At 35.3% G+C, this 57,671-nt stretch carries 57 protein-coding genes and 3 pseudogenes (2 of these 60 only partly in view); 10 read left to right on the forward strand and 50 right to left on the reverse strand.

What is annotated here, in order from left to right:
* Window positions 1-105, reverse strand: the 5' end (the start) of a protein-coding gene (locus D1B17_RS11665; protein ID WP_137432131.1) for an ASCH domain-containing protein. The gene continues 246 nt to the left of window position 1, outside the view; 105 of the gene's 351 nt are visible here — the first part of the coding sequence; it begins with the start codon at window positions 103-105; its stop codon lies beyond the left edge, outside the window.
* Between the two features lie 320 nt (window positions 106-425).
* Here D1B17_RS11665 and D1B17_RS11670 point away from each other — a divergent pair, with 320 nt between their 5' ends.
* Complete coding sequence (locus D1B17_RS11670) at window positions 426-2,204, forward strand: glycerophosphoryl diester phosphodiesterase membrane domain-containing protein (RefSeq protein WP_120141542.1); 1,779 nt, start codon at window positions 426-428, stop codon at window positions 2,202-2,204.
* A gap of 344 nt (window positions 2,205-2,548) precedes the next feature.
* Here the strand turns inward: D1B17_RS11670 and D1B17_RS11675 are convergent, their stop codons facing one another.
* The 14 genes and pseudogenes from D1B17_RS11675 to D1B17_RS11740 all read right to left on the reverse strand — a co-directional run bounded on the left by D1B17_RS11675 (window position 2,549) and on the right by D1B17_RS11740 (window position 17,301).
* Window positions 2,549-3,541 (reverse strand): sugar kinase, encoded by a 993-nt coding sequence (locus tag D1B17_RS11675; protein ID WP_120141539.1) that lies wholly within the window; start codon window positions 3,539-3,541, stop codon window positions 2,549-2,551.
* 10 nt (window positions 3,542-3,551) lie between these two features.
* On the reverse strand, window positions 3,552-4,286 hold the full coding sequence (gene dagF, locus D1B17_RS11680; RefSeq protein WP_120141537.1) for a 2-dehydro-3-deoxy-phosphogluconate aldolase: 735 nt from the start codon (window positions 4,284-4,286) through the stop codon (window positions 3,552-3,554).
* A 2-nt stretch (window positions 4,287-4,288) separates the two neighbouring features.
* Window positions 4,289-5,386, reverse strand: coding sequence for a DgaE family pyridoxal phosphate-dependent ammonia lyase (locus D1B17_RS11685; RefSeq protein ID WP_120141535.1), 1,098 nt, complete (start codon window positions 5,384-5,386; stop codon window positions 4,289-4,291).
* Window positions 5,373-6,503, reverse strand: coding sequence for an amidohydrolase/deacetylase family metallohydrolase (locus D1B17_RS11690; protein WP_120141533.1), 1,131 nt, complete (start codon window positions 6,501-6,503; stop codon window positions 5,373-5,375). The genes D1B17_RS11685 and D1B17_RS11690 overlap by 14 nt, the downstream gene beginning before the upstream one ends.
* A gap of 6 nt (window positions 6,504-6,509) precedes the next feature.
* Window positions 6,510-7,597 (reverse strand): annotated as a pseudogene (locus tag D1B17_RS11695) (DUF871 domain-containing protein).
* Window positions 7,598-7,865: 268 nt separating this feature from the next.
* The gene (locus D1B17_RS11700) at window positions 7,866-9,143 is read right to left on the reverse strand and encodes a PTS sugar transporter subunit IIC (protein ID WP_120141529.1); all 1,278 of its coding nucleotides are present in this window, start codon (window positions 9,141-9,143) and stop codon (window positions 7,866-7,868) included.
* 75 nt (window positions 9,144-9,218) lie between these two features.
* Window positions 9,219-9,914, reverse strand: a complete 696-nt coding sequence (locus tag D1B17_RS11705; RefSeq protein WP_120141527.1) for a GntR family transcriptional regulator — start codon at window positions 9,912-9,914, stop codon at window positions 9,219-9,221.
* 530 nt (window positions 9,915-10,444) lie between these two features.
* Complete coding sequence (locus D1B17_RS11710) at window positions 10,445-10,843, reverse strand: DUF3021 domain-containing protein (protein WP_120141525.1); 399 nt, start codon at window positions 10,841-10,843, stop codon at window positions 10,445-10,447.
* Between the two features lie 10 nt (window positions 10,844-10,853).
* The gene (locus tag D1B17_RS11715) at window positions 10,854-11,306 is read right to left on the reverse strand and encodes a LytTR family DNA-binding domain-containing protein (RefSeq protein WP_120141523.1); all 453 of its coding nucleotides are present in this window, start codon (window positions 11,304-11,306) and stop codon (window positions 10,854-10,856) included.
* Window positions 11,307-11,324: 18 nt separating this feature from the next.
* Entirely contained in the window at window positions 11,325-12,197 is an 873-nt protein-coding gene (locus tag D1B17_RS11720) for an ABC transporter permease (protein ID WP_120141521.1), read from the reverse strand.
* Window positions 12,198-12,199: 2 nt separating this feature from the next.
* The gene (locus tag D1B17_RS11725; RefSeq protein ID WP_120141518.1) at window positions 12,200-13,033 is read right to left on the reverse strand and encodes an ABC transporter ATP-binding protein; all 834 of its coding nucleotides are present in this window, start codon (window positions 13,031-13,033) and stop codon (window positions 12,200-12,202) included.
* Between the two features lie 514 nt (window positions 13,034-13,547).
* Window positions 13,548-14,903 (reverse strand): PTS ascorbate transporter subunit IIC, encoded by a 1,356-nt coding sequence (locus D1B17_RS11730; RefSeq protein ID WP_120144153.1) that lies wholly within the window; start codon window positions 14,901-14,903, stop codon window positions 13,548-13,550.
* A gap of 21 nt (window positions 14,904-14,924) precedes the next feature.
* Window positions 14,925-15,791, reverse strand: a complete 867-nt coding sequence (locus tag D1B17_RS11735) for a class II fructose-bisphosphate aldolase (RefSeq protein WP_120141516.1) — start codon at window positions 15,789-15,791, stop codon at window positions 14,925-14,927.
* A gap of 13 nt (window positions 15,792-15,804) precedes the next feature.
* Window positions 15,805-17,301: an FGGY-family carbohydrate kinase gene (locus D1B17_RS11740; protein WP_120141513.1), complete on the reverse strand. Its 1,497-nt coding sequence runs from the start codon at window positions 17,299-17,301 to the stop codon at window positions 15,805-15,807.
* A gap of 608 nt (window positions 17,302-17,909) precedes the next feature.
* Between D1B17_RS11740 and D1B17_RS11745 the strand changes: the two genes are divergently transcribed.
* Window positions 17,910-18,662, forward strand: a complete 753-nt coding sequence (locus tag D1B17_RS11745) for a DeoR/GlpR family DNA-binding transcription regulator (protein ID WP_120141510.1) — start codon at window positions 17,910-17,912, stop codon at window positions 18,660-18,662.
* 212 nt (window positions 18,663-18,874) lie between these two features.
* Here D1B17_RS11745 and murQ read toward each other — a convergent pair.
* The 7 genes and pseudogenes from murQ to D1B17_RS11780 form a co-directional block, all read right to left on the reverse strand.
* Window positions 18,875-19,764, reverse strand: a pseudogene (murQ, locus tag D1B17_RS11750) (N-acetylmuramic acid 6-phosphate etherase).
* 93 nt (window positions 19,765-19,857) lie between these two features.
* Entirely contained in the window at window positions 19,858-20,178 is a 321-nt protein-coding gene (locus tag D1B17_RS11755; RefSeq protein WP_120141508.1) for a PTS lactose/cellobiose transporter subunit IIA, read from the reverse strand.
* A 20-nt stretch (window positions 20,179-20,198) separates the two neighbouring features.
* The gene (locus D1B17_RS11760; RefSeq protein WP_137432132.1) at window positions 20,199-20,492 is read right to left on the reverse strand and encodes a hypothetical protein; all 294 of its coding nucleotides are present in this window, start codon (window positions 20,490-20,492) and stop codon (window positions 20,199-20,201) included.
* Window positions 20,479-21,783: a PTS sugar transporter subunit IIC gene (locus D1B17_RS11765; protein WP_120141503.1), complete on the reverse strand. Its 1,305-nt coding sequence runs from the start codon at window positions 21,781-21,783 to the stop codon at window positions 20,479-20,481. The genes D1B17_RS11760 and D1B17_RS11765 overlap by 14 nt, the downstream gene beginning before the upstream one ends.
* Before the next feature lie 42 nt (window positions 21,784-21,825).
* Window positions 21,826-22,128: a PTS sugar transporter subunit IIB gene (locus D1B17_RS11770; RefSeq protein WP_120141500.1), complete on the reverse strand. Its 303-nt coding sequence runs from the start codon at window positions 22,126-22,128 to the stop codon at window positions 21,826-21,828.
* Window positions 22,129-22,133: 5 nt separating this feature from the next.
* Complete coding sequence (locus D1B17_RS11775) at window positions 22,134-23,573, reverse strand: glycoside hydrolase family 1 protein (protein ID WP_120141498.1); 1,440 nt, start codon at window positions 23,571-23,573, stop codon at window positions 22,134-22,136.
* A 113-nt stretch (window positions 23,574-23,686) separates the two neighbouring features.
* Complete coding sequence (locus D1B17_RS11780; protein WP_120141495.1) at window positions 23,687-24,556, reverse strand: MurR/RpiR family transcriptional regulator; 870 nt, start codon at window positions 24,554-24,556, stop codon at window positions 23,687-23,689.
* 174 nt (window positions 24,557-24,730) lie between these two features.
* Here D1B17_RS11780 and D1B17_RS11785 point away from each other — a divergent pair, with 174 nt between their 5' ends.
* Window positions 24,731-25,630: a BadF/BadG/BcrA/BcrD ATPase family protein gene (locus tag D1B17_RS11785; RefSeq protein ID WP_120141493.1), complete on the forward strand. Its 900-nt coding sequence runs from the start codon at window positions 24,731-24,733 to the stop codon at window positions 25,628-25,630.
* Window positions 25,631-25,765: 135 nt separating this feature from the next.
* Here D1B17_RS11785 and D1B17_RS11790 read toward each other — a convergent pair whose 3' ends face one another.
* From D1B17_RS11790 to D1B17_RS11875, 18 genes and pseudogenes are all read right to left on the reverse strand, one after another.
* On the reverse strand, window positions 25,766-26,560 hold the full coding sequence (locus D1B17_RS11790) for a hypothetical protein (RefSeq protein WP_120141490.1): 795 nt from the start codon (window positions 26,558-26,560) through the stop codon (window positions 25,766-25,768).
* Complete coding sequence (locus D1B17_RS11795; protein ID WP_120141487.1) at window positions 26,553-27,509, reverse strand: sugar kinase; 957 nt, start codon at window positions 27,507-27,509, stop codon at window positions 26,553-26,555. The genes D1B17_RS11790 and D1B17_RS11795 overlap by 8 nt, the downstream gene beginning before the upstream one ends.
* A 55-nt stretch (window positions 27,510-27,564) precedes the next feature.
* Complete coding sequence (gene kduD / locus D1B17_RS11800; protein ID WP_420868397.1) at window positions 27,565-28,380, reverse strand: 2-dehydro-3-deoxy-D-gluconate 5-dehydrogenase KduD; 816 nt, start codon at window positions 28,378-28,380, stop codon at window positions 27,565-27,567.
* Between the two features lie 39 nt (window positions 28,381-28,419).
* Window positions 28,420-29,265 (reverse strand): 5-dehydro-4-deoxy-D-glucuronate isomerase, encoded by an 846-nt coding sequence (kduI, locus tag D1B17_RS11805; protein WP_120141484.1) that lies wholly within the window; start codon window positions 29,263-29,265, stop codon window positions 28,420-28,422.
* A gap of 62 nt (window positions 29,266-29,327) precedes the next feature.
* Window positions 29,328-31,235, reverse strand: coding sequence for a heparinase II/III family protein (locus tag D1B17_RS11810; RefSeq protein WP_120141482.1), 1,908 nt, complete (start codon window positions 31,233-31,235; stop codon window positions 29,328-29,330).
* The gene (locus D1B17_RS11815; protein WP_120141479.1) at window positions 31,228-31,518 is read right to left on the reverse strand and encodes a preprotein translocase subunit YajC; all 291 of its coding nucleotides are present in this window, start codon (window positions 31,516-31,518) and stop codon (window positions 31,228-31,230) included. The genes D1B17_RS11810 and D1B17_RS11815 overlap by 8 nt, the downstream gene beginning before the upstream one ends.
* A complete protein-coding gene (locus D1B17_RS11820; RefSeq protein WP_120141477.1) occupies window positions 31,509-31,967 on the reverse strand; it encodes a PTS sugar transporter subunit IIA in 459 nt (152 codons plus the stop codon). The genes D1B17_RS11815 and D1B17_RS11820 overlap by 10 nt, the downstream gene beginning before the upstream one ends.
* Before the next feature lie 20 nt (window positions 31,968-31,987).
* Window positions 31,988-32,803, reverse strand: coding sequence for a PTS system mannose/fructose/sorbose family transporter subunit IID (locus D1B17_RS11825; protein WP_120141476.1), 816 nt, complete (start codon window positions 32,801-32,803; stop codon window positions 31,988-31,990).
* Window positions 32,793-33,584, reverse strand: coding sequence for a PTS mannose/fructose/sorbose/N-acetylgalactosamine transporter subunit IIC (locus tag D1B17_RS11830; protein ID WP_120141474.1), 792 nt, complete (start codon window positions 33,582-33,584; stop codon window positions 32,793-32,795). The genes D1B17_RS11825 and D1B17_RS11830 overlap by 11 nt, the downstream gene beginning before the upstream one ends.
* Before the next feature lie 2 nt (window positions 33,585-33,586).
* Window positions 33,587-34,096, reverse strand: coding sequence for a PTS sugar transporter subunit IIB (locus tag D1B17_RS11835; RefSeq protein ID WP_120141471.1), 510 nt, complete (start codon window positions 34,094-34,096; stop codon window positions 33,587-33,589).
* A gap of 18 nt (window positions 34,097-34,114) precedes the next feature.
* The gene (locus D1B17_RS11840; RefSeq protein ID WP_120141469.1) at window positions 34,115-35,260 is read right to left on the reverse strand and encodes a glycoside hydrolase family 88 protein; all 1,146 of its coding nucleotides are present in this window, start codon (window positions 35,258-35,260) and stop codon (window positions 34,115-34,117) included.
* A gap of 206 nt (window positions 35,261-35,466) precedes the next feature.
* Window positions 35,467-36,221, reverse strand: a pseudogene (locus tag D1B17_RS13015) (IclR family transcriptional regulator).
* 107 nt (window positions 36,222-36,328) lie between these two features.
* Entirely contained in the window at window positions 36,329-36,985 is a 657-nt protein-coding gene (locus D1B17_RS11850; RefSeq protein WP_120141466.1) for a bifunctional 4-hydroxy-2-oxoglutarate aldolase/2-dehydro-3-deoxy-phosphogluconate aldolase, read from the reverse strand.
* A 216-nt stretch (window positions 36,986-37,201) separates the two neighbouring features.
* Window positions 37,202-37,984, reverse strand: a complete 783-nt coding sequence (locus D1B17_RS11855) for a sulfite exporter TauE/SafE family protein (protein WP_120141464.1) — start codon at window positions 37,982-37,984, stop codon at window positions 37,202-37,204.
* Complete coding sequence (locus D1B17_RS11860; protein WP_120141461.1) at window positions 37,977-38,828, reverse strand: formylglycine-generating enzyme family protein; 852 nt, start codon at window positions 38,826-38,828, stop codon at window positions 37,977-37,979. Before D1B17_RS11860 ends, D1B17_RS11855 begins: the two co-directional genes overlap by 8 nt.
* Before the next feature lie 12 nt (window positions 38,829-38,840).
* Window positions 38,841-40,265, reverse strand: a complete 1,425-nt coding sequence (locus D1B17_RS11865) for a manganese-dependent arylsulfatase (RefSeq protein WP_240704478.1) — start codon at window positions 40,263-40,265, stop codon at window positions 38,841-38,843.
* Window positions 40,266-40,318: 53 nt separating this feature from the next.
* Complete coding sequence (locus D1B17_RS11870) at window positions 40,319-41,140, reverse strand: PTS system mannose/fructose/sorbose family transporter subunit IID (protein ID WP_120141459.1); 822 nt, start codon at window positions 41,138-41,140, stop codon at window positions 40,319-40,321.
* Between the two features lie 13 nt (window positions 41,141-41,153).
* Window positions 41,154-41,957: a PTS mannose/fructose/sorbose/N-acetylgalactosamine transporter subunit IIC gene (locus D1B17_RS11875; protein ID WP_120141457.1), complete on the reverse strand. Its 804-nt coding sequence runs from the start codon at window positions 41,955-41,957 to the stop codon at window positions 41,154-41,156.
* Window positions 41,958-42,153: 196 nt separating this feature from the next.
* Between D1B17_RS11875 and D1B17_RS11880 the strand changes: the two genes are divergently transcribed.
* Together D1B17_RS11880 and D1B17_RS11885 are read left to right on the forward strand one after the other, a co-directional pair.
* Window positions 42,154-42,276 carry a LacI family DNA-binding transcriptional regulator gene (locus tag D1B17_RS11880; RefSeq protein WP_120141454.1) on the forward strand — a complete coding sequence of 41 codons (123 nt, stop codon included), beginning with the start codon at window positions 42,154-42,156 and terminating at the stop codon, window positions 42,274-42,276.
* 101 nt (window positions 42,277-42,377) lie between these two features.
* A complete protein-coding gene (locus D1B17_RS11885; protein ID WP_166806684.1) occupies window positions 42,378-43,163 on the forward strand; it encodes a substrate-binding domain-containing protein in 786 nt (261 codons plus the stop codon).
* Between the two features lie 199 nt (window positions 43,164-43,362).
* Here the strand turns inward: D1B17_RS11885 and D1B17_RS11890 are convergent, their stop codons facing one another.
* Window positions 43,363-44,283, reverse strand: coding sequence for an aldo/keto reductase (locus D1B17_RS11890; protein ID WP_120141449.1), 921 nt, complete (start codon window positions 44,281-44,283; stop codon window positions 43,363-43,365).
* 221 nt (window positions 44,284-44,504) lie between these two features.
* Between D1B17_RS11890 and D1B17_RS11895 the strand changes: the two genes are divergently transcribed.
* Window positions 44,505-45,146: an FMN-dependent NADH-azoreductase gene (locus D1B17_RS11895; protein ID WP_120141447.1), complete on the forward strand. Its 642-nt coding sequence runs from the start codon at window positions 44,505-44,507 to the stop codon at window positions 45,144-45,146.
* A gap of 65 nt (window positions 45,147-45,211) precedes the next feature.
* Window positions 45,212-46,072, forward strand: a complete 861-nt coding sequence (locus tag D1B17_RS11900) for an NFACT RNA binding domain-containing protein (protein WP_120141444.1) — start codon at window positions 45,212-45,214, stop codon at window positions 46,070-46,072.
* 28 nt (window positions 46,073-46,100) lie between these two features.
* On the opposite strand, the gene D1B17_RS11905 is transcribed toward D1B17_RS11900, so the two are convergent.
* The 3 genes from D1B17_RS11905 to D1B17_RS11915 all read right to left on the reverse strand — a co-directional run bounded on the left by D1B17_RS11905 (window position 46,101) and on the right by D1B17_RS11915 (window position 49,688).
* Complete coding sequence (locus tag D1B17_RS11905; protein WP_120141441.1) at window positions 46,101-47,774, reverse strand: glycoside hydrolase family 13 protein; 1,674 nt, start codon at window positions 47,772-47,774, stop codon at window positions 46,101-46,103.
* Window positions 47,775-47,868: 94 nt separating this feature from the next.
* Window positions 47,869-48,621 (reverse strand): YibE/F family protein, encoded by a 753-nt coding sequence (locus D1B17_RS11910; RefSeq protein ID WP_120141439.1) that lies wholly within the window; start codon window positions 48,619-48,621, stop codon window positions 47,869-47,871.
* Window positions 48,621-49,688: a YibE/F family protein gene (locus D1B17_RS11915; RefSeq protein ID WP_120141437.1), complete on the reverse strand. Its 1,068-nt coding sequence runs from the start codon at window positions 49,686-49,688 to the stop codon at window positions 48,621-48,623. Before D1B17_RS11915 ends, D1B17_RS11910 begins: the two co-directional genes overlap by 1 nt.
* Window positions 49,689-50,069: 381 nt before the next feature.
* Between D1B17_RS11915 and trpX the strand changes: the two genes are divergently transcribed.
* From trpX to D1B17_RS11930, 3 genes are read left to right on the forward strand one after another with little or no spacing between them, the layout of a single operon-like run.
* Window positions 50,070-51,077: a tryptophan ABC transporter substrate-binding protein gene (trpX, locus tag D1B17_RS11920; protein ID WP_120141435.1), complete on the forward strand. Its 1,008-nt coding sequence runs from the start codon at window positions 50,070-50,072 to the stop codon at window positions 51,075-51,077.
* On the forward strand, window positions 51,074-51,964 hold the full coding sequence (locus D1B17_RS11925; protein WP_120141432.1) for an ABC transporter permease: 891 nt from the start codon (window positions 51,074-51,076) through the stop codon (window positions 51,962-51,964). Before trpX ends, D1B17_RS11925 begins: the two co-directional genes overlap by 4 nt.
* Window positions 51,961-52,710: an ABC transporter ATP-binding protein gene (locus D1B17_RS11930; protein WP_120141430.1), complete on the forward strand. Its 750-nt coding sequence runs from the start codon at window positions 51,961-51,963 to the stop codon at window positions 52,708-52,710. The genes D1B17_RS11925 and D1B17_RS11930 overlap by 4 nt, the downstream gene beginning before the upstream one ends.
* A gap of 57 nt (window positions 52,711-52,767) precedes the next feature.
* Here D1B17_RS11930 and D1B17_RS11935 read toward each other — a convergent pair whose 3' ends face one another.
* The 6 genes from D1B17_RS11935 to D1B17_RS11960 form a co-directional block, all read right to left on the reverse strand.
* Complete coding sequence (locus D1B17_RS11935) at window positions 52,768-53,790, reverse strand: hypothetical protein (protein WP_120141428.1); 1,023 nt, start codon at window positions 53,788-53,790, stop codon at window positions 52,768-52,770.
* Window positions 53,791-54,140: 350 nt separating this feature from the next.
* Window positions 54,141-55,271 (reverse strand): SLAP domain-containing protein, encoded by a 1,131-nt coding sequence (locus tag D1B17_RS11940; protein WP_120141426.1) that lies wholly within the window; start codon window positions 55,269-55,271, stop codon window positions 54,141-54,143.
* Window positions 55,272-55,369: 98 nt separating this feature from the next.
* Window positions 55,370-55,699: a metal-sulfur cluster assembly factor gene (locus D1B17_RS11945; RefSeq protein ID WP_120141424.1), complete on the reverse strand. Its 330-nt coding sequence runs from the start codon at window positions 55,697-55,699 to the stop codon at window positions 55,370-55,372.
* Between the two features lie 33 nt (window positions 55,700-55,732).
* Window positions 55,733-57,124: a Fe-S cluster assembly protein SufB gene (gene sufB, locus D1B17_RS11950; RefSeq protein WP_120141421.1), complete on the reverse strand. Its 1,392-nt coding sequence runs from the start codon at window positions 57,122-57,124 to the stop codon at window positions 55,733-55,735.
* Complete coding sequence (gene sufU / locus D1B17_RS11955; RefSeq protein WP_120141418.1) at window positions 57,117-57,563, reverse strand: Fe-S cluster assembly sulfur transfer protein SufU; 447 nt, start codon at window positions 57,561-57,563, stop codon at window positions 57,117-57,119. Before sufU ends, sufB begins: the two co-directional genes overlap by 8 nt.
* Window positions 57,560-57,671, reverse strand: partial view of a cysteine desulfurase gene (locus tag D1B17_RS11960; protein WP_120141416.1) — the final stretch only. It continues 1,118 nt past the right edge of the window; only the last 112 of its 1,230 coding nucleotides appear in the window; its start codon lies beyond the right edge, outside the window; its stop codon occupies window positions 57,560-57,562. The genes sufU and D1B17_RS11960 overlap by 4 nt, the downstream gene beginning before the upstream one ends.

The raw sequence follows: 57,671 nt of genomic DNA on the forward strand, positions 1-57,671 counted from the left end.
CTGTGAACGCTTTTCATCATTCAGCCTAACTTCAATTGTCTTAGTTCCATTCTTTATTGCCATGAATGGTTGATGATTTAGATGCATATCCATAATATCTTTCACTCTTTTCTTTCCGATTAACCTCTACCTGCTATATATAGTCCTTATTAGTATCAGTCCAAAAACTAGTCGGAAGAACCGAGAAAACTTGACTAGCAGTGAAAGTGGAGTTAGAGCTTTAGCTCTTACTCCACCGGGCGTATTTTGAAATTCGCGCATTTTGCGAAGTTCAAAATCGAGTCTGTAGACCTTGGCTCCAGGCGGTCCGCACAGCTAGTCAAGTTTTCTCGGTTCTGGAGACGGCATATTTAAAAATAAAAATTTACATCTTCCTAAATTCTAATAATTATGTATTATATAGTAGAAACAGAGGGGATATAAATATGGGGTCATGGACCGAATTTCGTAAACAAAACCGCAATTTCTGGAAAAACTTCTGGAAATACGGTCAAATTATTATTTTAATTCAACTGATTATTAACTTCATTTTAGTACCAGTTTTAAATTTTATGGCAAATGGTATTAACTATCTAGGAAATGTTAACTATATTTCTTATAGCAACGCCATGAATTTAATTATGCACAAACCACTGGTCGTTTTGGGACTAATTTTAGTATTGCTCATTTTACTACTGTTAGTCTTCGCTCAATTCACATTAATGTTGGTCAGTTTTCAGGCCATCAAATCTAATGCCAGTCTGAGTTGGTGGGATTATCTCAAAAGTGTTAGTAAAAATCTCTTTGGCTTGCCATTCAAGGCATTCGGATTCTTTTTATTATACTTTTTAATTATTACACCTTTTGGTAGTTTTGGGATGTCTTCAAGTCTCTTAAGCAAAGTCAAAATTCCGCAATTTATTATTGATTGGCTTTTCCAAGAACATCTACCTTTAGGAATACTATTAGTTATTTTATATATCATTATTTTCTACATTGGGCTGCGTTGGCTTTTCGTTTTGCCACTTATGATCTTTGAAAATAAAGATATTAAAGATGCTATCATTCGCAGTTGGCAGATGACTCGTGGGAAAATCCTTTATTATCTAGGAATGTTCTTAATTTTAATTGGAGCCATAACTATTTTTGTCATGGTTTCTACCAGTATCTTTATCGGACTTCAGGCTATAATCGACAATGTATCTTTCCTAAAAGCAATTGACTTTCCTATGGCTGTCGTTAATCTGACAATCATTCAATTGCTAAATTATTGTGTCAGTTTATATGCTTCAGCTATTTCAGTCTTAATTTTACTAAGTCACACGCACACACATTATTTCTACCCTAGAAAAAATCATCGTAGTCACAAATGGTTCTGGGGAATTTTAGGTACTGCTGTCATTGTTTCCTTTGTTGGTTACGATACGCTTTACTTCAACGACTTGCTCTTGACACCGCCTGTCACTATTTCCCATCGTGGTGTTGATGATGGAAATGGCGTTCAAAACACTATCCAATCACTAGAAGCAACGGCCAAGGAAAAGCCGGACTATATTGAAATGGATGTCCAAGAGACAAAGGACCATCAATTTGTTGTTTTCCACGATAACACTCTAAAAGGACTGGCTGGAATCAATAAACGGCCTAGTCAGATGACTCTAAATGAGCTAAAACAAACTCAGATTCATGAGAATGGTAAAACAACTTATATTGCCAGCTTTGATGATTATCTCGCTACTGCTACTCGTTTGAATCAAAAGCTTTTAGTCGAGTTAAAATCCGTCCCTGGTAATAAAAAAGATTTTGTAAAACTCTTTGCTAAAAAGTATCAAAAACAACTGTTGAAGAATAAAGATATGGTTCATTCATTAAGCTACAGTTATATCGAAGAAACCAAAAACTTAATGCCAAAAATCACGACAAGTTATATTTTACCGTTCAATCTCTTCGGGGTTCCATTCACCAACGCTAATGCCTTTACCATGGAATACACGACTTTGAATCAGTCGTTCATCGAAAATGCCCACTTGCAACAAAAGAAAGTCTTTGCATGGACGGCTAACGATGAGGAATCAATGGATCGGATGATTTTCATAGGTGCGGACGGCGTTATAACAGACAATTTGAGTGAATTACAAACGGAAAATGATAATTTATTCAATAACACCAGTTATACTAAACGAATCACCGCATATATCTCACAGATGCAAGATCCATTTGAATAAGACAAAAAACTAGATATTTTTCTGGATAATTTACCCAGGAAAATATCTAGTTTTTTTCGATTCTGTCAGTACCAATTTGCTAAATATATCTAAGTTATTAACCATAAAGCAACGAGACTTTATTCTTGGTTCAATAAACATAAAAATAAAAGATACTCTAGCCGGAAGGAACCAGAAAATTAGGTTGCCGTGAAGGTGGCGTTATAGCTTCAGCCATTACACCACGGGACGACTTTTGAAATTCGCGTACTTTGCGAAGTTCAAAATCGAGATTGGAGACCGCACTTTGGCTCCAATCGGTCCCCACAGCAACCTAATTTTCTGGTTACTGGAGGCGGCAGGCACTACCTAATTAAATCATTGCGCCCCTCTGTATCAACATAATTGAAAACGTCAGCTTTACTAAAAATAGGAGCATCGTTCATTGCAGCCTGTGCCAAAATCGAATTAGCAATCGCAAACTCCAGAATATCTTCAAAAGCCCATTTTTCAATCAATCCTGTTAAAACACCACTGGCAAAGGCATCTCCACTACCGATTCGATCAAGAATAGTTAATTCTTTAGCAGCTGATCGGTAAATTTTATCATGATGAAATAAGAAACCAGCAAAGTATTTCTTACCATCTTGAAAGCTACGTTGACTCCCTGCGAAGAAATTAATTTGATAATCCCGACAGAATTTTTGATACAATTCAGTTTCATCTTTAACTTGATAATCAAGTAAATCAGTTAAATCGCGTTGACTTCCAAAAGCTACATCAACGAAAGGTAAGATTTTTTGATAACGTTTCTTCATCGTTTCATGATTATTATCTTCATTGAGACTCATTCGATAATTGAAATCAAAGCAGACCGTTTTATGACGCTCATGGGCAACTTGGGCCAGTTTTAAAGCGGCTGTTCTTGTTTGACGATTCAAACTCAGAGCAATTCCACAAATATGAACGATATCGACTCCAACTAAAGCTCGTTCAAAATCATAATCATCGGCAGGCATCTGACAAAAGGAACTAGATAAACGATCTTGATAGGTCACACGCTGTGGTCTGGCACCTTGCCCCAATTCGACAAAGAAACTGCCCAAGCTCTTCCCTTTATAAATAATATTTTTGTCAGAAATACCCAATTTCCGTACATCAGCAGCGGCTTTTTTCCCTAATGGATTATCGGGCAAAACCGTCAATAAGGTCGTGTCATATCCGAAATGGGACAAACTACTCAATAAATTGACGCCTGTTCCAACAGTTGACATCATCAGATGGTCATTTTGTTCAAGCATCATCTTTTCTTCGACGGTCAAACGCATCATAACTTCGCCAAAAGCTAATATATTCATATACTAACCTCTAAAATTTCTTGATGATCTCATATAGTTTAGCGACATCTTCTGGTCTAGTATCGCCAGTCGCCTTATCAATAATTGAACTGTAAACGTGCGGAATAATTCGTTTAACACCGGCATCAACGGCAATTTGAACGATTTCTTCAAAGTTTTCTAAGTCAATGCCACCGGTTGGCTCAAGGTCGAAATCATTGGCTGCACAAGCACGGGCAACTTCTTTATATTCATCAATATGTGCTAGACCCTTCATTGGGAAAAACTTGATTGAAGAACCACCCATATCTTTCAATAAAGCAATAGCCGTTTCGATTGCTACTTCTGTTGCGGGTGTTTGACTACTCAATGGTCCAGTTGCTAAGTTAACAAAACCGACACGGCCAGTTGGTGAAACAAGGCCATTGATGATCGTTTTTGATTGGCCCAAGGCTTCTCTTGAAGCACCAACGCCTGTGAAAACTTGATTAACATGTTGTGGTTGAATCGCTTTGGAAACGCGAACTACCATACTACTTTGATTAGGATCACCTGCACCCAAGCCGACTGAAACAGCATTATCAATTTCAGCTTGATATTTTCTCATATCTTCAATAGCCGCTTCATCACTTGGATAATTTTTAGTTAACACGCCTAGTACCACGTGACCTTCAGCCGCATCGTAACAATCGATAGCGTTTTGAACTGAATTTGCCAAAACATTCAAGCAAATTCCATTTGGTAAATAGTTGGGTAGTAAATTCATGTTTATTCTCCTTCAATAATTTCTTTTAGTCTAGAAACAATTTGATACATTTCAACATCATTTACAGCTCTAATATCAAATTCGATAATTCCTTCATTAACTCGATATTCACGGGCATATATCGCTATGTCACCGTTACGTAATTGATTACAAATTTCTTTAGCTGAAAGTTTACCTGTTGGTGTGACTTCAGCTCGAAAAATTTGCCGACCAGCAGCATCTTGAACGACTCTAACTTTCAAATTAGGGACCCCTGCCAAATTGCTAACAAAAGGTTCTAACCGTTGTTTCATGGCTGAACCGGCTTCTGAACCTTCTTTAAGATACTTGGCAATGGCAGCCGTTAACCCAAGAATATTTTCCTTACCGATCTTCATTGCTCGACCAATACCAGCGCCTTGCATGCGTGCCCAACGGATATATTTCTCTTTTCCAAAAATCACACCTGATGCTGGACCCTCAATAGCTTTAGCACCACTGTAAATCACTACGTCGGCATCCATTTCTAAATACTTAACCAAATCTTCTTCAGCTGCGGCATCCAAAATCAACGGTAAATTGTGACGATGGGCTACTTCAATTGCTTCAGGAATAGTTAACATACTCTTTTGAACTGTGTGGTGACTCTTAATATATAAAATAGCGGCAGTTTGTTCAGTAATCTGCATTTCGATATGTTCTGGAGTACACATGTTGGCATAGCCGGCTGGAACCATCCTTGCTCCGGCTACATTCATCATCACTTCCACCGGTGTCCCATAATCAACATCGTGGCCCATTGGTAAAATAACATCGCGCTTAGTAATTCGTTCAGTATATGGGTGGTAAACGTGGTAGCGACTGCCTTGTCCAATTACACCTGCCAATGTTTCAGCAATCCCTGCAGAAGCTGAGTTAACAACTAAAGCATCCTCACTATCAACCAATTTAGCCAAATATTTCCCGGTTTGAATTAATAAATCACTCATCTCAAAAAAGTTTTGAGCACCTTGCTTTTGAGCTTCAACGACTTCATCAGACACTTTAGAAACACCCAAAATGGTCATTTTTCCATCGGCGTTGATGACATGTTTTAGATTATATTTCTCATAAAGATCCATTTTTATCTCCAATCAAGTAAGCTTCCCCACCCACCACACTGTAAATTGGTTCAATCACAATGTTAGTTTGTCGAGTATTTCCATCTGAGTCTTCCAAAGTTTTTGACTTATTTTCGATATTAAAAATTGTTACATCAGCATCCATTCCCGGGGCTAAGGTTCCCTTAGTATCCAAGTGATAATTCTTAGCTGGTACACTGGTAATCATTGGTAAAACTTGTTTGATATCAAAACCTAATACCAGCATTTTTTCGATGCATGTCGCCATATTATAAACAGGACCATTTTCGCGATTACCGTGATAAATATCTGTACTGAGACTTTGGGGATAAATTTGTTGATTGGTTGCGACTGTCGCCGTTTTGAAATTAAAACTTTCAGTTCCGTGGCCGATATCAAAAATAATCCCCTTGGTCAATCCCTTTTGCACAAACGGTTTAATATCACCGTCAACGGTCAAAATACCATTCGTTTTACCATTAAAGCAGTGCGTTATAATGTCACCTGCTTCTAATAAGTCCATAATTTCCGATAATTCAGGCGGATTGGTACCGACATGAACCATCAATGGTAATCTAGGTTTCAGTTTATTTTGAAATTCTTTAGCCACAACGAGCGGTTTAATGCCATTATCAACCACGACTGACTTACTGATTCGAGCTTTCAAACCAATAATAAAATCTGGATAATCGTTCACCGCTTGTTGCATCAGGTCAAACTGCAATTGCTCCATATCGCCCAGTTCATCTTGAGCCAAAATACCCGTTCGCGATATATTGATCATCGCATAGATATTTGTTTTCTTTTCTTGCGTTAGGTCATAAAAATCACCAATATTGTCAGCACCAGTCGAACCAGCATCTATCACGGTTGTAACGCCGTTACGATAGCCAACTAAATCCGGATCATCATAATAAAGCGATAGTTTTTCATAACAATGAACATGATCATCAATCCAACCAGCTGAAACATAAGATAAGCCCTGCAAATTAATAACTGAATCAGCTTCAATATTTTCCAACTGTGGTGCGATACGGCTAATTTTTCCATTTTCAATCAGCAACTCTAAAGGCTGGTCGTTAATATCTTTCCCATTTTTAATGTAGAGACTATTCAAATGAAATCATCTCCTAAAACGGAATTTATCCCATGGGCCAATGTAATCCAAAAGGAACAATTCATCTGCTGAAATTTCGGCGACCTTATTTTTGCGCAAATCAGAATGGTCTTCTAAAACAATCTGCAATTCATTCTTATATTTACCAAATTCGTCATTACCAATTACTACATCACCACGTTTAAAGGTGTGAGTAGCTGAATTAACAGGATTCTCATCAGCTTTATACTTCTTACGAACCTCCGTTGAACGAATAACCAAATCAGTAATATCACCACGTCTAACATGTTGGTTATCTAGTAAAATTTCTCGTTCTAATTGCGTAATTTCCGTAGCTAAACTGACGCCAAAGACCATTTGGTAACGATTCAAATCGCCAAGACGACGTAATTCATCTTCTGAAGCGTAAGCATTCCCGATAATCACACAATCAATCAAGTTTGTTGCAAAAAGATGCTTCGCTTGAATATCGAGTGGTAGGTCACGATGCATTTCCAAAGTTGGTAATCCATCATTGATATCCCATGGTCCCATCGTACCTGCCTGTGAAGTAACGAACGCTGCCGTTTCAATTCCTTGTTCTTTAAAACGCATTGAAGAATTAACAAAGAAATCAAGTGGCAACCCAGTACCTCGTTGGGGATAAAAATTATGACAACCATAAATGAAGGGACGATTGGCCGCATAACTCAAAATATTATCAAGATAGGCCACATCATTACTCATATTTAATTCAATATTCAAAGCTTGGGGATTAAAGGATAAGAGAGCTTCTTTTTGACCATCAAAACCTTGATCTAAACGAATCGCATCGGCACCTAATTCACTGAAAAAATCTAAATCATCATAAGAAATCCCCAGTTGATCGAAGATATTAGGGGCAATATCTAACGTTGTCGAAAACCCTAACCTTTAGCAAATTTAATTAAGTCAGTAAACTTTTGGGCAACTTTTTCTTTACCCTCTGAAACTTCTAACATACTCATAAAAATTCTGGTGAATCCATATTGACTAGCAAGTACCAGGTAACGCTTATCTTCATTCACATCACTGTGATCTGGGTAAAGTGAAATACCTAACGTCCTCTTGGTCATATTTTTTTACCTCTTTCCATTTTCTGGAACTCTTTCATGTAGTAATTTGAAATTACGATTGATAGATAGATTGTGCTGAGGATAACTAAAATTACGGCAAACTTTAGATAAAAACTAACAATCGCCGTTATTAAAATAATCAACAACGATGTTAAAATTAGTTTTCCCGCTCGAAGATTTTTTAAAAATTTAGGAATAAAACCTTTTTGGACCAGAATTTGACAGGCGATAAAATAAATAGCTAAAAATAGCAGAAACATTTTGACACCTATTCCTTTTCTAATTGTTGTTTTTCAAAAAGTTTGAAGAATGGATAGTAAATCGCCAAATCGATTAAGTAGTTAACAAAAACTAAAATCATTGCGGCGATACTCCAGTTGGTACTACTAAAGGCTCCCAGTGGACTTGGAACAGTGAATGGTAAACGAGCCATCATCATTGGAACGACACCCCAGATAGTCATGAAGTAAGATAAGGTTCCGGTAACTAATGGAGCCACGATAAATGGAATACCTAAAATTGGATTCATCACAATCGGAGCACCGAAAATAATTGGTTCGTTGATGTTGAAGAGTCCTGGTAAGATAGCCAGTTTTCCTAAATCTTTCAAGTAAGCTGACTTAGAGAACATGAACAATGTAACTAAGGCCAAAGTACCACCGGCACCACCGATCCAAAGGAACCATTGTAGGAACTGTTCAGTGAAAATAGTTGAAAGTTGATGCGCACTAGTCCCACCAGCAAATTCACTCATATTTTGAGCAATCGACATTTCCCAGAATGGACGTGTAATTGGTGCCATAATAGCTGCCCCGTGAATACCTAATGTCCAAAAACCAGTGATCAAGAAGATTGTTAATAATCCACCGAAAAGACTGTTACCTACTAAGATTCCCTTCAATGGCATCAAAATCATGCTCAAGAATGTTGAAATGTTGAAGTTTAAAACGTAACGGATAAACCAGAAGAAGATTAAGATAAACGCTGCCGGAATCAAGGCAACAAATGAATTGGAAACTTCTGGTGGAACCCCTTGAGGCATCTTGATAGTGATATTTTTTTCCTTGAAGAAACGGAATATTTCAACGGATAAAAGTCCGCAGATGATTGAAGCAAATAGCGATGAAGCACTCAGATTGGCAATGTCGATATAACGCCCGGCAGCAATCACACCTTTGACATCTTCAGTAACTCGAATTGGTGCAGCTGTGGAAACGAAGAAAGCTAAAACTGCTAAAACTCCATTACTTAATTTATCTAATTTGTAACTTTCAGCTAGTGACGATGCGATACCAAAAGTTGCGTATAAGGCCAAAATACCAACGGTATAACGAAATGGCACATCAAGAATTTCCTTATATGGCAACAATGCATCAGCCCATGCTTGAATTGGGGGGTTATTGATCAAAGTGAAAAATGAACCAACGATGGTCAGTGGCAAAGTTGAAATAACTCCCTTTCTAATGGCCGTCATATGTCGTTGCGTTCCTACTTTGTTAGCAACAGGCAAAATTTTGGCGTTCAAAAAATTAATAAAATTATCCATGTAGTAGTACCCTCCTTTTTTCGAAATCATCATAACATTATAACGTTATGATGTAAACGCTTAAATAAAAGCCAGCTAGATTTCATATTCAATTTTATATGGCATTTTATCACTATCGTATATAGATTCAGTATATTCAATCAAGTTGCCTTTATTATCAAAACCACGGCGAATTCTCTTCAAAGCTAAGTTATCAGTTTTAGCTAAGAGTTTTTTATCGTCGTCATTTAAATTGATGGCACTAAACTCATCTTTAAAACTATTAATTTCCTGACCACTGTCCCTAAGAAACTTGTACAAAGATTGATTTTTCAAATCCTGTATTCCCTTGGGTGCTTCAACATTGGGCAAATAATGGTTCACAATAATAAACGGCTTATTATCCAAAGAATATAAGCGTTTGATATAAACAATCTTTTGATTTCCAAATTCAGCGGCTATCGGAGTATCCTTAGCAGCAACATTAGTAACTTCAAGCACCTGTTTCGTTAATTGATCATTCTCACGAACAATTGTCGAATAGGACTTAGCTTTGGAAAGTTTATTGAACAGGTGATTGCTGACAACTCGTGTTCCAATTCCACTTTTCTTCTTCAAATAACCTTCAGCAACTAGTTGTTCAACGGCTTTTCGAACCGTGATTTTACTGACGGAATATTTTTTTTCAAGGTCATTTTCAGTGGGGATTAGGCTATCTAATTCATAAACGCCGGATAGGATATTTTTCTTAATATCGTCCGCTACTTTTTGATACAAAATTTCTACAACCATAAGCGAATTCTCCATTTAATTTAGTTATAACGTATAATGTCGTCTCCAGAGTCGGACAGTGGTCACTGGCAGTGCGGAACGGCCCGAGCCAAGGTCTCGGGCCTCGGTTGAAGCCTTGCAAGTTCGGCAAGTCTTCAACTCGCCCGGTGCTGTAAGAACGACAAAACCAGTCGTCCTAACACCACTTTCACTGCCAGTAACCACTGTCCGACTCTTCCGACTAGTTCTTTATTAATTTAAGAACATCTTGATAATTCAAATATTTTTAACAATTTTGACTCTATCTCTATAAGACTTTATAGAAATTTATCAAACTAATTTGAAGTCAGGCTAGTCATTTTTAGAAAACTTAAAAATAATAATTTAATCAAGCCATACGTTATTTATATATATTATAGTATTACTTATATTAACAGAATTGGTTATTTATGTAAGCGAATAACAAAAAATTAAACAAAAAGACGTGAATCAATAATTAAAATGAATTCACGTCTTTTTGCTTAATTTTTAACTAGACCACTTAGGTTATTTTACTTTGATTTTCTTTTACGGAGAGCTGCGTTCATTTTTTTCGTATTTATTACATCGGCAAAATATAGCATCACCCACACGATTACATATACTATTCCAACTGTAATTATAAATGACGGAACCTGACTTGTTTCAAGGTGCTTCATCCACCCTCCAAAATAAGCCATTGCTCCGACAATCAACACCGTAAAACAAAAATGAATCAGTAATCTTAATGGGAAATTCAACCACTCTTTTTCAAAGATCATCGACACTAATCCAATTAGACCACTGAAGAAAAATAATGATAAAACTGCTTGGGGTTGCACCAGCATACCTCCGCTGAACAGTAAGATAGCCAGGAAACTAAATGATCCCAATAATACTCCAATTGCAAAATATTTAATTACTTTAGCCATAATTCACACCTCACATCCCCAACTGTTTTTTCAAATCACTTAAATATTTACGACTAACGCTAAACTTCAAATCATCAGTTAAAAAAGCTGTCATATTGCCTGAAAAGGCTGCTTCTAATGAATCCAAATGGTTTAAATTGATAACAGTATTTTTAGAGATTTGAACAAAGTTACCGTCATTGATTCGTTCAGCCATTTTCTTTAATTGTCCACGCAATTGATAATTTCTTTCGTGTGTATAAATCGTCAATTCGTTGTCCAACACTTCAATCGCAATAATCTGGTCAATTTGAACCATAACTACCCGATCATCTACTGACAAAGGCACTGCTGAAAATTTGGCATTCAACTCTTCCAATTTTCGCATTAATTCTTGGACTTCATCAGAAAAATTAGCTGCCTTAATTGTGACATCAATTTCATGTTTAGGAATTTTATCATCTTGATTGAAGTTTATTTTCATATTTAAGTCCCCTTAAAATCACACTTTACTAATAACTACCCGTCGACTGAAATTGGAAATCAAAATGGCAAGTAGACTAATTACTACAGCAAATCCGGCAATTATCAAAACATCTTGTTGAATCGTTAACACCTGACTACCAAATTTAACGCTAATACCCATTGTCTCCTTAAATTCAGTACTGATGGCAGTGGGTAAATTTTTAAACGACTGGTGTAACTGTGATTTCATCAAAACATCACGATACATGGCCGTGTTATACAGAGCTGGTGTATATTTCATAACTTCTTGAACAGCTTTTGGTAGAACACCGATTGGCATATAAACGCCAGCCAAGAAACCCGATGCAGTTCCAACAATGGTTCCGACCTTACCTAAAGTATCAACTTTTTTAACAAATGATAACAGTAATAAGTTAAAAAGTGTCCAAATAAAACTACTTAAAATGGCGATCCCTACAACTTGAGGCAAAATTGCAATACTTAGATTGCTTTTGTCTACTATCATAAAGTAGACTCCCATCATCAAATACATAACTAACTGCATAATGACACCAACAATCATAGCTGTAATTAAATACGAAAACTGAATTCCTAGAAAACTAACATCAGTTAAACTAAGATCCGCCAAAACATTACTTTCTCGATCTTGAACCATCAAACTTAAACTGCTCAAAGTTGTCGTAATAGCGGTAACGGTCATCGTTCCACCAATCAACCAAGAATCAAGCAATAATTTAGTATCGGGAACACTATTCCAACTTTGAATCATATTTTGACTTAAAAAAATTAAGTATAAAACAAACGAAATCATCGCTCCCATTAAGGAGAAGAAAATTCCACTTTTGTCAGAAAAATAAATTTTGAGATTGCGAGTAATTAAACCTTTCATAATTAACGAATCTCCTTTCCCGTTAAATTCATAAACACATCATCCATCGTGCCGGGGCGATATTCGAAATCATTAATATCTGCAGCTTGTTCAGATAAAATTTTGATTGCTTCATCCTTATTAGCTAATTCCATCATTTTCGTTTCACCCGTAGTGTAAGTTAGTTGCAAAATATTTTTCGTATATTTCTTTTGTAAGCCCGCTACCGTATCTTCAGCAATCAATTTTCCTTGATCAATGATGTAAATATAATCGGCGTTTTGTGATTCTTCCAAATAATGCGTCGTAAAAACAATTGTTAAACCAGTTTCTTTACGTAATTGATCCAAAATCTCCCAAATTTTCGTTCTCGTTTGAATATCCAAACCTGTCGATGGTTCATCTAAAAACAATAGTTTGGGACCACTGATCAAAGCACGAGCTATATCTACACGACGCTTTTGTCCACCAGAAAGACTGGCATATTTTTGTTTCCAAATACTATTTAACTCAAATTTATCGACCAGAGCTTGGACATTGCCTGATTGAGAATACATCTTGGCGCGCAACATAACATTATCTTTAACCGTTAACTTGCTATCCAAAACGCTATTTTGAAAAACGACACCAATTTTCGAACGATAATTCCGAATATTGGTGCTATTTTCTCCAAAAATAATTTGACCGCTCGTTGGCTGAAGTACGCCAATCAACATATTAATCGTCGTCGATTTACCGGCTCCATTCGGACCTAGCAAGGCCACCATCTTACCTTGGTTAATTGTTAAAGAAATTCTATCGACGGCTGTGTGATTACCGAATTTTTTAGTTAAGGCTGTTGTCTGTAATAATTTCATAAAGGTCAGCTCCTTTTAATTTATGACCCTTATTTTAGGCAAAAGCCTCTATTTGTATTCAAAATTTCAATAAGTGGTGGATATTGGTTGTTTAGTGGTCAATTTTGGCAATTAAAAATGGATTCAATATTATCTTTAAATACACAGCGCAGGCAACTAAATGACAATAGAATACTTCTATTGTCATCGGCTTCCAAATAAAATGTGCCGTACATATAATTCTACGGGATAGAATTTTTTCCATTCTAGATAAGTTATCCAATTGCGTATAAAAAAAGGACCAATCATCTGCTTGGACCTCGAAATAGAAATCTTGACCATCCACTTAAAAGAGCATCGCTTATCTGCGCATAAAAAAAACACCTCATTAAGAGATGTTTTTAAATCCAAAATCATTCATCAATACGATTTGGCAAAGAAAACATAGTTCATTTCATTCTAGTTGAATAATATTCTCTGAACTAAGCAAAAACTCCTAGCGCAGGAAGGATAATATTCTCATCTTAAATAAACATTATTTATTTGTTAATGACGTACTTACTTTTTTCTTGTTAGAAACAATTGTTGCAATGAATGGTACTAGAAAGATCACAACGGCGGCAATAATAATTGGAAGTCTACCTGCTTTAGCAACTAGTCCCAATAGAACACCGATTGTATTAAAATCACTGTCTGACCAGTAAGTAGCTGAGAAGCCAAGTGGTCCATATAATCCAGTTGCGACCAATGGCAAGAAACTAAGAATAATACCACCAAGAAATGGTCCAATTAGAGCACCTTTGCGACCACCAGTAGCGTTACCAAAGATTGCTGCAATACCACCACAAAAGAAGTGCATCACAATACCTGGAATAACAATTGTAGTACCAATGATTATTTGTATACCCATTGATAACAAACCACCAAGTAAACTAACCAAAAATCCAGCTAACAAAGCGTTTGATGTACCCTTAAACAAAATAGCAAACGGATATCCTGGTACGGCATTTGGAACAATTTTTTCACTGAATCCTTTGAATGCTGGAGTAATTTCTGTCAAAAGCATGTTAACACCTTGAACTAAAACAATTATACCACCAGCAAATTGCGCAGCCTGTAATAGTGCCCATACGTATGGATTAAGATCTGTTAATTTTTCAACATATTCCGGACCTGCGACTGCTGTTACAACAAAGAATAAAATCGTCATGACAATCATAACTGATACATTACTGTCTTGTAAAAATTCTAATGATTTTGGAAATTGAATATCTTCAATAGACTTTGATTTTTTATCTTTATTTACCATTGAGCCAATCTTTGCAGCAAACCAATATTCCAATGTACCAAAGTGAGCAAAACTCATATCATCGCGACCAGTAATAATTTTCATTGTGGGATGAGCGATGGCTGGAAAGGTAATCAAGATAACACCCAGAATCATTGAACCAAATATAATTGATTCGAGAGTATTTAAACCACCCAATACCATGATAGGTGTAATACAGCATGCCATATAGAAGGCATGGTCACTTGATAAGAAAACGTATTTAAACTTTGTAAAACGAGCTAGAACGATATTCAAAATTAAACCAAAAACAAAAATGAACGTTGCAATCGTTCCATATTTTGCTACTGTGACACCGATGGCAGCTTCGTTACTTGGAATCATACCGTGCATGTTGAACGCTTTCATAAATAGCCTACTGAAGTTGTTTAAAGATGCAACGATGATATTTGTACCTGCCAATAATACGACAAATCCGATAAATGCTCTGAACATACCACCTATGACATCGGTAAACGGCTTTTTGAGTGCGATTAGCCCAACCATTACTACCAACCCGGCAATAATCGACGGTTGGCTTAATAGATCAACTATAAATTGCATCATCTATTTCCTCCTAAGATTTTATGCCTTACCTGCTGAACCAAATACGCGTAATCTTTCACTGATTTCTTTTTCGACCATCTCAGTTTCCCAGATGCTTACATCAGAAATAAACATTTGCTTATTTGAATCTCCTTCTTCAAGCTTCTTTTGAACACCTAAAGCCACACGATGAACCATCTCCGAATAATAGTTAATTTTACAAATACCATTCTCAACAGATTTACGATATTCTTCATCTTTAAGACCAGATGCACCATGAACCACTAATGGAAAATCAACTAAATTAGAAATTTTTTGAAGTCTTTCAAAACTCAGATGTGGCTTTTGAGTATACACTCCATGAACTGTTCCATAAGCAATCGCTAACATGTCAATACCAGACTCATCAATGAAAGCCTTTGCTTCTTGTGGATCAGTATACGTTTTGTTTAAATCTTTATAATCAACGTCGTCTCCACCACCTTCTCGGTTCATTGGACCAAGTTCTGCTTCAACAGATATACCCAACGGTTTAGCAATTTTTACAATTTCTTTTGTTCGTCTAAGATTTGTTTCAAAATCATCTCCAGATGCATCTATCATTACTGATGTAAACCCTAATTTCATTGCTCGAACAATATTATCAAAAGTTTCCCCATGGTCAAAGTGCACTGCAACAGGAACTGTTGCCTTCTTTGCTATGTTAATCATAACAGGTCCAATAACATCCAAAGGTACATATTTATCATGTAATTCAGCAAACTGGATAATGACTGGAGAACTTTCTTTTTCGGCAGCACTCACGATTCCTCTAACCATTTCGATGTCAGTAACATTAAACGAACCTACTGCATAGTGTCCCTTTTTTGCTTTTTGTACCATATCTTTTGTATTAACTAGAACCATTATAATTTTCTCCTTATAAGTTACGTAATTTATTTTCAAATTTGTATAATTCAATATATTTTCTAAATTGGTCATTATAAAACTTAACGTTTTCAGGAATTGGTTTGAAGACCTTATCCGTTGTAACTAATTTCTTCATTGCTGTTTCAAATGAATCAAATAAACCAACCGCAACACCAGCCATAATAATTACTCCCAAAGTACCTGATTCCTTCATATGAATACGGTGTACTTCAGTATTCAAAATATCAGCTTTAATTTGTAACCAGGTATCTGAACGTGAACCACCGCCGGTCGCCAATAATTTATTTATTTTGATATTTCCATATGCCATATTTTCCATATTGATACGTTGTTCGTATGCAACGCCTTCCATCAGTGCACGATAAATGTCTCCTTTACGTGTCACACCTGAAATACCCATAATCATTCCGCGAGAATCTTCGTCAAAGTATGGAACTGCGGCACCACTGAAATGTGGTAGTACAAGAAGGTTTGTTGGCTTCTTAGCTATGTACTTGTTGAAAATATCGTAAACTGAAACCCCAGAGAGATTAGCTGCTGAAACTTCCTCTCCACCAAATGCATCACGGAACCATTTCAAACTTGTTCCACCATCATAAATATATGAAACAGTTGTATATGTATCATCCATATATGGAATTGTTGGATAATTTTTTTCAGCATTTTGCTTAAGTTTAGAAGTATCCTTGAATATCGGTGATAGGTTATCAACTGATCCCATCCCATTAGTACAATCTCCCTCATCAATGGCGCCTGCACCAATTGAGACACAAATTTGATCATGTGCACCTGTAACTAATTTCATACTATTGTTTATTCCAAGCTCATCCGCCAACTGGGGCTTAATTTTACCGACTATTGTACCTAGGCGATATGTGTTAGGCATCTTTGATTTATCAATTTGTGCAGCCGTTAAGATGTCATCATCCCAATCATTGGTTGTAACATTAAAAGCCAACGAACGGTCAGCCAACGTATAATCTATTGCAGCAACTCCACCAAGTCTATAAAGTATGTAAGCCCCATATAGTAGAATTAAATGTGTTTTCTCATATACATCTGGCCGATGTTTCTTAATCCACATAATTTTAGGCACTGCAAACGTTACTGCTGGATTCAATCCTGTTTTCTCACGTATTTTATCAGCTGAAATATTTTGTAATAACTCATTTAGTTCGTCCTTACCTCTACTATCAGTTTGAAGTAAAGTCTTCATTAAGGGGTTTCCATCTTTATCAACCGCAACAAATGCCTCTCCAAACGATGAAACACTCATTGCAAGAATTTCTTCATTTACAAAGCTCTTGGAATCCTTCATAACTTTTTTGGCGCTTTTCCAAACAATTTCTGGATCCAACTCATATTCACCTTCAGCAGGTGTCTCGGTTTGATATTCTTGATAAGAAGCAGATATTACATTTCCCTCGTTATCTGTAATTGTGCTCTTTACACCTGTTGTTCCAAGGTCTAGTCCCATTAATGCCACATTACTCACTCCATTCAATTTTTATTTATGTTTAAAGCGTTTTCATTTGGCCTTACAAGAGTCATTATATGAATTATGAAATTTTATTGCAATACTTCAATCAATTATCGAAATTATTTCATTTTTTTGCATAATTGCCTATCTTTTTGCAAATTTTGTTTCAAATTTACAAAAAAACAGAAAAGTCTAAATACCCACAATTAACGATTTTTATGGATACTCAACTTTTCTGCTTTTTATCAATTCCAATACTACTTGTTAAAAACTACGCCCCTTTGTTTTATAAACAAATCACTTATTTGTATTAACTTATTCATTTAATCAGAAGTTCTTGAAATGGGTCAGGAAAAAGGTCCTATGTTTATACCACGTGCTTTAAAAATAATGATAGTTTTGTCACAAGCTCATTCCAAATCAACAATCGATTATACAAAATATATAGTTGTAACATGCTGTAAGAAACGATAAATTTTAAGTTTTCAACAATCTGTCTAATAAAACTAGCATTACTTGATAACCAACATAATAATGTTAATATTTCCTTATGTACTCATGTACTAAATTTTCCAACTAAAAGGTACATAAATAACAATAAAAGGGATGTCTCTATGATTCCGAAAAAAAGACAAGATGAAATTTTAGAGTTGGTTCAAGAAAAGCAATACTGTGAATACTCTTTTTTGGCAAAAAGGCTTTTTGTTAGCGTAGCTACTGTGAGAAGAGATGCTCAAGAAATGGAATCTCGTGGACTTATAAGAATAGTTAAAAATGGTATCTCCACAACCAATGAGCCTAAAGACCTAGCAGCTGATTATTCAAGAACAGTGAACCTTGACAAAAAGAAACAGCTATCTGGGTACGCAGGAAGTATTATTACCAACGGTATGAGTCTATTCATTGACTCAAGTTCCACTTGTTTAGTATTCATGCGAGAAATTTCGGAAATCGACAATTTATACATTGTTACCAATGGTATTGTAGAAGCCCAAGAATGTTTTCATCATCCTAACTGGCATGTAAGTCTAATTGGTGGTGAAATTAACAAAACGTTACAAAATATTGGTGGCCCAAAAGGTATCCAAGATATAAGTAACTATCATGCAGATTTATCTATTTTTTCATGTAGAGGTTTAATTGAGCAAGGTGCCTCGGATGCTAATGAGAATGAGGCATTTCTAAAACGTGCTTTTGTGAATAATTCAGATAAATCTTTATTGCTTGTCGATAGTACAAAAATACATAAACATAATTTGTATCTTGGAGCACAAATGAGTGACTTAGACTATATTGCCACAGACATGCCACTTCCCACTGATCTGGCTTTAGAAGCTAATAAAAATAACATTTCATTACTAAGCTAATAAAATAGTACTATAAACTATCACAAGGTGGATACTGGTCTAGCTTTATTTATAGAAGTTTTTCTTAGAATCAGTATCAACAATAAAGTATGAACCAAAATAATCCGCACTCTCAAGAATGAGAATACGGATTATTTTTATTACTTTTCAACACGGTCAGTTATTTAGTGCTCACGCTATCTTTACTACTATCCAGTATTTCTTTGTGCTTTTTAATTAATAGCCTGACGAACAAATCCATCTGCCTTTTCTAAATCTTTTTCAGCTTCATTTTTGTTACTACATTAGATATCATTACAATTGCATCTTTAACAGAATAGTCCGCTTTTTTTAGCGTTTCTAAAGCCTTAGTATCATTCACATTCGTTACTTCCGTAATAATATCGATAGATCTTTGAACTAACTTTTTATTGGTTGGCTTTAAATCAACCATCAAATTACCATAAGTTTTGCCGATTCGAACCATAGCTGCAGTAGATAACATATTTAAAACCATCTTTTGTGCGGTTCCAGACTTCAATCTTGTTGATCCCGATAACACTTCTGGACCAACGACCACCTCAATTGCAACTGTTGCATGGTGACTTATCTCAGCGTCATTATTACATGACAATGCCACTGTACTTGCTCCCACCTCAGTAGCATAATTTAAGGCTCCTATCACATAGGGGGTTCTTCCACTGGCGGCAATGCCAACTACTGTATCCTTATATGTCAAACTTCTTATCTTTAAATCATGTGCTCCTAGATCTACGTCATCTTCAGCACCTTCTACCGCAGTTGTCATTGCTTCATCTCCACCAGCAATAATTCCTTGAACTAATTCGGAATCACTTCCAAACGTTGGTATACATTCTGCAGCATCTAGCACTCCCAAACGACCACTCGTTCCTGCTCCCACATAGAATAATCTTCCGCCAGATTTAAAAGATTCTGCAATAGCATTAACAGCACTGGTTATGTGCGGCAATTCGCTCTCTACTGCATTTGCCACTTTTTTATCTTCATTATTCATAACTGTGACTATTTGTTCCGTTGTCATTTCATCTAAATCAGCTGTTTTTGGATTATGACCCTCAGTTGATAATTTTTTTATTTCCATTTTGCTCATCCCTTGTTTGATCATCTTATCACCATTAATTGGAAGCTTATATTGAAAGAGATTGGAATTAAACTTCCAATCTCTTAATAAGTATTACTTATTCTTTAATTCATTTATTTCTGCCTGCATACTTATCATTTGTTCTATTAAAGTTTGTTCACTCATGGTAGTCATAAATTGATCTTGAGCATGAATCAACAATAAAGATATTTTAGTTTTACCAGACATGTCTGCAGTAATCAATTTAGTTTGAACATTATGTGCCTGAGTTAATTCATGATCACCTTCTGACATCAGAGAATGTGCCTTTTCAATATTACCTTCTCTTGCAATTTTAAGGGCATCATAAAATGTACTTCTGGCCGTGCCACTATGGGTAATAATTTCAAATATTTGTTGTTCTAAATCTTCCATTTAAAATCCTCAATTTCTACTTAAAATCTCATGACAAACATATAAGTTATTATTCCTACAGCAATCATTGTCTGAACAGAGAAACTAAGATATTTTTTCCAATTAAATTTTTGTTTTTGATCAATATAAAGAAGAGTATATGGGAAAAGTAATCCTATACTAATAACATTTCCAAAGAACATAAGCCCTTTAGAATGAAAATAATCATTTAACATGATGATTAATAAATTTACAATTGCTAATCCCAAGATAAATACTACTGATCCTAAAAATTTGGGCTGTATTCTTTTGGACATCATATTAGTTTGTTGCAACCTCCTCGCTTGTTGAAGATTCAGCGTCTTCATCTAATCCTTCTTGTTCTTTCTTTAATTCTGCACGATCATACATACGAACAAATGGATAATAAATAACTACGGAAATCAAAATATTTATTAGGCACAATACAATTGCTCGCCAATCACCACCAGTTGCAATATACGCACCAATTGGAGCCGGTAACGTCCAAGGCGGTTGTACGAACATCATATTCACAAATCCTAGAGAAAAAGCAAACCAAGTTACTAGAACCATAACCATTGGTGCCAAAATAAACGGAATTAAGAAAATTGGATTCAACATAACTGGAAAACCAAAGATAATAGGTTCATTAATATTGAAAATTGCGGGAACTAAACATGCACGAGTAATGGATTTTGTATACTTAGCTTTACCAATCATAACCGCACAAATAATTAAACCGATTGTGGCACCAGAACCACCAATCCAAATAAACCACTGGAAAAATGTTTCTGGAGCGATATGTGTTGGTGTTGCGTGATTTGCAACTTTTTCAGCATTTTCAGTAAAGTATTGTAGCCAAATAGGTCTTGCCACTGAACCAACAATTGAATCGCCATGAATACCAAAGAACCAAAAAAATACAACTAAAAATGCTGGAATAATGACACCAGGTAAAGTATCCCCAGCCTTAACTAATGGTGAGAATATCCATTGGATAACTTGCTCCAAATTAATTTTAAATACAACATTAATCATTGTCATTACAAGAATGATAATTGCTGCTGGAATAATTGCTTCAAATGAATGTGCTACTGAACTTGGAACCTGTTTAGGCATCTTAAATGTCCAATTATGCTTTACACACATGTGCATAACTTCAACTGCAAATATGGACAAAATCATACAAGGGAAAATACCTACTGATCCCAAACTTTCCATAGGTAACATTAACCCTTGTTTTGCAGTCACGGGCATAATACTTAGCAAGAATGCAGCTACTGAAAGTTGACCTCCTTGCAGTGGGTCCATTCCATAACTCTTAGATAAGTTATATCCAATACCGAAACATATATATAAGGACATAATCCAAAAGGTCAGTCTATATGGAATCAAAATCTGTAATGCATGCTTTGTTGCCCAAATATAAAATCCCCAATCCTTCGGGATGGGTGGAAATGCAATAATTAAAAAGAAACTTCCGACGATAATCAACGGAATGGCCGATACAACACCATCACGAATGGCTCTCAAATGTCTTTGTTCGGAAATCTTTGACATTGGTTGAGCAAACTTCGCGTCAAGCGTATCCAAAAGCTTATTCATCTTTATCTCCCCAATCTTTCCTAATTAACATATATATTTTTCCTACTTATTTATCATATCCAAAATATGCTTACCACCTAATGGACTATAATCGCGTGGTGGAATATTTCTTATTTCTACACCTTTTTGATCAGCATATTTTTTGAATGTATCAAACCTATTTTTGACTTGTGGGGCTACGAGAATAATATCCCACTCATTTTGTTCAATAGCATCTTGTGCTTCACCAGAACCTACAGCGCTACTAGTTACGTCCACGCCTGCCTTTTTGGCTTCATCATCTAAGGCTTGTTCAACAATTGCACTAGACATACCACCTGAACATACAAATAATACTTTCTTCATAATTCTCACTCCTTATTTTTTGAACGTTGCTCGTTTATAAAGTTTTTATACCATTCAAAACTATCTTTTTTATATCTCTTATAGCTACCATGACCTTCATTATCAGCATCAACATAAATGACCCCATAACGTTTATCCATTTCACAACTACCAGCAGACACAATATCTATAATTCCCCAAGCCATATAAGCCCTAACATCAACACCTTCTTCTTTGGCTTTAATGATTTGATCAAAATGTTCTTTGAAGTAATCTATCCGATATTGATCATGTATCTCACCGTTATCAAGTTTGTCATGGGCTCCAAAGCCATTTTCAGCAACAATAACCGGTTTCTGATATCTGTCATAAACCTTATTCAAAGTATTTCTCAAGCCAATTGGATCAATTTGCCATCCCCATTCACTTGCTTTTAAATAAGGATTCTTAGTAGTAACAACTAAATTTCCGGCAGTTTGAGAAGAATTTTCTTGAACAGTACAAATCGATGAAGAATAATACGAAAACGATACTATATCCACTGTATTATTTTTTAATAGCCTCCTGTCCTCCTCACTTATTTCAAAGGTTACATCATGCTTTTTAAAAAATGGCTTTGCATAATATGGATACTCACCTCTTGACAAAATATCCATGCAATACCATTGGTTTATTTGTTCATCCTTAACTAATTCAAGATTATCTTCGGGACTAGGTGTCAATGGATAATAACAGAAGCAACTAACCATAGCTACAAATTTGCCAGGTAAATTCATTTCCCTGCCTAATTTTACAGTCTTAGCATTAGCTACAAATTGATTATGCAATGATAGAAAGACATCGTTATATGCATAATCCTTATTTTCATTTTTGACTAAACTTACTCCATTAAATGGACTGAAATATCCTGCATTGATTTCATTGAATGGAAGCCAAAAATCAATTAAGTCACCCCATTTAGCCATAACAAATTTTGAAAATCTCATGTATAAATCAATGGTTTTTCTATTTGTCCATCCACGATATTTTTCAACTATTGCCAAAGGCATAGCGTAATGATTAATAGTTAAGAAAATCTTAATTCCATTCTCATGCAGCTTTTTTATGATTTTGTCATAATATTCCACACCTTTTTCATTAGGTATTTCTTCTTCACCTGTTGGATATAACCGTGACCAACTAATAGATAATCTATAAAGATCTAAGCCCAGTTCCTTAAACAGATCCACATCTTGGAGACCATATTCATATCCTTTGGTTCCTTTTCTAAAGGGATAAAATTTATCTGAACTTGGATCCTTAGCTTCTTCAATCAACTTCTTTGTTAGCAGTCTAGTAGCTGTTGTTGCATCACTAGTTCGCGGTAAATATGGTCTGCAATCCTGTGTATCCATACCTTTACCATCGGTAAATCCACCTTCATACTGACTAGCAGACGTTGCACCGCCCCAAAGTATTCTATCCATTATGTAACCCCTTTCATTTATGATTTCATATTATCACGTAAGAAAAGTAGTTTCAATACATTTTGAATTTTAATGAAATTTAATTTCTTAAGATTCAAAAAAAACAAGACGAATTAAAATCCATCTCGCATTGATTTTTTATATTCATTAACAGCTTTTCGAGACTCACTGATTCTATCCTTTGACACGTCAAAATATCTACTTACATAAGAATAATAGACAATATCCACCAGCATAAATTGTGCATGTAGTGATTGTGTCGCGGCAATTCTGATTGAGCTTTCCATCGGTTGTGAAGTTTGAACAGATATATCAGCCATCTTACTTAATGAATTTGATCCCAGTTTAGTCAAGGTCACAACTTCCATACCACTATTTTTTGCATGTTCTGCTGCTAAGATGACCTCGGGAGATTCACCACTATTCGAAATTAACCACAAAATACTATCGTTTTTGTCGCCATTTACTATTAGAGGTAGCACTTGATTCAAATCATCATTAGCTACACATAAATGTCCTAGACGTGTCCATTTTTGAGCTATATTTTCCGCAACTAAAAAAGAAGCCCCAACACCAAATAAAATAATCTGTTTTGAATTTCTAAGGTGTGAAACCAACTCATTAATGGTCTCTTTTTTCACCAAATCAACAGTTTCCTTGATTGACTCCTGTGCATTGTGAAGAAGTTTTTCTTTTATAGAATACAAATCCTCATCTTTATGTATTTCCTCATACAGGTTTGGATCATTACTGTTGGTCGTTAAATCTGCTGAAAGTTGTACTTTTAATCCACTATAATTCAAAAATCCAATATGCCTTGCAAAACGGCTAACGGTCGCAGCACTTGTATTAGATTCTTTAGCCAGCTTATGCACATTCATATTAACTACATCTCCCTGATGATTTAGCACATAGGAAGCAACTTGCAATTCAGTATCGGACAGCGAACCTCTGACACTTTCAATATTCCCTCTGACAGTCATAAATTATCTCCCCATTTCAGATGATATATAGTATAGACCAAATATTATAATTTATAAATTAAGCTTTTAGAAAATAATTTTCTCATTATATTCATCACTATTGAAATTAAATTTCATTAATATATAATTATTGTATGAAAGCGTTATCAATTTTACAAGGAGGAATTACAAAAAATGTCATACGTGATTGGGCTTGATTGCGGTGGAACTCATATTGTCGGCCAGCTCTGGAATAAGGACTCAAGAGAATTAATTACAGAGGTTAAATCCGGACCTGGAAATGTTGTTATGAACTATGCCCTAGCTATTTCCAATATAGTTAATACAATTCAAGAAATCTTGGATAAAAATAATACTATACAAATCGAACTTATTCTAGTAGGTATTGCAGGCATTGAATCTTCAAGTAAAACAAATGAAGTCATTTCATTACTAACTAACACCTTTAACGTACATGTAGAAGTTATTAGCGATGCAAAATTGGCACTTCTTAATGGTTTGGAAGGTCGTGACGGATCACTAATCATATCAGGAACAGGATCAATTATATATGGAAGACAAAATAATACTTTTTTACGCGTAGGAGGACTTGGATACATTTTAGGCGATGAAGGTAGCGCTTATGACATCAGTAAACGTGCTTTACAACAGGTTCTAAATAGAATTGATGCCAACAAAAAATCATTATTACAAGCTTCCTTATTCAGCGGATTGAACGCTCATACAAAAAACGAAGCCATTGCTCAATTCTATACTAATGATAGAAAAGAAAACGCAAATTTAGCTAGAATTGTAGCCAAAGAAGCTGAAAATAAAAACCTAGATGCAATTGATGTTTTAGACTCCTGTTCTAAGTCACTGGCTAATCAAGCAATTACTATGCTTTCACAATTCGAAAAACCAATTCCTAATACAATTGCCTTATCCGGATCTGTTTTGAAAAACAATGAGTTATTCAATAAAAAGTTGAGAATGTATATATCCAATAAATTTCCCGAATGTGAATTTGTAAATATAACCAGTAACAATGCACATGGCGTACTTTTTTTTGACAACTGGAAACAAAGCAATTAATTATTATTAAATGCTAATCGCATCAAACAAAAACAGCCATAAGAAATATTCAAAATGAATATCTCCTATGGCTATTTTCTATACCCAGACTCTTTTTAATTCCATAATCATCACTTACTTCACAATCTACCGCAATTAAACATTGTTCCCATAAGCTTCAAATTGTGTTAAAGCCGGAAAGGTAGATGCATCTTTATCTTTAATTAGGTTAAACAGTTTTAACCAAGTTACCCTTCGCTTGTCCACAGCAAATACCTGGCGTTCTTTTGTTTTATTTAAATTAAATGATTGAATTGAACCATCAGAAAACTCAATTGAAATTGTAGTCCAATGACTATCATGTGGATAATCAGCACGTAAAATAATTGCCAACTTATCTAGTTCCACTTCTCTACCAAAATCAATCTTCATTTCAGCATCTTCTTGTTGATTGATGCCCCATGATTGAAATGGAAAATTGCCATGACTCTCATTTGCTACGATACCATCGATTGCATTCTTACTGTAAAACACATATTCTCCTCGTGTTTCTGCATTTGCTGTGGCATGAGGATAACTAAAATCAGCGTCATGTTGATCGTGACTATTTTCTGCCAAATTACGATAAGAACTAATCTCATCATCTGTAGCATAACGTACAGTTACATAGTTATTTCGTGTTTGAAATGCACTCTCTGGATATGGCCATTCACGCTGCAAATTAAACGGAATTTTATATTGCCAAGAATTCTCTGTTACATAAATTAATGCTGGTTTAATCGCAACATCCAATTGAACAATTAAGTATCTGGGTGCTTCATCAATAACGATATTATAAAAATCGTTTAACTTGTAATGATGATGAAATGCAAGATAAGTTGAATTCATTCCACTACTTTCCTTGATAACATCTTTCCCATTGATTAACTGTAGTGTAATTTTATTATCCATTATTTACCCCCATAAATTTATCCAATTCCATTCTTGTTGGATAACCATCACTATCACCTGCATCTTGAACGGCCAGTGCTCCGATTGCACACGCACGTTTAACAGCATTTTTTATTCCAATATCTTCTAGTAATCCAGAAATCATTCCTACTGCAAATCCATCGCCTGCACCGACTGTATCAACTACATTCTCTACTCTGTATCCATCAATTAATTGTAATTGTTCTCCCCTAACCTTTAGGTAAGCGCCACTTGGTCCAGCCTTTATTACCACCGCTTGTGTTATGCTACTTTGATTCAAATAGAAATCAGCTATATCTTCAGGATCATCAGTCCCCACCAATTGTTCACCTTCATGAATTCCCGGCATAACAATTACTGCCTTACTAGCCAAGTAATTTAACTTTTGTTTCATTTCCTGCTTATCTAGCCATAGTTGCGGACGTATATTAGGATCATATGTAGTCACTATTTCCCTATCGTTTGCCATATCCATCAATTTTTCAACAGATCTATAACCATTCTCAGAAATTGCAGCCATAATGCCTGAACAATGAATCAAACCAACATTTTCAAAATCTATTTTTTCCAAACTATCAGTGTTGTAATGTGATGCCGCTGAATTTTTTCGATAATAAAATATATCTGGATCACCTTTATCTACTCGTTGCTTTAAATAAAAGCCTGTCCAATAATCATTATTTGTCTCGATATAATTCGTGTGTATCCCATTTTGTTCAACTTCTCTTTTTATCGATTGTCCTAACGGATCATTTCCGATAGCTGTAATATATCTAGATTCTATTCCTAATCTAGAAACACCCACTGCAACATTTAATTCTGCACCTGCTAGATATTTTTTAAAATGTTTTGCGTCCATTAATTCAGCATTAAGATCTTCGGAACTGAAAACAATCAATGGTTCGCCAATAGTTAAAAAGCTTTTCATATTTCCCACCTCTGAAAAAAGGCCGCTTATTAGCGGCCTTCACTGAATTCTTCTATTAACGTACCAAGTAACCGCCGTCAACAGCTAAGATATGACCATTAACATAATTTGAAGCTTTACTTGCTAGGAATACTGCAACTCCCATCAATTCTGATGGTTCTGCCCAATGATTTGCTGGAATTCTATCGAGAATTTCTTGATTACGAGCTTTATCTGCACGAATTGGAGCAGTATTGGCAGTCTTGATATATCCTGGAGCAATTGCGTTAACTTGAATGTTATAAGGTCCTAATTCACTGGCAAAGGCTTTTGTTAAACCAGCCACACCATGCTTTGAAGCAGTGTATGAAGGAATAAACTTACCACCTTGGAATGAAAGCATTGATCCAATGTTAATAATTTTTCCTGATTTTTGTTTTGCCATTTCTTTAGCAGCGGCTAATGACATGTGGTAGACCGCATTTAAATTAATGTTAATAACCATGTCCCAATCTTTATCTTTCGATTCAAGAAGTGGATTACGACGAATCATTCCGGCATTGTTGATAAGAATATCAATGTGACCATATGTATCAATAACATGTTTAACAACTTCTTCAGCAACGCCTTCCTTTGTCAAATCGACATCCATGAATTCAACTTTATGACCGCGTTTTTCAATCATTGCACGAGTATTGTCCCATTCAGCTGTACCGAATGTAGGAATAAAGATATCTGCCCCAGCTTCGGCCAAAGCAACTGCATATCCTTGTCCCAAACCAGTGTTACCACCTGTAACAACGGCAACCTTTCCTGTTAAATCAAAAAAGTTCATTTTGAATTGATCTAATGCTGCTTCATTTGCTTGAATTTCTTCTTTTGATTGTTCCATTTTATTCACCATTTTCCTTCTCATTTTTAATTTATAATTTTATTTCAAATCGTTCATTGCTACTTGATCCATATCATCATAAGTTTGGTTTTCGCCACACATTGCCCAAATGAATGAGTAATTTGTTGTTCCAACACCACAATGAATTGACCAACTAGGATTAATTACAGCTTGCTCAGGTGATAGTACGATATGTTTAGATTCGTCTGGCTTGCCTAAGAAATGAAATACACGTGTATCTTCAGCACCAAAATCAAAGTACATGTAAGTTTCCATTCTGCGTGCATGTGTATGTGCTGGCATCGTATTCCATGATGACCCTGGTTCGAGTACCGTATAACCCATTTGTAATTGGCAAGTATCCATTTGTGAAGCATCAATATACTTGTAAATTGTACGTTTGTTCATATGTTCTTGGTCACCCATTGGTTTTGCTAGGGCATTTGCGAATGGTAATTTTTTATCTGGATAAGTCTTATGTGCCGGTGTAGAAACCACATAGAATTTAGCAGGGTTTTTAGCATCCTCGGATTCAAAGATCACATGTTTTCTACCCATACCTACGTAATAGCCGTCATGGTTGACCATCTCTTCTTTTTTACCATCGATAGTAATTGAACCCTTACCACCGATATTGATAAGTCCTAATTCTCTACGTTGTAAGAAGTACTCAACGCCTAAATCCTTATCAAGTTTAATCTCCAATGGTTCATCAATTGGCGTTACACCACCAAAAATCATACGATCATTGTAAGTGTAAGTTAGTGAGATATCACCATCCTTGAATAAATCTGTAACTAAGAATTGATCTCTTAGTTGCTCCGTAGAATAGTTACGAATGTCCTCCGGACTATGTGAATAATTAATGTTCATTGAAAATGCCATAATTTCCTCCTATTAGATTTCTTATACCGAAACATGATTTCTTTTAATATTGGCAAAAAATTTTATAGTAATCGATTATATTCACCATTCTCTGAAATAACCAAATCACCATAGTAAGGTTGTCCATTGACGTAATAAACTTTGTCTCCAATAAAGGTATTCTCATGTTCTAAAACTACATCAATCTTAGTTCCATCGTTTAAAGCTATTTCAATAGGATAACAATATGTATCTAATACATCGGTATGTGAACCCGAACGAGTTGCCTGCAATTTAGTAATCGTATCCACATCAGCATCGTTTCCAACTGCAAAATAACTAACAAACTGATTTTCAAACTCAGAACTAGTAACAATTTTTACTGTACTTTCCTGCTCATTATATCTAGGTGAATAAATTTGATTCTCTGCTTGTTTGATCTTGTCTGAAAAGAACATTTTAAATTTCTTATTGTCTGCTTGACTCAAAACAATACTTCCATTCTCTTCACTAGCTTCAGCAATCAACTCAGGTGAAAGAATCCAATTATTCTTTTTTAGATGTTTGCCTTTTTGTGTACCGACATCAAATATCAGTGCAAGCTCATGTTTCTTAAACCAAATAAAATATCTTGTATAATTAAAACAATGTTCTTTATCAAAATAACTAGTAACAACAACATCATAATTCTCAAAATGCTTAACTTGATTATTTCCTGGAGTTGTTACCTTCGCATACTTCCAGGAATCATGTGGAACAAGTGGATATACATCATCGATACTAACAATATTATGCGATGACCCTGATTTTAAGTTTCGTCTAATTTCAGAATCGATATAAGTATAACGACCTGGATCAATCAAAATATTTTGATTATCAATTGTCAAATCTATGTGTCCTAATGCTGTATGACCATGTCCGCTACCTAAATCTCCGTTATAACAATGCCAATAGTTTCCTCGTTGATCCTTCATATAGTAATTGCCTGAAATAGTTGCATCAAGATACGAGCTAGAATTTTCTTCTTGTGTTCTAGTTAAACTCAAATTGTTTAATGAATAAAATTCGAGAGGGATGAAATCATATTTTGTTTCACTCATTTTTGAATTTAAGATCAACTGTGCTGATGCTATCAAGTCTGCTGTTTCAATAGCATCCGTATCTCCTTGTTGCAAAATCTTACTATTAGGTAATACAAAGTAATCGAAAGCTTTCAACATCAAACGAAGTTTTTTAATGATGACTTCGGGAAACTCCAGACCATTATTTTTATATGCAGCATATACACATAAAGTGCTTCTGAATACTTCAATAAAATATAGTGGTGACTGTTCCCAATGAATTCCGTCATCATCGACTTGAAGTTCCATCTCTGTAGTTAATTTATGTAAAGCCCAGCTTACTAAATCAGCACTAATAACATCTTCATTAACTGCATTGAAACAAAGTATTCCAGTTGTAATCAGAACACCCCAATTACTCAAATCATATTTATCAATATAGTTTTGATTCAAATACTCTGCTTGTGCTTGAATAGTCTCGTCAATTTTAATTTTTTCTATATCAGTTAATAGATTTTTCTTCACTAACACTTTATAAACAAGGGACCAATTCAAAAGGCGAATTCCAGTATCAATTGTTCGCCAAGCAGTGTATCGATACTTAATTTGATCATAATCATTTTGAATCCAATCCATCATAAAGCGCTTAGCTTTTAACAAATACTTTTCATCATTGGTATATAGATAAGTAATTAATAAATCTTGTAAATATTCCTGACGATTCAACACATATAACCACTCAGGGTCTCCGTTAGGCGACTTATGCCAATCTTCTAGTTGATATGTAATTGGCGATGGTTCCATATTATAAACATGTTGAAATAGAAACTTATTCTCTAAAAGTAATTTTGAATTATTAAAATATAAATCAGTATAGGCAACTTGATTGTTTGACAACAAATTTTTTACGGTAGATAAATTATCACTCATTTTCTTCCTCTTCTATCTTGCTAATGATTCCGTATTTATTGACATTTACAACAACATTAGATGCTACTTTTAGTTTGATTTTGTCACCATTAATTTTTTCAATAACACCAGTAATCCCATCTCTCAGTAAAACCTCATCATCTTTCGACAAACTTGCATAAAATTTATCCATCTTTGCCTTTTGCTGCTTCATTTGTTTGTTACGAGAAATCGGAATTAGTACCACATAGATAACAACTAGTACTATTAATGCTGCTATTAATAAATAATCAATTAGATGCATCCTTCATCACTGCTTTCATTTGTATCAGCATCTGCAACCATTTTTGAACTTGGCAAATACTGCATCATAGGGATAGAAACTTCAATAACATGGTTAATCTGATCTTCAATGTTATCTTTGTTAAGTTGATCCATACTATTCTTCAAGTAAAGATCAAAGATCGCATTCATGGATATTCCAGAGATAATATATTGATTTTCTTTAGCTGATTCCAGAATAACCTGTGCAATTGTTTGAAACGGTGCTCCACCAGTTAAATCTGCAAAAATAATAGCGCTTTCATTGGTGTTTAAAAAATTTGTGACATCTTTCTTAAATTGTTCATGAGTTGTCTGTTCATTCAAGTTGAAACATGTAATATCATCCCCAGCACCTGATAATAATGTTAGTGCTGATTTAATTCCTTCTGGATAGTTTCCATGTCCAATAATTCCTACACTATATTTCATAATTCAATCCTTTCTATTGCTTATGGTTTCAATAAACCAATCGCTGATAATCCAATACCAAGTACAAGAAGTAATAGGATTATCTTATAAATTGTCCATTTCTTCTTTGTAATCAACCAGTAAACGAAGTACGTTAGAAGCATTGGTAGCATATAAGGCATAATTTTGTCTAAGATAGTTTGAACGGCAACAACTTGTTCCTTGCCTTTTACGGTCGTACTGTATTGTAATGCTAAGTTAACTTTAACAAAGGAAACTGACAAACCTGCGATAACAGTTAAACCAATCATACTTGCGATATCTGTCAACGCTTGCATCTTGTCACTCAAAGTATCAATAATACTTGTTCCGACTTTCCAACCTAGGTATCCCATCAAACACCGAACTCCGAAGGTTACACCGATCAAACAAGCAATAAACATAAGTGGTGCATAGATAACGCCTTGTAATGCTAATGAAGCAAAGATTGTTGAAAATAATGGTGCTAAAGCAAATTGTGATAATGCATCACCAATACCAGCTAAAGGACCCATCAAAGCCATCTTAACGGCACGGACATCATCTTCATTTTGTCCGCTATCATACATAGCTAACATCAAAGTTGAAACAAATGGATATGGTTGTGGATTAGTATTATAGAATTCTAGGTTAGATGTTGCTACTCGTTTGAAAGTATCTTCATCACCCTTATAAATTTTTCTTAACTGTGGCCAGATACTGTTCAACATACCAGTACCTTGCATGTTTCCATAGTTTTGAGCGTTTTGTAGATAATATGAACGCAAGATTGCGCTACGATAATCTGCTTTTGTTAAAACTTTTTCTTTAGATGCCATCTTCAATACCTCCGTCGTTTCCACCTTGGTCGCTATCATTATCCTTTGATGACTTCTTACCGTTAAAGTAGTTATTAAAGGCGATAACTGCACCTACGAAAGCTAAACCAATAACTGGCATTTGTAGATAAGCTACACAGACATAACCTAGGATAATTGCTGGGATGTATTCTTTCTTAACCATAGTACTTAAAATCAATGCGAAACCAACTGCGGGTAGTAATCCACCGGCAACTGTTAAACCATTCATTAACCATTGTGGGATGATCTTAATAAATGCACGTAAAGCCGAAGTACTTTCTGTTGCGGCAAATCCGAAAATAAAGGCAAAAATCATGAATCCATAAAGCGTTAAATTAGATAACCACTTATACTTACGATACTTACCTTCCATGATTGCTTTCTTAGCAGTTTCCATAGAACTTGAATTGATTGTAAAAATAAATGTGATGACAAATGGAACGATGATAGCAAATGGATATGAAAGTGTTAGTGCTGCACTTGGTGATAACTTATCCATTGAAATAGCCATAATGGTACCAACGATACCAGGTCCTAATGGATTTGGAGGCGTTGATCCACCGGGGCCAACACCAAATCCCATAAATGCTAGTTCAGCTGTAGCTCCAAAAATAACTGCTGTTCTCAAATCACCTAAAATAATTCCGACACCAAAGGCGATAAAAAGTGCTCTATTAGTATAAATTCCCCAAATCTGACCTGCGAAACAAAATGCTGCCCACAGTCCGACAAGAAGAGCTTGCCATATAGTAAATGTCATATTTAATTTCCCCCATGTTCCTTAACATAGTTATTTAAATTGTAATCTGATCCAACATCATTACCTAATGGTGTTGTTCTCGTATTAAAATCGACATTATATTCATTTTGTAATTTATATAATGAATCCAAATCTTCTTTATCAACAGAGATAAAATTAGTTAACTTAGTCTTTCCTTCTTTATAATGGATATTCCCTACATTTAATTCATGAATTGGAACTCCACCTTCAGCAAGCTTTAAAACATCTTCAGCCGTCTTAACTATAATAAAAATCGATTGTTTAGGAGATGCCTTAAAAATTTTGTCACATGTCTCTTTAATTGAGAAAAATCTGATGCCAATTGAATCTGGCGTTAATGATTTCATTAATGTTTGTTGGATGCTGCTCTTAGAAACATCATCGTTTGCTACAATTACTAAATTTACTCCTAAATTTGAAATCCAAAGTCTTCCTTGACCATGAATTAATCTTTCATCTAATCTGATTGCTTGAATATTAGGTTCTGTCAATTCATCCACCCCGTTTATTTACCAATATAAATTCCAATCTTTTTGGAATCTTATCAAGGCTTCCATATAGAAATAGTCGCCCCAGATATTACCTTCATCAACTCCTTTACCTGAGTGCCATGAGTAAACACTGTGATCAAGAATTGGTTGACCATCTTTTGCTTCATCGTACGTATAATTCTTAATCAATGATTCTAAAATGCTGTGCATTGCGTATCTATACAACTCTTTATCGCTATCAGATTCAGGTAGATACTTAAGCATTTCATGAATTCCACAAACTGCGATTGCACCTGCAGAAGAATCTCTGGCTTGATCATCCCCATCACTAAAAATCAAATCCCAAAATGGAACTGTATCTTCTGGTAATTTATTAAGAAAATAATTTGTTACTTTCTTAAATAAATTAATATCATCTGGATTCTTCGTGTAGTGATAATGAAGAGCAATGCCATAGATGGCCCAAGCTTGACCACGTGCCCAACTGGAATCATCTGAATAACCTTGTCGTGTCAAACCTTTAAGTGGTTTGCCAGTCTTAGAATCAAAGTAATAAGTATGATATGTTGAACCGTTGTCTCTAATTACTGTATTAATAGCATTCTTGTAATGAGATTCAGCCATTTTGAAATATTCATCATCACCTGTTTCTTCACTTGCCCAATAAAACAACGGGATATTCAAAAGTGCATCTATAATCAAGCGATAATTATCATCATCTCCTACATTGCCCCAGGCCTGAATGAATCCGCCCTTCTTTTGATACCTTGTAGCCAATTGATCAGCTGCTTTAATACCCGCATCTCTAGCTTCTTTATCACCAGTTAACTTGTAATCGCTGATTGTTGATGGAATATAAAGGAATCCTAAATCGTGATGATTAACAGCAATTTTATTATCTATTCTATTTTCGAATGATTTAACATCTTTTTTTGCTGCCTTAAGATATTTATCATCATTGGTGTATTCATATGCTAGCCATAACAATCCAGTCCAAAAACCATTTGTCCATTCGGTGTTGTCCATTACACCATATTTATTTTTATTGGCTGCTGGTGTCGGATATTCATTGCCAAAGTAATGAATATTTTTATTGATTTGTGAAATTGCTGAGTTTAAAGCTTCATCAACATCTTTCTTATTCAATAAACCATTTCTAAAAATAAATGACCATTAATTATGTCTTCTGTCGGCATCGTTGCCTCCTTTTTGAGTTTCTTATTTAGAAACCAATTTTACTTATTAGGAATTACAGTCATAATATAACTCATTGTAAGCGTTTTATCAAGTCGATTTTAAATATTAAAAAAATAACGATTATCCAAAAGCGGATAATCGTTATTTTTGCTTATTAGTATTTAGAATAATCACTATAACTCATTTTCAATTTTATTTTTTGTTTCCAAAACATTATTAATGATTTTTTTCAATTTATTATCATCAAGTCGATATTCTGGTGTACTAACACTAAACGCACCAAAAACCTTATTATTTTTCTTCAAAGTAGCACCAACACAAATAACTTCTTCCTGATTTTCTTTATCATCAATCGAATATCCTCGATTTTTAATTAAATTGATCTGTTCATTAAGTTTTGAAATACTAGTTATAGTGTACTTTGTAATTGGATTTAATGTCGTTTCTGAAAAGTAACTATCTAAATCATTTGAAGTCTTATCAGCCAATAGGGCCTTTCCCATTGCTGAAGAGTAAAGATTAAGTTTACCACCAATTCGTGATTTTAAATTAACACTCTGGGACTATCCAACTTTTGAAGATAGATAACTTTATTATTTTGTTCGATTCCCAAATGAACTGTCTCCGCAGTCTCATCACGCAGTTTCTTTAAGTACGGCAAAGAAATTCGACTAATATCGAAATCGGCCATAGCTCTTTGACCATAGCCAATTAACTCGGATCCAAAGTAATATTTTTTACTCTCTTCATTTCTCCAAACAATATTTTGTTCAGATAAAGTATTCAATATCTTTAACGTCGTCGATTTAGGGGAATGTACACCCTCGCTAATTTCTTTAAGAGTAATCCCATTATCGACACTCATCATATAATCTAGAATATTTTTAGCTTTTATTAAAACTGTTCCATATGTCTTTCCTTCAGCCATAACAAACTTACCTTTCTATTAATGCTTAAAAATCATAGAGGTCATGAAAGATAAATCTATTAACAATGATGAAAATTCATACTTGTTTCATACAGATACTCTCTACCCTACTTGATCTTTGCACTACTAATTTCTTCAAACTCATTACAATAATCTCGAGCATTTTCGATTACTTTATCGTAATCACCTTCATCTGCTGGAGCAGTTAAATTACTACCTGCTCCAACAGCAACAACGCCCTTATCAAACCATTCTTGCATATTGTCTATAGAAACACCGCCTGTTGGCATAATATTTACCTGAGGTAATGGTGCTTTAACTGCCGAAACAAAATCTTTCCCTAATATTTTACCAGGGAACACTTTGACAATATCAGCTCCATAGGTCATAGCAGTTTGAATTTCTGTAACAGTCATACAACCTGGTATATAGGGAACCTGATACAAATTGCATAGCAATGCTACTTCTTTATTAAATGACGGACTAACAATAAAATCAGCTCCAGCCATTATAGCAATCCTAGCCGAAACAGAATCTAATACCGTTCCAGCACCAATACAAAGTTCTGTGTCATTAGGATAGTCTTCTTTAAGCTTACAGATAATTTTATCGGCATTAGGCGCAGTAAATGTTACTTCAATTCCTTTTATGCCGCCTATTATACATGAAACTGCAGTTTTATAGGCTATCTCTTCAGATTTACCTCTGATTACTGCCATAATACCGTTTTTACTAATCTTGTTTAAAACATCTACCTTTTGCATTAATTTGCCTCATTTCCATATAAGAAATTGTAATCACTAATAAGAAATTGGACGTCTTTATTATAGCGCTTTCATTCCCTGATAATCAACATACTTATTTACCAAGTTTTTTTATTATTTTCATAATATTTAACCTAATATTCTGATTAAAATTTTATAAATCTATAAAAAAATAGAATATCCATTGATGGACACCCTATTTTTAATAGACATTATTTATAGAATCAAATATTCAACCAAGTTGATACTATCCAAAATTAAAACCAAAAACACGACAGCATTATAAACAGTGACAATGCACCTTTCGTCAATACTATTGCTAATTTTAGCTCCAATCAATCCGCCAAACACAGCGGCAAATGATATCGCTACAAGCAATAACGGATCAATTCCAAACACATTTCTCGTAATTAATGCTTGTATTAGCTTGGCGCCCTGACTAAAAAATATTGTAATAATAGAATAAATTGTTGCTTGCCTCATTCCTATACCAAACAGGAAAATAAAAACTGCAATATTTATTGGTCCTCCACCGATACCCAAAAGCGTCGCTAACCAGCCCAAAAAAAGGCCGACAATCAGCATTAAAATGCTTCCTTGTAAATACAATGGCTTAATCCTTCCACACAATAACAAAAGTGAGATAATGAGCGAAATTATGACGAGAATCATTTGCACAACGACACTTTTGTCACTGCCAATAAAAGAATGCATTAATTTGAAACTCTGATCACCTAATATACCACCTACTACAGAACCCAAGGATAAATATACTGCTGTACCGATACTAATTTTATTGTTCGAACGCAACTGTTTCCAAGTCGAACTGATAGACATTATAAAAACGGCAAAACTTGAGTAAAAATTAATCAAGATGACATTGTCTAAGTCTATTAACTGAAGTGCAGGTTTTATAATTAGTCCCCCACCCATACCGGATACTGCGCCAATAGTATTAGCTATAAAAATAATCAACGCATAAATTATAATTTTAAGCATCTTGTTTCACACATCTAAAACCTAGATGACTGCTTGTTGAATGACAATCTACTCCATTTCGAGCAGGTAACCTATATCTGTTACAGTACGAGCAATGGCATAAGAATGAACCTCCTCTAATCGCAAATTCTCCCTTATCAGGCGCTTCATTTAATTCATAACCATTAGTATTAAAATCATCTAAAAGTACATATCTAGGATTACGACACCATTCCCAAACATTCCCAATCATCTGATATAAGCCATTGTTATTAGGTTCATACGATTCTACTGGTGCTGTTCCAATAAAACCATCTTCCTTACTATTTTCCCAAGGAAATTCTCCTTGCCATGTATTGGCGTGAAACTGATTATTTTCAGTTAAACTAGTTCCCCAAGGATATTCTGTCGAAACACCGCCTCTGGCAGCATACTCCCATTGAGATTCTGTTGGCAATGTAGTATTAGACCATTTGCAAAAAGCTAATGCATCCTGCAACGATACGTGTACTACTGGATGATTCATTAAATCTTCATTAGAACTATTAGGGCCAAATGGATGATTCCAATCTGCTCCAGGAACCACTAACCACCACGGTGCTCCTGCAACGTGATCATATTCGCTTTTTTTCTCCTCATCAACAAGAATATGAAAAACGAATGACGAACCATATTTTTCAGCAGTCGTTTTATAACCTGTTGCCTGAATGAATTCATTAAATTCCTTGTTGGTAACAGTAGTAACTCCAATTTTAAATGAGCCCACATTTACCTTTGTGGCTGGGCCTTCATAATCTTCAGAAAATCCATGCTTATCATCAGTTCCCATTAAAAAAGTTCCACCAGTTAACTGTTTTAATTTCAACAAACTCACTCCCTAATTAGAATTACCTTTAGCAAAGTCTAAAGTAGCAACAATTTTACTCAAGGGTACCTTTGTCAATTTACCATCAACTACGAAATCCTCTTGACGTCCCTTCAAAAACTCAACCAACTTCTTCTCCAAATCAGCAACTACTGGACTATATTTCTTTTCGGAAATAAGATTATTCTTTTCATTTGGATCTTTCTGCACGTCAAATAACTGATATTCATCTCTTACCGGAAACCAAATAAATTTATAGTTATCCGTTAAAATATATTGGCTAGAATCATTCCCTAAATTATGTTCACCATGGAAATTGGTTCTCCAGCCTTCATAATCACCAAACAATAATTGCTTAACACTTTTACCGTCAGTCTTAACATTTTTATCCAACGCTAAATCGACAATAGACGGAAAAATATCTTGAATCTTAACCAATTGTTTAATCTTATGATTTTTAGCAGCAATTAAATTACCGGGATCATAAATAAAGGATGGCACATGAATACTTCCATTGTATGGATAGGCTTTTCTGAAAAGATAATGCTCACCTAGCTGATCACCATGATCAGATACAAACCAAATAATCGTGTCCTTGTCGTTTCTGAATTCTTTTAATGATGTCAAAAATCTGCTTATTTGATTATCAATATGCGTGATTAGTCCCAGATAGGCAGCAACCATTCTTCGTTCATCATCTTCTTTTAATTTTCCTCGAAGAGCATAAATACTAGGAATCTCATCCTTTAATGTTTCCCAATTACCAATATGTAAATCAATATCTTTGGGTAACCTATCCATATACATATCAAAATAATATTGTGGTGGATTCAACGGTGCATGAGGTTTTTCAAACGACATCTTCAAGAAAAACGGAACCGTAGGGTCCCGTCTTTGAAGAAATTTTATTGATTCTGAAACAACCCAATTAGTAGGATGATATTTCTCTGGGTATGGCCAAGGACGTGCTTCCCACGAATTACAATTAACGCCATCATCAATTATGTCAGTATCATGTCCTAAACTACTTTTTAAAAAATCTAGATAATCATCTGAATATTCAAACTGAGAGCCATATGGTTTATCGTACTTTCTATCTTCATGCAGATATCCATCATGTAATAAAACATGATCATAACCTAGTCTCTTTCTAGATGGATAAACATGCATTTTACCAATACACTCGGTTTGATATCCCATATCGGAAAATGCTTGTGGCAAAGTATTCGTAAAATTCCATGGCACTTCATCTTCATAGCCAACACGACCAGTTTGTTCCTGATCCATACCAGTTAGTAACGCCGCTCTTGCAGGAACACAACTTGGAACGGGGGAAAAGGCATTTTCAAAATTATACCCTTGGCTAGCCATCATATCTAAGGTGGGTGTACTAGCAAAATGATTAACATCATTGTATGATAATGCTTCTGCTCGCATTTGATCCACTACAATTAAAATAACATTAGGTTTCAAATTTTATATCTCCTTTTTTAAGCGGTTGGAACCCCCAAAATCTTTAATGAGTAGAAAATAATTGAAAGAATTAAAAAGATCCAAATAACACGACTTGAATTCATATGTTTTCTACCTAACATCCAGTACGCCAGCGCCACTAAAGCAATCGGAACTAAGGCTGGTAAAATTTGATCAAGCACTTCTGTTTGAATATCCATAGTCTTTTTTCCAATTACTAACTTGAATGGAACGATAACTTTAACAACTGAAGGAATTAATCCACCAATAACTAAAACACCCAATAGACTTGCAGACTCTGTTAAATTTTGGAGCATATTTCCCATGGAACCAATAATCTTTTTACCTTGTTTAAATGCAAATGGCATTTCAAATAGCCGCAAAATAATGATGGCACAGGCTACAAGCAACCAGAGAATAGCACCAATCGGATTTCCTTTTAACCCCATGTACGCGGCTAGAGAGCCCATAATTGTTGGTATAACTGCTCCAAATAATGAATCTCCTACAGCTGCAAATGGTCCCATCAGACCTGTTTTAATAGCTGCCACTGCTTCTTTTGACTCTGTTCCTGCATCATTTTGAATAGCTAAATCTACACCCATGATTGTTGGTAACAAAACAGGGCTGGTATTGAAGAATTGCATTTCCACACGCATCATATCTTTCAGAGCTTCTGGATCATCTCCATAAAGTTTGTTCATAGCCGGATAAATAGCATGAGCATAAGCTAAATTCATCATTCTTTCATAGTTCCAACCAAGTTGTGAACTATACATATACCTTAAATTGACACGTCTAATATCAGCTTTGGTTAATTTTGGACGTTCTTTAGTCATTTTACTTCCCTCCCTATTCCTCTTCATCTTCGTCTTCATCATTTTCATTACCATCAAAACCTACAGGTTGAGCAACCTTATTACTAATATTTTTGTAATAAATCATTGCAGCAATTAGCCCAACAATAGCAATCCCCATCATAGGAATCTTTAAATATGCTGCCAAGAAGTACCCAACTATTAAATAAGGAGCAAACTTTTTAACTGGTAAATAATGTAGCAAAATTGCAATACCAACTACGGGAAGTACCGCACCGGCCAGCTTAAGTCCGCCCATTAACCAATCTGGAGCATAATCAAGGACTAATTTTACAACACTATTACCAAAGGCCAAGGATAAGCCAACGGGTAACGCACGTGATAGTCCATACGGAATCAAAGTTAACCATGCATCCATACTCATTTTATTGTATTCACCACGTTCAACATGTTTATCTGCTCTGTGAGTAAAGTAAATAGCGATAAATCTTGCTAAAATATCTAATTGTACTAGTAGTAAACCTACTGGAACAGAAACCCCAATGGCAAATTCTATTCCTTTTCCACTTACAACACCTAGAGCTGTCCCAATAATGGCACCCGAAGCAAAATCCGGAATTGAAGCGCCACCAAAAGTACCAATACCAAGAACCATCAATTGAAGCGTAGCACCAACTATCAAACCAGTTTCCATATCTCCCATGATTATTCCCGCCAAAAATCCAGCAATAATCGGTTTACTTAATTGAAAACCTGCAAATAAGTATGCATCTAAAGCACATAATGTTGCTAAAATAGTGAGTAAAATTATTTGTATAACAGAAATATTAGATGCCATTTATAATCCCTCCAGTTTCATTTATGAAAGCGTTTACCTTTCACTTAAATTTATACTGCAAAAATTACTAAAAATCAACAGAATTTTAGTAAACTTTTTCTAAATGAAATTATTTGAATTTGAATAAACATCTAAAGTAAACTAATATCACTAATATAACTATTGTTGTAAATAATTCTGCAAATGAGGATTTATTATGAGTACAATCAATGATGTGGCTACGAAGGCTGGTGTTTCCAATGCTACGGTATCAAGGGTTTTAAACAATGATCAAACACTCCAAGTAAGCCCTGAAACAAGAAAAAAATATTTGAAGTAGCAGATTCACTAAATTACACAAAGTATAAAAAAAAGGTCCAAGCGACGGCTGGTACCATATCAGTCATTCAGTGGTATACACGTGAACAAGAAATAAATGACTTGTATTATCTTTCCATTCGCTGGGGAGTAGAAAAGCGTCTTCGAGAAAATAATTACGAAATCCAAAATGTTTTCTCATATGACGAATTTGATTATAATAAAAAAATTGATGGAATCATCGCTATCGGAAAATATAGTTCATCTCAAATATCAAATCTAAAGTCTTTACACATTCCTTTAGTAGTAGTGGATTCGGATACTATGCGTTATGAAATTAGTTGCGTTATAACGGACTTTGACAGTTCTGTTTTCAAAACAGTCAGTCACTTTATTAGCAATGGTCATAAGAGAATCGGAATGATTGCTGGTCAGGAAAAAACAACCGACAATGAAAATATCTGCGATGAACGTGAATTATCATTTAAAAAGTATATGTCAATAAATAAATTACTAAATCCTGAATACATATTTAAAGGACCATTTAATATTGACAGTGGATACGACCTTATGAATAAAGCGATTAAAAAGCTGGGGAGAAATCTCCCCACTGCTTTTTTCGTCGCCAGTGATGAACTTGCTGTCGGTGCAATAAGGGCATTAGAAGAACAGCATATAAGTGTACCTGATCGTGTCAGTATCATAGGATTTAATGGTTCCGCAATAGACCAATATTTATCACCCAGTTTAAGCACTATAGACGTCGACAAAAAAGAAATGGGCGCAGACGCCGTCGACCTATTGCTTAAATTAAAGAACAAAAAATTGAAACATCCAGTTAAATTAACAATTGGAACAAAATTACTACTTAGAGAAAGTAGCAATTCTTTAAAAAATGAAGGATACTGATTCAATGCTAATCTACGACATGCAATTCAAAGTGTATCTATGATTAAAAGAATAAAAAATTTTACTAAATAAATGAATTTTTATACAAAAAGAGACTGAAATACGGAAAAGCCTTCCATATTTCAGTCTCTTTATATTTAATATAAATATTATCAAAAGAATTCATTAACACATCAGCACTTAATGCCCTTTTTAATTCCTATGGCAAATCATTACCAGCAGCAAAGTAAACGTCATACCATTCTTGTTTAGTTAACTCAACGTCTCCACCCTTAGCACTATCAGTGATATGTTCCGGATTCATTGTTCCAATCACCACTTGAATATTAGCTGGATGTCTAAGAATCCAGGCAGCTGCAATCGCATTTTTACTTACGCTATACTTATCAGCTAACTCTTGTAAAATCTTGTTTAATTCTGGGAACTTATCATTGTTTATAAATGTTCCGGCAAACATCCCGTATTGGAATGGTGACCAAGCTTGAATTGTTACGCCCATACGTCTTGAAAATTCAAGAATTCCACCATCATGATTGATTGAACGTGTATCGGTCATGTTAGTATGCATCCCGAAATCAATCATACCTGTATGCATGATACTAAATTGCAACTGATTGATCATTAATCTTTGATCAACTGCTTCTTGAACTAATAAATACTGTTGAGGATTAAAGTTTGAAACACCAAAATGGCGAACTTTTCCGGATTTTTGTAAATCATCAAAAGCTTCGGCCACTTCTTCTGGCTCCATCAATGGATCTGGACGATGTAGTAAGAATGAATCTAAATAATCAATACCCATTCTCTCCAATGATCCATTTACAGCATCAATTATATGTTGTTTGGAGAAGTCATAACTTTTGCCAGTGATGATGCCACCCTTTGACTGAATGTAGATATCATCGCGGTTCACACCACTTTGCTTTAAGGCAGCACCGAAAACTTTTTCTGAATCTCCGCCGCCATAAATATCAGCCGAATCAATATAGTTAATTCCGCTAGCCACAGCAACGTCTAAATCATTAGCAGCCTGTTCTGGAGTCAAGCTGTTCATTCGCATAATACCTAGAGCCACAGCAGATGCCTGCCAATTTGTATCGCCAATATAAAGTTGTTTCATTAAACTTTCCTCCCATATTTTATCTAACAGTTCAATTATTATGTGCTACTGATTATAAGTCAACTGAAAAGATTACGCTTACAATATTATCATTATAGTAATTCATCTTTTTGAGACTACATTTTTTCCTTCCTAAATTAAACAAACTCATAATTGTATGAGTTTGTTTTTTTAATTCGATATATAATAGAAGTAAAAAATAGAAGGGGGCTTTCCTTAATATGTCAAAGGTACTCGTAATCTATGCTCATCCTGAAACTGCCAAGGGATCTTCAACCCATGAGCTTTACAAACACTTTATCAATTCATATACTGCCAAAAATCCTAACGACGAAATTATCGTCCACAACATTTCTGAATATATGCCGTTCAGATTGGATAAATTAGCTATTTCTATTTACAATAAAAATCTCGCCAAGAGTGACTTAACTCCTGATGAAATTCGTTTGAGCGAATCACGTGATAAATGGTTGGATGAATTTATTCACGCCGACAAATATGTTTTCGCTAACCCTATGTATAATCTCTTCATCCCTGCCGAAATGAAACGTTACATCGATATGATTATGCAAGCTGGTAAAACTTTCCATTATGATGACAAGGGATTATCTGTTGGTGACTTACATGGTAAAAAAGCTATCCACCTACAATCAAGTGGCGGCAATTATCACAATGATCTAATTCAAAATGATGCCATGATTTACGATTTAGGTGATCAATACTTACAAACAATGCTCCATATGATGGGGGTTGACGATTATTCCGCCGTATTCGCTGAAGGTATGGATAAAGACCCAATGCACACAATCGAAATTCTCGATAATGCGTATGCTAAAGCTGAATTAGCTGGCAAAGAGTTCTAGTCAAACTAGAGCTCTTTTTTTGAATGCTATAATCAAGATACAACGTTATGAATTGAGGTCCAAATATGTCTACTGAACAAAAATCTATTTCTGCCGAAGTTATCGAAGCTATGAAGTGGCAAATAGATCATACTCAAAAACAAATTGCTTCATTAAAGAAAGCCGAAAAGCGAGTTGGAGATGCCGAAATATTACAAGTTAAAGGCACCCTTCTCAAAACATATGCTAATCAAATCGATTTGAACAAAGGCTATGCTGTGTTACCTGATTATAGTCATCCTGGCAAAGATTTGACGGTTTACCTGGATAACAAGAAAACTATTATGGAAAATGCTGAGGAGTATTTCCACCAATATCATCGTGATAAACGCGGTCTAGATACGATTAAACAACATTTAGTTCAGGCCCAATCAGACCTCGCTAAACAATTAAAGCGTCAAGCTAACTTTAATCCTGACGATGAATCTCAAGCAAAAGTTGTCAAACAACAACTGATTGATGAAGATGCTATTAAGACAGAAATTTTACATTCATCTAAAGCCCCAGAACCAGCTCATCCCCGCCGTTTTTACACAACTGATAATGTTCTAGTTGAAGTAGGAAAAAACAGTGTCCAAAATGACCACTTAACATTGACCGCTAAAAAAGACTACTACTGGATGCATGTTAGTGAACTGGCTGGCTCCCATGTTGTCATCCACAGTACTGACCCTAGTGAACAAACATTACTAGAAGCTGCCAGTTTAGCGGCTTATTACAGTAAAGGCCGTGGCTTAAAGCAAGTTCCAGTTGACGTTTTAAAAGTACGACAACTACATAAACCCAAAGGTGCTAAGCCGGGATTAGTGTTATTCACTGGTAAAGCTGATACCTTAACGGTCTATCCTGACGGTAAAATGGCTGAAAAATTAGCCGAAAAAAAATAGAAAAGCCATTTGGCTTTTCTATTTTTGTCTATTTAAATAAGTAAACCTTACTTTCATAAGGGCGAATTTCCATATCTAAATCATCATCATAGTTACCAATCAATAACTGGCCCTTTGATTGACCATAATCTCTCGTCAATTCATCTTTAGTGAAATTACTGATAACAATCAGAGTTTTATCGTTATAACGACGCTTATATGCAAAAACCTGTTCATCCTCTGGATCCAACAATTCATAATCACCATAGATAATTAAATCACTATTGTGGCGCAAATCAATCAGCTTCTTATAGTAACTAAAGACTGATTCACTATCTTCAATTTGATTACGGGCATTAATTTCTTTGTAATTAGGATTTAACTCGAACCATGGTTTACCACTCGTGAACCCAGCATTCTTATTTTCATCCCATTGCATAGGCGTTCTGGCATTATCACGTGACTTATATGATAAATACTTCAACATTGAAGCCGAATCTACAATTTTTTCATCATCAACAAATTCATGGTAAGCATTTAATGATTCCAAATCTTCATATTGTGAAAGCTTCGTGTAATGAACATTGGTCATTCCTAGTTCTTCACCTTCATAAACATAAGGTGTCCCTTGCATCATGTGCAATGTCGTACCTAACATCTTAGCAGCTTTAACTCGATATTTAGGATCATCAGTTGCAAAACGAGAAACAGCTCGTGGTTGATCATGATTATTCCAATATAAACTATTCCAACCCTTACCATTGAGTTCAGTTTCCCACTTACTCAACGATTGTTTCAGTTCAGTCAACTTAATCGGTGTATCATACCACTTACCTAAACGTTTATCAGGGTTACCAGCCAACCCTACATGATCAAATTGGAAGACCATATTCAATTCATGTGAATCAAGGCCAGTATATTTAATGGCATCTTCAGGAGTAGAATCTGGCATCTCACCAACGGTCATCACGTCATATTTGGAAAGAACCTTTTGATTCATTTCTTGTAAAAATTCATTCAAACGTGGTCCGTCAGCAACGACTTTCCCAACATCCGCATATTTTTCATCAGGTGCTTTAGGACCATCTGGTAGTCCAGCAGGCTTAGAAATCAAATTAATAACGTCCATTCTGAAACCATCGACGCCTTTATCAAGCCAAAAACGCATAATATCCCAGACTTCATCACGAACTTTAGGATTCTCCCAATTCAAATCTGGTTGACCGTCGGCGAAGAGATGTAAATAATATTGACCAGTCGTCTCGTCAAATTTCCAAGTTGAACCGTTAAAATAAGAACCCCAGTTATTTGGAGCATGCCCATCAACTGGATCACGCCAAATGTAGTAATCACGATAAGGATTGTCCTTAGATTTCTTACTTTCTTGGAACCACTTATTTTGGTCAGATGTGTGATTAACAACTAAATCCATCATAATTTTGAGACCTAAAACATGGGCTTCTTGGAGCATCTGATCAAAGTCATCCATTGTACCGTATTCGGGTTGGATACTCCGATAATCACTAATATCATAGCCATTATCTTTGTCTGGAGATTTATAAATTGGGTTAAGCCAAATTACGTCGGCGCCTAAATCCTTGATATACGGTAACCGACTCGTCAAACCAGGCAAATCACCGATGCCATCGCCATTACTATCTTGATAACTTCTTGGATAAACTTGATAAACAACTGATTTTTTCCACCAATCACTGTATGCCATTAATTAAAATCCCCCTTTTAGTTATTACATCTATTTTAGGAGGATTAAAAGTTTATGACAACGGTTTCAGCCATTCTGTTATCGGTCACATTTTTTAGTGACTTTCCACCTTCCTATTTGCTTTACGATAAACCAAATAAGAAGTAACCGGTACAGTCAAAATAACTCCAATCGTACAAATCAACGTCGTCAAAATCTCGGCGACCACTAGTTTATCATTCAAAATCTCGGTAAATTTATATCCTAACGAATGAATGACAAAGAACAACGAAAATGTTGAAGCAAAGAAATTAAACAGTAAGGTATTAGTTTGGGTATTCAAGATCTTATTACCTACAGAAAAACCGTCGTTAAAAATTTCTGATGGTGTTAACGTGGGTTTATTTTCGACAATTTCATTCAAACCACTAGTAATGGCTACACTCGTTTCAGAAATAACGCCTAAACTATTAATAACAATAATTGAAATTGCCAATTGTGGATATGACAGTCCAGCCGCCAAAGAAAAGCCTTCCAGTTCATCCTGATTTTCTGCTGCCATACCTTGTGCACTGGCCCAAAATTCTAGTGGAATCGTAATTAACAATATTACGACCATGATCAACAACGACGTTTTAAAAGCTGTAGTAGCAGTATTAGGATTATCAACGTTCATGTAAATCGCTACAACCAAAATAACCATGGCAATAATGCCGGTTGTTATTAAAACATTGAACCCGTCAGCTATCAAAATTAATAACGCAATAATAGAAAAAACATTGATTCCCAGACCAAATAATAATGTGAGACCTCTTGTTCCTGTGACCATCAACAATAAAACTACAAAGGTCAAAAATAAATACAACATTATCTCACCCTCTTCGTAATTACTTTACTAGCAATCAAACTGGTTACTGGAACGGTCAAAATAATCCCAATTCCACTAATCAAAAGTTGCGTAATTCCAAGACTTAATGTCATTTCAACGGTATAGCCAATTGAATTACCATTGCTTAAATAAAGTAAGACAACATTAAGATTCTCAGCAATTACAATAAATAAGAGAATGTTAATTAACGGTCCAATTAACTCTCGACCAATATTGATACCTGATTTGAACAAAGTGGTTTCTTTAACATCTGTTAATTCCTTTTTCATCTCAATCAAAGACGATGAAATATCCATCGTTTCATCCAAGATAACTCCCAAGACACTGAAAATTACTTGGGCAAAGAAGACTCCTTTATACGGCTGCAATTCAAAATCATTCAGTTCGACATGGACGCCACTATATCTCGACATCCCTAGTACAAAAGCACTCAGTAAAATGGCCGTTGTCGTAGCAATAATCGTACTAGAATATGCCATCAACGCTTGATACGATGGTCCTAAAATAACTAACAAGGCCGTTGCAGAAATCAATAACGCCGTTATAACGGTTAATGGCAACAAAACACTATTATGTTTTTGAATAATAATCTGCATAAAGCCATAAAAAATTGCGATATTAATTAATACACTAATAAATAACTTTCGGCGGTCAAATTTCATGCAATATAACAAAAAGATAACTAATCCCGCTGTGAAAACCAAAACTGTATCACGCTTAACATTTTTAGGCGCATATCCTTTTGTCAAAATAACTTGTTGACCGGTTTGATACTTAATATCAGTCAATTGTGATTTGTAATACGTATTTTTAAAAGAAACTGTTTTACCTTTATCAGTAGTATTTAATAACTTCCCTGTCACTCGTTGGGTAATTTGGGTATCAGTATTTTTATATTCATCCGTCGAGGTACTGCGGTCAAGATTGGTAACCTGCTGGACTTTCATGACTGGATCATGGTACATAAAACTATCAAAATAAGTTAGCCCAGTCACAAAAGCCACGACTAAACCAACTATTATCAGTATTCGTAAATTTTTTTTCATAAATTTTCCTCGCATTTCTGCTCTTCTCTACATTATATGTTTTTTCAGAAAATATTTAATAATTTTCGTATTACAAATTTGTAGTTGACAATTCTCGGTGGTTGAAATATATTTGAGACATCAATTTGTTAGGAGAACAGTCATTATGAAATCTATTAACTCTCTAAACATCGTAAATAATCGTTGGCAAAGCCGATAACTCAGATTGGTCCGAGATGGATTCAGTCTGAATAGGATTGAATCCGTGTCGGCTTATTAAACTATGATAATTTCAAAGCCCGCATGGAAAAATTTTCTTAAAATTTAGCCATGTGGGTATTTTATTTTTCAAGACAATCCCACAATGTATGGGGTTGTCTTTTTAATTTGGGGGATATTACGATGAAACATACGGGAAGACTTTACGCAACACTTGCAGCACTAGCAATGTTTTTAATTTTTGCATACTTTTACACGGGGCGCGCTGATACACGAAAACAAAACGCGATTCCAAAAGTTGGGGTACTTCAATTGATGTCACATCCGGCTTTGGACCAGATCAATAAGGGTATCGACGATACTTTGAAGAAAAATGGATACATCGATGGTAAGAATGTCAAAATTGAGTTCCAAAATGCTCAAGGTGACCAAAGTAATTTAAGAACCATCAGTAAACAATTCGTTCAAGATAACGTTGATGTAGCAGTCGGAATTGCCACTCCTTCAGTGCAATCACTCAAAAACGCTACTTCAAAAATCCCTATCGTTATGGGGGCTGTCACCGACCCAGAGGGAGCTGGAATCATTAGTAACAATAACAAACCTGGTGGCAACATCACTGGTGTTTCTGATCAAGCTCCACTTGAAGCACAATTGGATTTAATGAAAAAAATCATTCCTAATTTGAAAACAATCGGGATCATTTACACATCTAGTGATGCTTCGGCTACTAGTCAAATGAAAAAAATGCAAACTTTAGCTAAGAAAAAAGGTTTAACAGTTAAAGTTTCTAGTATCAATTCAGTTAACGATATTCAACAAGTTGGTACGGCCTTAGCTGAAGGCGTTCAAACTATTTATGTACCAACAGATAACACCGTTGCTTCCGGTATGAAGTTGCTTTCTTCAATCGCCGCTAAGCAAAATATCGCTGTTTTCCCTGCTGCTACAACCATGGTTAAAGATGGCGGATTAGCTACGGTCGGCTTGAGTCAATATGAACTCGGTGAAGAAACTGGTAAACATGTTGTTCGTATTTTGCAACACAAAGAAGACCCTGCTACAACACCTGTTACTTTCATGAAAAAAGGTCATCTAATGCTTAATGAAAAAATGGCTCAAAAACTCAATATTCAATTCCCAGATTCACTCGTTAAGGAAGCTCAAAAGAAAGGACAAATTATCAAATGAATTTAATCGTCTCTACTATAAGTCAAGGTTTCATCTGGTCAATCATGGCCATCGGATTATTCATTACCTTCCGGATTTTGGACTTCCCCGATATGACCGTCGAAGGTAGTTTTCCCTTGGGGGCTGTCACAGCCGTCAGTTTAATTCAAAGTGGTCATTCAACTATTTATTCACTTTTCATTGCTTTTATTTTCGGATGTTTAGCCGGATTCGCCACAGCTTTTCTATACGCTAAACTCAATGTTCCCATCTTGTTGGCCGGAATTTTAACAATGACCGCTCTATACTCAATCAACTTACGTATTCTCGGTAAAGCCAACATGTCATTGACTAAATCAGCTAATATTTTCAATCAATTTGGTTTAGATAAATTACCAACTAACTTTAACGGTATTATTTTAGGAATCATCATTATTGCTTTGATTATCTTCCTATTGATCCTCTTCCTAAATACTGAAAAAGGTCAGGCTGTCATCGCTACTGGTGATAACGAAACGATGGCCGCATCCCTTGGTATCAATACAACTGTGATGAAATTTATCGGGTTGATGGTCTCAAACGGAATCGTTGCCTTAACTGGTGGTTTAATCGCTCAACAAAACGGTTTTGCGGACGTCAACATGGGTATCGGTGTCATCGTTATCGGTCTATCCGCTATTATTATCGGTGAAGTTATTTACCCAGATGTTCCTTTGAGTATTCGACTAATTACTGTCGTTATTGGTAGTATCGTCTACCGTTTAATTTTAATGATTGTGCTCCAACTAGGCTTCAACACCAACGACTTGAAACTTATTTCAGCCATCATTTTGGCACTCTGCTTGGCTCTACCAACAATCCGTGCCCAATTCCTAAAGACTATGCGAAACGGGGTTAAAACTAAATGAAACCATTACTAGAAATCAAAGACGCCGTTAAGACGATTTACAATGACGACGAAAATTTGAACATTTTAAATAACATCAATTTAACCATCAATCCCAAAGATTTCTTAGTCGTTTTAGGAACCAATGGTGCTGGTAAATCAACCTTGTTAGACGCTATTACAGGAACTAATCGCTTAACTTCTGGACAAATTCTTTTGAATGGTGAAGATATCACCAGTGAAAATTTGGCAAAAAGAAGTCGCCACATCAGCCGTGTTTATCAGGATCCTAAATCAGGTACAGCTCCACGAATGACCGTTGCCGAAAACTTATTATTGGCTAAAAGACGCGGTTTACCTAGACGGTTAAGATTACGTAATTTAAAGAGTCACATGCCAGAATTTCAAAAATTAATTTCCAACTTACCAACCCTAGATAACCGTTTGAATACTTTTACCGATAAGCTCTCAGGTGGTCAAAGACAAACATTAAGCTTTTTGATGGCAATTATCCAACGCCCTGAATTATTGTTGTTAGACGAACATACAGCGGCGCTAGATCCTCAAACAAGCAAAGACTTAATGGAATTGACTAATCGGATCATTTTGGAAAAAGAATTAACTTGTATGATGATTACGCATGACCTTTCCGATGCTATGAAGTATGGCAATCGTTTGATTGTTTTGAAGAAAGGTGAAATTATTTTAGATTTGAATCAAGAAGAAAAGAACAAGTTGACTGAAGCCGACTTGTTACAATACTTCTAGAGATAGCAAAAAAGCCAGTCCATTTTGGATTGGCTTTTTGTTTGGACAAATTAAGGCTTACTTGTAAACGTCAGTAGCTTTAACCCATTCGTTTGTAGCAACACGGAACATCTTTTCACCGTTGATTGTTGCATATTGGTCTGTAAACCATTTTGAATCACCACTTAGACCACGGTTAGTAATTTCTTTACCATCAATAGTGTAAAGGTGGAAGTATAAACCACTGTTTGTTGTAACAATACCTTTTTCCATTACTGGAGTTGGTCTGTTTTTAGTAACTTTGATCTTGATATCTTTGTTACCTTTTTTGTCGAACTTAATTGTTGCATCGCTTGAGTTAACAAGTGTGTAACCAGCTGGTGCTTCAATTTTTGATGAGAATGTGTCTTTACCGTTTAATTGCTTGTAACCTACTTCATCGCCATCTTGGTCGATAAATGAAATACGTACTCTTTGTAGTGCGTATCCACTGTGGCCTTTATGACTTGCTGAATGGCCTGGATTGGTGCCTGGAGTTGCTGGCTTTACAACTTCCTTAAGGTTTAATTTTCCACCAGAATATTCACCTGATAATTCAAATCCTTCAGGAAAATCATTTAAATTTTCTTTTTTAACTTGTTTTTTAGGATCTTTTAACTCCAGTGATTCTGGAAGTTTTTTGCTTTTTATTTTTTTAGCATCTAGAGCGTTGCCTTTTTCGTCAAGATATTGCAATTCAACTGATTGTAATGGAACATTTTCTACTTTTACAGTAATAACATTTTTTCCGTCTTTTGGATCAATTGTATATGATTCTTCAGTCGAAACGATTTTATAATTGTATGGTATCTTGATTTTATCTTTTGAAACTTTATTTTCACTATCTTTTACTTTAACAGTTGACTGAGCACTGTCTGTAAATTCAGTATCTCCAACAGGGTCACCATTTGTTAAAGTAAAGTTGACTGTTACAACTTTATTTTCTGTAGATTCAGATTGAGTATCATTTGCTGCCATAGCAGTAATATTATTTACATTAACGCTCCCCAAAACGCTTGAAAATAACAATCCTGTAATAATTAAAGTCTTACCTAATTTCATTAATTTTCCCTCCGAAAAAAAATTGTCCTTACTTCCTCAATAAGGTAAACCTAATATATTACATCGTAAATTTTTCTGCAATAAATAAACTACATATTTAAAATTCGTTGAGTTTTTTATTAATTTAACAACAATTATGTAATTATATATTCAGCATTTATTTTTATATAGATATAAGAATTTAATTATGGAAACTACATTTTCTTAGTTTTATTTAATAAATTAACCGTATTTTTCAAAACTTGCCAAGGCCATTATGATAATTGTAAATTTTCTTTACTAATTCGTTTTAAAGGCAAAAAAATGACCGTGAATTATAAATAAATTCACGGTCATTTTCATTATAAAATTTAGGCAATATCAGATGCTTTTAGCCATTCATTTGTTGCAACACGATAATATTTAACATTATTGATTGTTTGCATTTGATCAGTTGCCCAATCTGAACTTGCACCTAAACCACGGTTAGTAACTTCCTTACCGTTACCATCATAAAGTGGTGTATAAGCAACATTCTTAGTTGTTACTGTCTTTCTATCAGCTTTCTCGACAGTTGAGTTAGTATCCGTATTATTGTCAGTTTGTGACACAACGGTTACTTTATCGGCGGGAACCCATTCTGTAGTAGCAACTTGATAATAAGCTTTGCCATTTAGAACTAATTTATTAGCAGTCTTCCAATCTGAGCCAGGTGCTAGAAGACGATTAGTAATTGCTTTTCCGTTAACGGTATACAAAGTAGTTGCTGAAGAACCAACTCTGACTGTTGCAGTAAATGGTGTGATACCTTCAACATTCTTTGTAACGGCAATAAATTGAGTATTACCATCACTTTGAAGTGTCAAATCATTACTGTCTACAGTATAACCAGCAGGGATTTGATCAGCAATCAAAGTTACCGTGTCACCAGCTTTTTCACCAAAGACTTGGGTTCTACCAGCTTCACTATTATCGGCAGTCTTAAAAATAATTGTGTTTGTAACTTGTCTATTTACTTTAACGTTGTATTCCTTACCTTGCTCTAAAGTGATGGTCTTGTTAGCATCAGCAGGCCATGAGCAACCATTTGGTAAGGTTGACATTGTATAAGCATTTCCGTCTCCACCATTGATTGTTTCTGATTTAACTAAATTACCCTTTTGATCGACAAAGTTAACTTTTGCAGAAATCATTGGTGTAACCTTGACGCCAACATTAGCATTGTCATTGCCAAAGACAGCTGTTTCACCATCTGCCAAGGCATATCCGTCAGGAACTGCTGTGATTTTAGCACCCTTAGTTCCTGTTACTTTTGTACTATTTGCACCAACTGTAGCGCCACTTCTATCAAAATAAGTTACGTTATTTACAACATCTGTATCTGCTTGTGTAACGGCGGCAGCATCATCTGATGCGTGCACTGTTGCGGGTGTGACAATTGTTCCAAGTACCATACCTGAAACTAACATTCCACTTAATAGTAATGATGTACTCTTTTTCAAAATAAACCCTCCGTATTCTCTTGTACTCAAACTAAATCTTAGTTGAGTCAAACATATGTTTCAAGAACTATCTTAAAAAGATTTTTATTCGCTGAAAATTACATGCCAAAGCCTTCCGGAATCCCCAATGCAACGCGAGCATAACGGCTCATTTTACCAACATTCCACATGGGATACCAGACTAATTGAATCTCGCATTCTTCAATACCAGCAACCGATTCAGCCGCACTTTTTATGGAATCATTCAACATATCGCTCAGGGGACATCCCATCGTCGTCAGTGTCATTGTAATAATCGCACTTTGACCATCTTCAATTTCAACTGCATATATAAGACCTAAATTGACAATATCGATACCAAGCTCTGGATCAATAACTTTGCTTAAAGCATCCATCACTTGGTCTTTTTTATTTTTGCTTTCTTCCATAATAGTATTCCTCAATAATTATATTTATGAGCACTATCCAATCGAGCCTTCCATCTCATAACTAATCAATCGATTCAACTCAACTGCATATTCCATCGGCAACTTCTTCGTAAATGGTTCCACAAATCCCATTACAATCATTTCCGTAGCTTTTGCTTCAGAAATTCCTCGGCTCATCAAATAATAAAGTTGTTCTTCCGAAATCTTTGAAACTCTAGCTTCGTGTTCCATCGAAACGTTGGCATTATCAATTTCGTTATATGGAATTGTATCTGATGAAGACTGATCATCCATGATTATTGTGTCACATTCAACGTGTGCCTTGGAGCCATCGGAATGTTTTCCAAAACGAACCGTTCCACGGTAATCCACTGAACCACCAGTTTGGGCAATCGACTTTGAGACAATTGAGCTAGAAGTATTTTTAGCGTTATGTATCATACGTGCACCAGAATCTTGGTGGATTCCATTACTAGCAACGGCAATAGATAACATCGTTCCGCGAGCATTTTCACCATTCAAATACACGCTAGGATACTTCATAGTCACTTTAGAACCAAGGTTTCCGTCGACCCACTCCATGGTGGCATTTTCTTCAGCCGCTGCCCGCTTCGTTTCTAAGCTGTAAACATTATCGGACCAATTTTGAATTGTTGTATAACGGCAATATGCATCCTTTTGGACATTAACTTCAACTACTGCCGCATGCAAACTATCTGATGAATAATTCGGAGCGGTACAACCTTCGACATAATCAACCTTAGCGCCTTCATCAACAATGATTAAAGTTCTTTCAAATTGTCCTGAATTTTCAGAATTTAAGCGAAAATACGATTGAATCGGAATATCACAGCGGACACCTTTTGGTACATAGATGAATGACCCGCCAGACCAAACAGCTCCGTTCAACGCCGCAAACTTATTGTCAGTCGGCTTGACCAATTTTCCAAACCATTTCTTAAATAGTTCAGGGTATTCCTTCAAAGCTGTATCAGTATCGGTAAAAATGATACCCATTTTCTCAAATTCGGTCCGCATATTGTGATAGACCACTTCCGATTCATACTGAGCTGAAGATCCACCTAAATATTTCCGTTCAGCTTCAGGAACCCCTAAACGGTCAAAGGTCTCCTTCATTTTGTCTGGAACGTCATCCCAATCACGATATTTTTTATCAGTCATTTTTTGATAATAGTACATATTCTCCAAGTCGAGAGCTGATAAATCAGGCCCAAAATTAGGCATTGGCAACTTCTTATAGAGTTCATACGATTTCAAACGATAGTCTAACATCCATTGTGGCTCTTTTTTCTCAGCCGAAATTTTCCGAACTGTTTCTTCCGTTAGACCACGACCAGTTGAATATTTTGGTTCAATATCATCGTGAAATCCATATTCATAATCTGAATTATTTAAATCAATCATCAACTTCTTCTCCTAATGACTTTCTCAGTGCCCACCAACATAAAGTGGCACATTTTATTCGAGCTGGAAACTTCATCACACTTGATAAAATGGCTGCATCGCCCAATTTTTCCAAATCCGCAGCTGACCGTTCATGTCCCATTACCATGTCTGAAAAAATCTGTGCTAATTCCAAACTCTCGGTTACGGTACTTCCAATGACCACGTCCGTCATCATACTGGCAGACGATTGACTGATCGTACAACCTTCGCCTGTAAAGCCAATATCTGTGATCTTGTCAGCGGACAAATTTATTTCCAAATTAATTACGTCACCGCAAGTTGGATTTTTTAAAGTAACGGTATTTGTAGCATTCTTCAGTTCATGCTTGTGATGTGGATGCTCTGAATGGTCTAATATCACTTCACGGTATAAATTGTTCAAACCTGATAAACTCATAATCTGAAGAACTCCTTTGTTTCATAGATTGCTCGAATCAATTGATCAATATCAGCTTGATTATTGTACAAATAAAAACTAGCTCTAGCTGTGGCCACAACGTCAAGA

The sequence above is a fragment of the Companilactobacillus zhachilii genome, assembly GCF_003606365.2.
GTDB classification, from domain to species: Bacteria; Bacillota; Bacilli; order Lactobacillales; family Lactobacillaceae; genus Companilactobacillus; species Companilactobacillus zhachilii.

Excerpts from the sequence above, each read along its gene's own strand:
- D1B17_RS11700 (WP_120141529.1), bottom strand. The coding sequence starts at position 9,143 with ATGGATAATTTTATTAATTTTTTGAACGCCAAAATTTTGCCTGTTGCT.
- D1B17_RS11930 (WP_120141430.1), top strand. The coding sequence starts at position 51,961 with ATGAAACCATTACTAGAAATCAAAGACGCCGTTAAGACGATTTACAAT.
- D1B17_RS11850 (WP_120141466.1), bottom strand. The coding sequence starts at position 36,985 with ATGCAAAAGGTAGATGTTTTAAACAAGATTAGTAAAAACGGTATTATG.
- D1B17_RS11900 (WP_120141444.1), top strand. The coding sequence starts at position 45,212 with ATGTCTACTGAACAAAAATCTATTTCTGCCGAAGTTATCGAAGCTATG.
- D1B17_RS11705 (WP_120141527.1), bottom strand. The coding sequence starts at position 9,914 with ATGGTTGTAGAAATTTTGTATCAAAAAGTAGCGGACGATATTAAGAAA.
- D1B17_RS11765 (WP_120141503.1), bottom strand. The coding sequence starts at position 21,783 with ATGAATAAGCTTTTGGATACGCTTGACGCGAAGTTTGCTCAACCAATG.
- D1B17_RS11730 (WP_120144153.1), bottom strand. The coding sequence starts at position 14,903 with ATGCAATTTATAGTTGATCTATTAAGCCAACCGTCGATTATTGCCGGG.
- D1B17_RS11780 (WP_120141495.1), bottom strand. The coding sequence starts at position 24,556 with ATGACTGTCAGAGGGAATATTGAAAGTGTCAGAGGTTCGCTGTCCGAT.
- D1B17_RS11745 (WP_120141510.1), top strand. The coding sequence starts at position 17,910 with ATGATTCCGAAAAAAAGACAAGATGAAATTTTAGAGTTGGTTCAAGAA.
- D1B17_RS11895 (WP_120141447.1), top strand. The coding sequence starts at position 44,505 with ATGTCAAAGGTACTCGTAATCTATGCTCATCCTGAAACTGCCAAGGGA.
- D1B17_RS11810 (WP_120141482.1), bottom strand. The coding sequence starts at position 31,235 with ATGAGTGATAATTTATCTACCGTAAAAAATTTGTTGTCAAACAATCAA.
- kduD (WP_420868397.1), bottom strand. The coding sequence starts at position 28,380 with ATGGAACAATCAAAAGAAGAAATTCAAGCAAATGAAGCAGCATTAGAT.
- D1B17_RS11755 (WP_120141508.1), bottom strand. The coding sequence starts at position 20,178 with ATGGAAGATTTAGAACAACAAATATTTGAAATTATTACCCATAGTGGC.
- D1B17_RS11815 (WP_120141479.1), bottom strand. The coding sequence starts at position 31,518 with ATGCATCTAATTGATTATTTATTAATAGCAGCATTAATAGTACTAGTT.
- D1B17_RS11875 (WP_120141457.1), bottom strand. The coding sequence starts at position 41,957 with ATGGCATCTAATATTTCTGTTATACAAATAATTTTACTCACTATTTTA.
- D1B17_RS11820 (WP_120141477.1), bottom strand. The coding sequence starts at position 31,967 with ATGAAATATAGTGTAGGAATTATTGGACATGGAAACTATCCAGAAGGA.
- D1B17_RS11720 (WP_120141521.1), bottom strand. The coding sequence starts at position 12,197 with ATGAAAGGTTTAATTACTCGCAATCTCAAAATTTATTTTTCTGACAAA.
- D1B17_RS11945 (WP_120141424.1), bottom strand. The coding sequence starts at position 55,699 with ATGGAAGAAAGCAAAAATAAAAAAGACCAAGTGATGGATGCTTTAAGC.
- D1B17_RS11865 (WP_240704478.1), bottom strand. The coding sequence starts at position 40,265 with ATGCGAGCAGAAGCATTATCATACAATGATGTTAATCATTTTGCTAGT.
- D1B17_RS11825 (WP_120141476.1), bottom strand. The coding sequence starts at position 32,803 with ATGGCATCTAAAGAAAAAGTTTTAACAAAAGCAGATTATCGTAGCGCA.
- trpX (WP_120141435.1), top strand. The coding sequence starts at position 50,070 with ATGAAACATACGGGAAGACTTTACGCAACACTTGCAGCACTAGCAATG.
- D1B17_RS11935 (WP_120141428.1), bottom strand. The coding sequence starts at position 53,790 with ATGAAATTAGGTAAGACTTTAATTATTACAGGATTGTTATTTTCAAGC.
- D1B17_RS11685 (WP_120141535.1), bottom strand. The coding sequence starts at position 5,386 with ATGGATCTTTATGAGAAATATAATCTAAAACATGTCATCAACGCCGAT.
- D1B17_RS11890 (WP_120141449.1), bottom strand. The coding sequence starts at position 44,283 with ATGAAACAACTTTATATTGGCGATACAAATTGGCAGGCATCTGCTGTG.
- D1B17_RS11925 (WP_120141432.1), top strand. The coding sequence starts at position 51,074 with ATGAATTTAATCGTCTCTACTATAAGTCAAGGTTTCATCTGGTCAATC.
- D1B17_RS11785 (WP_120141493.1), top strand. The coding sequence starts at position 24,731 with ATGTCATACGTGATTGGGCTTGATTGCGGTGGAACTCATATTGTCGGC.
- dagF (WP_120141537.1), bottom strand. The coding sequence starts at position 4,286 with ATGAATTTACTACCCAACTATTTACCAAATGGAATTTGCTTGAATGTT.
- D1B17_RS11915 (WP_120141437.1), bottom strand. The coding sequence starts at position 49,688 with ATGAAAAAAAATTTACGAATACTGATAATAGTTGGTTTAGTCGTGGCT.
- D1B17_RS11790 (WP_120141490.1), bottom strand. The coding sequence starts at position 26,560 with ATGGATAATAAAATTACACTACAGTTAATCAATGGGAAAGATGTTATC.
- D1B17_RS11770 (WP_120141500.1), bottom strand. The coding sequence starts at position 22,128 with ATGAAGAAAGTATTATTTGTATGTTCAGGTGGTATGTCTAGTGCAATT.
- kduI (WP_120141484.1), bottom strand. The coding sequence starts at position 29,265 with ATGGCATTTTCAATGAACATTAATTATTCACATAGTCCGGAGGACATT.
- D1B17_RS11855 (WP_120141464.1), bottom strand. The coding sequence starts at position 37,984 with ATGCTTAAAATTATAATTTATGCGTTGATTATTTTTATAGCTAATACT.
- D1B17_RS11675 (WP_120141539.1), bottom strand. The coding sequence starts at position 3,541 with ATGAATATATTAGCTTTTGGCGAAGTTATGATGCGTTTGACCGTCGAA.
- sufB (WP_120141421.1), bottom strand. The coding sequence starts at position 57,124 with ATGATTGATTTAAATAATTCAGATTATGAATATGGATTTCACGATGAT.
- D1B17_RS11710 (WP_120141525.1), bottom strand. The coding sequence starts at position 10,843 with ATGGCTAAAGTAATTAAATATTTTGCAATTGGAGTATTATTGGGATCA.
- D1B17_RS11870 (WP_120141459.1), bottom strand. The coding sequence starts at position 41,140 with ATGACTAAAGAACGTCCAAAATTAACCAAAGCTGATATTAGACGTGTC.
- D1B17_RS11880 (WP_120141454.1), top strand. The coding sequence starts at position 42,154 with ATGAGTACAATCAATGATGTGGCTACGAAGGCTGGTGTTTCCAATGCT.
- D1B17_RS11910 (WP_120141439.1), bottom strand. The coding sequence starts at position 48,621 with ATGTTGTATTTATTTTTGACCTTTGTAGTTTTATTGTTGATGGTCACA.
- D1B17_RS11735 (WP_120141516.1), bottom strand. The coding sequence starts at position 15,791 with ATGGTTCTAGTTAATACAAAAGATATGGTACAAAAAGCAAAAAAGGGA.
- D1B17_RS11670 (WP_120141542.1), top strand. The coding sequence starts at position 426 with ATGGGGTCATGGACCGAATTTCGTAAACAAAACCGCAATTTCTGGAAA.
- D1B17_RS11775 (WP_120141498.1), bottom strand. The coding sequence starts at position 23,573 with ATGGATAGAATACTTTGGGGCGGTGCAACGTCTGCTAGTCAGTATGAA.
- D1B17_RS11725 (WP_120141518.1), bottom strand. The coding sequence starts at position 13,033 with ATGAAATTATTACAGACAACAGCCTTAACTAAAAAATTCGGTAATCAC.
- D1B17_RS11905 (WP_120141441.1), bottom strand. The coding sequence starts at position 47,774 with ATGGCATACAGTGATTGGTGGAAAAAATCAGTTGTTTATCAAGTTTAT.
- D1B17_RS11830 (WP_120141474.1), bottom strand. The coding sequence starts at position 33,584 with ATGACATTTACTATATGGCAAGCTCTTCTTGTCGGACTGTGGGCAGCA.
- sufU (WP_120141418.1), bottom strand. The coding sequence starts at position 57,563 with ATGAGTTTATCAGGTTTGAACAATTTATACCGTGAAGTGATATTAGAC.
- D1B17_RS11795 (WP_120141487.1), bottom strand. The coding sequence starts at position 27,509 with ATGAAAAGCTTTTTAACTATTGGCGAACCATTGATTGTTTTCAGTTCC.
- D1B17_RS11715 (WP_120141523.1), bottom strand. The coding sequence starts at position 11,306 with ATGAAAATAAACTTCAATCAAGATGATAAAATTCCTAAACATGAAATT.